At 39.6% G+C, this 57,671-nt stretch carries 52 protein-coding genes (1 of these 52 running past the window's edge); 23 read left to right on the forward strand and 29 right to left on the reverse strand.

Annotation, left to right across the window (positions count from 1 at the left end; translation table 11 throughout):
• The 3 genes from AAC000_RS07345 to AAC000_RS07355 form a co-directional block, all read right to left on the reverse strand.
• The coding region (locus AAC000_RS07345; protein WP_339721429.1) for a hypothetical protein at nucleotides 1-229 on the reverse strand (229 nt) is incomplete at its 3' end.
• A gap of 74 nt (nucleotides 230-303) precedes the next feature.
• A complete protein-coding gene (locus tag AAC000_RS07350) occupies nucleotides 304-1,014 on the reverse strand; it encodes a hypothetical protein (protein ID WP_339721431.1) in 711 nt (236 codons plus the stop codon).
• Between the two features lie 21 nt (nucleotides 1,015-1,035).
• A complete protein-coding gene (locus AAC000_RS07355) occupies nucleotides 1,036-1,302 on the reverse strand; it encodes a helix-turn-helix transcriptional regulator (RefSeq protein ID WP_339721433.1) in 267 nt (88 codons plus the stop codon).
• 283 nt (nucleotides 1,303-1,585) lie between these two features.
• On the opposite strand from AAC000_RS07355, the gene prfC reads away from it, so the two are divergent.
• From prfC to AAC000_RS07370, 3 genes are all read left to right on the forward strand, one after another.
• Nucleotides 1,586-3,163: a peptide chain release factor 3 gene (gene prfC, locus AAC000_RS07360; protein ID WP_339721434.1), complete on the forward strand. Its 1,578-nt coding sequence runs from the start codon at nucleotides 1,586-1,588 to the stop codon at nucleotides 3,161-3,163.
• 46 nt (nucleotides 3,164-3,209) lie between these two features.
• Complete coding sequence (gene argS / locus AAC000_RS07365) at nucleotides 3,210-4,946, forward strand: arginine--tRNA ligase (RefSeq protein WP_339721436.1); 1,737 nt, start codon at nucleotides 3,210-3,212, stop codon at nucleotides 4,944-4,946.
• Between the two features lie 152 nt (nucleotides 4,947-5,098).
• Nucleotides 5,099-5,671, forward strand: coding sequence for an NAD(P)H-dependent oxidoreductase (locus AAC000_RS07370; RefSeq protein ID WP_339721438.1), 573 nt, complete (start codon nucleotides 5,099-5,101; stop codon nucleotides 5,669-5,671).
• Nucleotides 5,672-5,729: 58 nt separating this feature from the next.
• Here AAC000_RS07370 and AAC000_RS07375 read toward each other — a convergent pair whose 3' ends face one another.
• Complete coding sequence (locus tag AAC000_RS07375) at nucleotides 5,730-6,158, reverse strand: RimK/LysX family protein (protein WP_339721440.1); 429 nt, start codon at nucleotides 6,156-6,158, stop codon at nucleotides 5,730-5,732.
• A gap of 12 nt (nucleotides 6,159-6,170) precedes the next feature.
• Nucleotides 6,171-7,208, reverse strand: a complete 1,038-nt coding sequence (locus AAC000_RS07380; RefSeq protein WP_339721442.1) for a succinylglutamate desuccinylase/aspartoacylase family protein — start codon at nucleotides 7,206-7,208, stop codon at nucleotides 6,171-6,173.
• A 244-nt stretch (nucleotides 7,209-7,452) separates the two neighbouring features.
• Between AAC000_RS07380 and AAC000_RS07385 the strand changes: the two genes are divergently transcribed.
• The 3 genes from AAC000_RS07385 to lysS all read left to right on the forward strand — a co-directional run bounded on the left by AAC000_RS07385 (nucleotide 7,453) and on the right by lysS (nucleotide 11,256).
• Nucleotides 7,453-8,283, forward strand: a complete 831-nt coding sequence (locus AAC000_RS07385) for a mechanosensitive ion channel family protein (RefSeq protein ID WP_339721444.1) — start codon at nucleotides 7,453-7,455, stop codon at nucleotides 8,281-8,283.
• A 296-nt stretch (nucleotides 8,284-8,579) separates the two neighbouring features.
• Nucleotides 8,580-9,678, forward strand: a protein-coding gene (prfB, locus tag AAC000_RS07390; protein WP_339721446.1) for a peptide chain release factor 2 whose coding sequence is annotated in 2 segments (ribosomal slippage) — nucleotides 8,580-8,654 and nucleotides 8,656-9,678 — 1,098 coding nt in all. Because the reading frame shifts where the segments join, the coding sequence is not laid out codon by codon here.
• Between the two features lie 33 nt (nucleotides 9,679-9,711).
• The gene (gene lysS, locus AAC000_RS07395; RefSeq protein WP_339721447.1) at nucleotides 9,712-11,256 is read left to right on the forward strand and encodes a lysine--tRNA ligase; all 1,545 of its coding nucleotides are present in this window, start codon (nucleotides 9,712-9,714) and stop codon (nucleotides 11,254-11,256) included.
• 222 nt (nucleotides 11,257-11,478) lie between these two features.
• On the opposite strand, the gene AAC000_RS07400 is transcribed toward lysS, so the two are convergent.
• From AAC000_RS07400 to AAC000_RS07410, 3 genes are read right to left on the reverse strand one after another with little or no spacing between them, the layout of a single operon-like run.
• Complete coding sequence (locus tag AAC000_RS07400) at nucleotides 11,479-12,375, reverse strand: 2-dehydropantoate 2-reductase (RefSeq protein WP_339721449.1); 897 nt, start codon at nucleotides 12,373-12,375, stop codon at nucleotides 11,479-11,481.
• A 1-nt stretch (nucleotide 12,376) separates the two neighbouring features.
• Nucleotides 12,377-13,087 (reverse strand): TIGR01621 family pseudouridine synthase, encoded by a 711-nt coding sequence (locus AAC000_RS07405; RefSeq protein WP_339721451.1) that lies wholly within the window; start codon nucleotides 13,085-13,087, stop codon nucleotides 12,377-12,379.
• 9 nt (nucleotides 13,088-13,096) lie between these two features.
• Nucleotides 13,097-13,645: an Hpt domain-containing protein gene (locus AAC000_RS07410; protein ID WP_339721453.1), complete on the reverse strand. Its 549-nt coding sequence runs from the start codon at nucleotides 13,643-13,645 to the stop codon at nucleotides 13,097-13,099.
• A gap of 225 nt (nucleotides 13,646-13,870) precedes the next feature.
• On the opposite strand from AAC000_RS07410, the gene gshA reads away from it, so the two are divergent.
• Complete coding sequence (gene gshA / locus AAC000_RS07415) at nucleotides 13,871-15,463, forward strand: glutamate--cysteine ligase (RefSeq protein WP_339721455.1); 1,593 nt, start codon at nucleotides 13,871-13,873, stop codon at nucleotides 15,461-15,463.
• A gap of 95 nt (nucleotides 15,464-15,558) precedes the next feature.
• A complete protein-coding gene (locus tag AAC000_RS07420; RefSeq protein ID WP_339721457.1) occupies nucleotides 15,559-16,203 on the forward strand; it encodes a hypothetical protein in 645 nt (214 codons plus the stop codon).
• Between the two features lie 25 nt (nucleotides 16,204-16,228).
• Here the strand turns inward: AAC000_RS07420 and AAC000_RS07425 are convergent, their stop codons facing one another.
• The 3 genes from AAC000_RS07425 to smrB form a co-directional block, all read right to left on the reverse strand.
• Nucleotides 16,229-17,017: a hypothetical protein gene (locus AAC000_RS07425; RefSeq protein ID WP_339721459.1), complete on the reverse strand. Its 789-nt coding sequence runs from the start codon at nucleotides 17,015-17,017 to the stop codon at nucleotides 16,229-16,231.
• 331 nt (nucleotides 17,018-17,348) lie between these two features.
• On the reverse strand, nucleotides 17,349-17,507 hold the full coding sequence (locus AAC000_RS07430) for a DUF2986 domain-containing protein (RefSeq protein WP_339721460.1): 159 nt from the start codon (nucleotides 17,505-17,507) through the stop codon (nucleotides 17,349-17,351).
• A gap of 279 nt (nucleotides 17,508-17,786) precedes the next feature.
• Nucleotides 17,787-18,362, reverse strand: coding sequence for an endonuclease SmrB (smrB, locus tag AAC000_RS07435; RefSeq protein ID WP_339721461.1), 576 nt, complete (start codon nucleotides 18,360-18,362; stop codon nucleotides 17,787-17,789).
• Nucleotides 18,363-18,462: 100 nt separating this feature from the next.
• On the opposite strand from smrB, the gene prmB reads away from it, so the two are divergent.
• The 4 genes from prmB (at nucleotide 18,463) to AAC000_RS07455 (ending at nucleotide 22,540) form a co-directional block, all read left to right on the forward strand.
• Nucleotides 18,463-19,416: a 50S ribosomal protein L3 N(5)-glutamine methyltransferase gene (gene prmB / locus AAC000_RS07440; RefSeq protein WP_339721463.1), complete on the forward strand. Its 954-nt coding sequence runs from the start codon at nucleotides 18,463-18,465 to the stop codon at nucleotides 19,414-19,416.
• 85 nt (nucleotides 19,417-19,501) lie between these two features.
• Nucleotides 19,502-20,608: a chorismate synthase gene (aroC, locus tag AAC000_RS07445; RefSeq protein ID WP_339721465.1), complete on the forward strand. Its 1,107-nt coding sequence runs from the start codon at nucleotides 19,502-19,504 to the stop codon at nucleotides 20,606-20,608.
• A 212-nt stretch (nucleotides 20,609-20,820) separates the two neighbouring features.
• Entirely contained in the window at nucleotides 20,821-21,951 is a 1,131-nt protein-coding gene (locus AAC000_RS07450) for an MFS transporter (RefSeq protein WP_339721874.1), read from the forward strand.
• A 382-nt stretch (nucleotides 21,952-22,333) separates the two neighbouring features.
• Nucleotides 22,334-22,540 carry a cold-shock protein gene (locus AAC000_RS07455; protein ID WP_007617424.1) on the forward strand — a complete coding sequence of 69 codons (207 nt, stop codon included), beginning with the start codon at nucleotides 22,334-22,336 and terminating at the stop codon, nucleotides 22,538-22,540.
• A 185-nt stretch (nucleotides 22,541-22,725) separates the two neighbouring features.
• Here AAC000_RS07455 and ansA read toward each other — a convergent pair whose 3' ends face one another.
• Nucleotides 22,726-23,733, reverse strand: a complete 1,008-nt coding sequence (gene ansA / locus AAC000_RS07460; RefSeq protein WP_339721476.1) for an asparaginase — start codon at nucleotides 23,731-23,733, stop codon at nucleotides 22,726-22,728.
• Between the two features lie 641 nt (nucleotides 23,734-24,374).
• On the opposite strand from ansA, the gene AAC000_RS07465 reads away from it, so the two are divergent.
• On the forward strand, nucleotides 24,375-27,989 hold the full coding sequence (locus tag AAC000_RS07465; RefSeq protein ID WP_339721478.1) for an EAL domain-containing protein: 3,615 nt from the start codon (nucleotides 24,375-24,377) through the stop codon (nucleotides 27,987-27,989).
• A gap of 350 nt (nucleotides 27,990-28,339) precedes the next feature.
• Here AAC000_RS07465 and AAC000_RS07470 read toward each other — a convergent pair whose 3' ends face one another.
• A complete protein-coding gene (locus tag AAC000_RS07470) occupies nucleotides 28,340-29,860 on the reverse strand; it encodes an aldehyde dehydrogenase family protein (protein WP_339721480.1) in 1,521 nt (506 codons plus the stop codon).
• A 157-nt stretch (nucleotides 29,861-30,017) separates the two neighbouring features.
• Between AAC000_RS07470 and AAC000_RS07475 the strand changes: the two genes are divergently transcribed.
• Nucleotides 30,018-30,950 carry a helix-turn-helix domain-containing protein gene (locus AAC000_RS07475; RefSeq protein WP_339721482.1) on the forward strand — a complete coding sequence of 311 codons (933 nt, stop codon included), beginning with the start codon at nucleotides 30,018-30,020 and terminating at the stop codon, nucleotides 30,948-30,950.
• Nucleotides 30,951-31,632: 682 nt separating this feature from the next.
• Here AAC000_RS07475 and AAC000_RS07480 read toward each other — a convergent pair.
• Together AAC000_RS07480 and AAC000_RS07485 are read right to left on the reverse strand one after the other, a co-directional pair.
• Entirely contained in the window at nucleotides 31,633-32,457 is an 825-nt protein-coding gene (locus AAC000_RS07480) for a hypothetical protein (RefSeq protein ID WP_339721484.1), read from the reverse strand.
• Between the two features lie 7 nt (nucleotides 32,458-32,464).
• Nucleotides 32,465-33,205: a dienelactone hydrolase family protein gene (locus AAC000_RS07485; RefSeq protein ID WP_339721486.1), complete on the reverse strand. Its 741-nt coding sequence runs from the start codon at nucleotides 33,203-33,205 to the stop codon at nucleotides 32,465-32,467.
• Nucleotides 33,206-33,338: 133 nt separating this feature from the next.
• On the opposite strand from AAC000_RS07485, the gene AAC000_RS07490 reads away from it, so the two are divergent.
• The 4 genes from AAC000_RS07490 to AAC000_RS07505 all read left to right on the forward strand — a co-directional run bounded on the left by AAC000_RS07490 (nucleotide 33,339) and on the right by AAC000_RS07505 (nucleotide 34,900).
• Complete coding sequence (locus AAC000_RS07490; RefSeq protein WP_339721488.1) at nucleotides 33,339-33,791, forward strand: hypothetical protein; 453 nt, start codon at nucleotides 33,339-33,341, stop codon at nucleotides 33,789-33,791.
• Between the two features lie 91 nt (nucleotides 33,792-33,882).
• Nucleotides 33,883-34,137, forward strand: coding sequence for a hypothetical protein (locus AAC000_RS07495; protein WP_339721490.1), 255 nt, complete (start codon nucleotides 33,883-33,885; stop codon nucleotides 34,135-34,137).
• A gap of 100 nt (nucleotides 34,138-34,237) precedes the next feature.
• A complete protein-coding gene (locus tag AAC000_RS07500) occupies nucleotides 34,238-34,519 on the forward strand; it encodes a pyrimidine/purine nucleoside phosphorylase (RefSeq protein WP_339721491.1) in 282 nt (93 codons plus the stop codon).
• A gap of 33 nt (nucleotides 34,520-34,552) precedes the next feature.
• On the forward strand, nucleotides 34,553-34,900 hold the full coding sequence (locus tag AAC000_RS07505) for a Fis family transcriptional regulator (protein ID WP_339721493.1): 348 nt from the start codon (nucleotides 34,553-34,555) through the stop codon (nucleotides 34,898-34,900).
• A 191-nt stretch (nucleotides 34,901-35,091) separates the two neighbouring features.
• On the opposite strand, the gene AAC000_RS07510 is transcribed toward AAC000_RS07505, so the two are convergent.
• From AAC000_RS07510 to AAC000_RS07555, 10 genes are all read right to left on the reverse strand, one after another.
• Entirely contained in the window at nucleotides 35,092-38,421 is a 3,330-nt protein-coding gene (locus AAC000_RS07510; protein ID WP_339721494.1) for a two-component regulator propeller domain-containing protein, read from the reverse strand.
• Nucleotides 38,422-38,548: 127 nt separating this feature from the next.
• Nucleotides 38,549-39,394, reverse strand: a complete 846-nt coding sequence (locus AAC000_RS07515) for a peptidylprolyl isomerase (protein WP_339721496.1) — start codon at nucleotides 39,392-39,394, stop codon at nucleotides 38,549-38,551.
• Nucleotides 39,395-39,464: 70 nt separating this feature from the next.
• Nucleotides 39,465-39,824, reverse strand: coding sequence for a hypothetical protein (locus tag AAC000_RS07520; RefSeq protein ID WP_339721497.1), 360 nt, complete (start codon nucleotides 39,822-39,824; stop codon nucleotides 39,465-39,467).
• Nucleotides 39,824-40,057 (reverse strand): DUF3820 family protein, encoded by a 234-nt coding sequence (locus AAC000_RS07525; protein WP_339721498.1) that lies wholly within the window; start codon nucleotides 40,055-40,057, stop codon nucleotides 39,824-39,826. Before AAC000_RS07525 ends, AAC000_RS07520 begins: the two co-directional genes overlap by 1 nt.
• Nucleotides 40,032-41,837, reverse strand: a complete 1,806-nt coding sequence (locus tag AAC000_RS07530) for an ABC transporter ATP-binding protein/permease (protein ID WP_339721499.1) — start codon at nucleotides 41,835-41,837, stop codon at nucleotides 40,032-40,034. Before AAC000_RS07530 ends, AAC000_RS07525 begins: the two co-directional genes overlap by 26 nt.
• A gap of 59 nt (nucleotides 41,838-41,896) precedes the next feature.
• Nucleotides 41,897-42,985 (reverse strand): diguanylate cyclase, encoded by a 1,089-nt coding sequence (locus AAC000_RS07535; RefSeq protein ID WP_339721500.1) that lies wholly within the window; start codon nucleotides 42,983-42,985, stop codon nucleotides 41,897-41,899.
• Between the two features lie 9 nt (nucleotides 42,986-42,994).
• Nucleotides 42,995-43,594: an ABC-type transport auxiliary lipoprotein family protein gene (locus AAC000_RS07540; protein WP_339721501.1), complete on the reverse strand. Its 600-nt coding sequence runs from the start codon at nucleotides 43,592-43,594 to the stop codon at nucleotides 42,995-42,997.
• A gap of 1 nt (nucleotide 43,595) precedes the next feature.
• Entirely contained in the window at nucleotides 43,596-45,278 is a 1,683-nt protein-coding gene (gene pqiB, locus AAC000_RS07545) for an intermembrane transport protein PqiB (RefSeq protein WP_339721503.1), read from the reverse strand.
• Nucleotides 45,275-46,495 (reverse strand): paraquat-inducible protein A, encoded by a 1,221-nt coding sequence (locus AAC000_RS07550; protein ID WP_339721876.1) that lies wholly within the window; start codon nucleotides 46,493-46,495, stop codon nucleotides 45,275-45,277. The genes pqiB and AAC000_RS07550 overlap by 4 nt, the downstream gene beginning before the upstream one ends.
• Before the next feature lie 50 nt (nucleotides 46,496-46,545).
• Nucleotides 46,546-47,940 carry an aminotransferase class V-fold PLP-dependent enzyme gene (locus AAC000_RS07555; RefSeq protein ID WP_339721504.1) on the reverse strand — a complete coding sequence of 465 codons (1,395 nt, stop codon included), beginning with the start codon at nucleotides 47,938-47,940 and terminating at the stop codon, nucleotides 46,546-46,548.
• 233 nt (nucleotides 47,941-48,173) lie between these two features.
• On the opposite strand from AAC000_RS07555, the gene AAC000_RS07560 reads away from it, so the two are divergent.
• Nucleotides 48,174-50,246, forward strand: a complete 2,073-nt coding sequence (locus AAC000_RS07560) for a M13 family metallopeptidase (RefSeq protein ID WP_339721506.1) — start codon at nucleotides 48,174-48,176, stop codon at nucleotides 50,244-50,246.
• Between the two features lie 64 nt (nucleotides 50,247-50,310).
• Here AAC000_RS07560 and AAC000_RS07565 read toward each other — a convergent pair whose 3' ends face one another.
• Complete coding sequence (locus AAC000_RS07565) at nucleotides 50,311-51,432, reverse strand: zinc-binding dehydrogenase (protein ID WP_339721508.1); 1,122 nt, start codon at nucleotides 51,430-51,432, stop codon at nucleotides 50,311-50,313.
• A 292-nt stretch (nucleotides 51,433-51,724) separates the two neighbouring features.
• Between AAC000_RS07565 and AAC000_RS07570 the strand changes: the two genes are divergently transcribed.
• Nucleotides 51,725-52,453 (forward strand): transporter substrate-binding domain-containing protein, encoded by a 729-nt coding sequence (locus AAC000_RS07570; protein ID WP_339721510.1) that lies wholly within the window; start codon nucleotides 51,725-51,727, stop codon nucleotides 52,451-52,453.
• A gap of 254 nt (nucleotides 52,454-52,707) precedes the next feature.
• On the opposite strand, the gene asnS is transcribed toward AAC000_RS07570, so the two are convergent.
• Nucleotides 52,708-54,105: an asparagine--tRNA ligase gene (gene asnS, locus AAC000_RS07575; protein WP_339721512.1), complete on the reverse strand. Its 1,398-nt coding sequence runs from the start codon at nucleotides 54,103-54,105 to the stop codon at nucleotides 52,708-52,710.
• Between the two features lie 293 nt (nucleotides 54,106-54,398).
• Between asnS and AAC000_RS07580 the strand changes: the two genes are divergently transcribed.
• Nucleotides 54,399-54,791, forward strand: coding sequence for a hypothetical protein (locus tag AAC000_RS07580; protein ID WP_339721514.1), 393 nt, complete (start codon nucleotides 54,399-54,401; stop codon nucleotides 54,789-54,791).
• Here AAC000_RS07580 and AAC000_RS07585 read toward each other — a convergent pair whose 3' ends face one another.
• On the reverse strand, nucleotides 54,792-55,253 hold the full coding sequence (locus AAC000_RS07585; protein ID WP_339721516.1) for a GNAT family N-acetyltransferase: 462 nt from the start codon (nucleotides 55,251-55,253) through the stop codon (nucleotides 54,792-54,794).
• A 30-nt stretch (nucleotides 55,254-55,283) separates the two neighbouring features.
• Here AAC000_RS07585 and AAC000_RS07590 point away from each other — a divergent pair, with 30 nt between their 5' ends.
• A complete protein-coding gene (locus tag AAC000_RS07590; protein WP_339721517.1) occupies nucleotides 55,284-55,628 on the forward strand; it encodes a 5-carboxymethyl-2-hydroxymuconate Delta-isomerase in 345 nt (114 codons plus the stop codon).
• A gap of 8 nt (nucleotides 55,629-55,636) precedes the next feature.
• Here the strand turns inward: AAC000_RS07590 and AAC000_RS07595 are convergent, their stop codons facing one another.
• A complete protein-coding gene (locus AAC000_RS07595) occupies nucleotides 55,637-57,151 on the reverse strand; it encodes an AMP-binding protein (protein WP_339721518.1) in 1,515 nt (504 codons plus the stop codon).
• Between the two features lie 258 nt (nucleotides 57,152-57,409).
• Between AAC000_RS07595 and AAC000_RS07600 the strand changes: the two genes are divergently transcribed.
• A protein-coding gene (locus AAC000_RS07600; protein WP_339721520.1) for a DUF6817 domain-containing protein crosses the window boundary here: on the forward strand, nucleotides 57,410-57,671 show its start. Its footprint extends 275 nt past the window's final position; the window shows 262 of its 537 coding nt (coding positions 1-262); it begins with the start codon at nucleotides 57,410-57,412; the stop codon falls past the right edge of the window.

A 57,671-nucleotide genomic window follows, 5' to 3' on the forward strand; every position in this document is an offset into this window, starting at 1 on the left:
CAATGGCAGCAATAATCGCAGTGTTGTTAACCGGTGGCTTGGTTTTAGCACCTATGGCCGCAATAATCGCAGTGTTGTTAACCGGCGGCTTGGTTTTAGCACCTATGGCCGCAATGACGGCAGTGTTGTTAACCGGTGGTTTGGTTTTGGCGCCAATTGCTGCAAGAGAACTGTTAGATACTGCTGTTCCGACAATCAAAAGAAACATATTAAAATACAAATTTTTCATGATAAAACCCCTTGTTGACTTAGACAAAATTGTCTAAAAACAATTATGAAGGTTTTAAAATGGAATGTAGAGCCTTAAGCTTTAATTAACTGTGGAAATAATTGTTTGTAACTTTCGTTAAAAGTTGTCCAAATCAATAAAGTAGAGAGTGCATGTATGATGTAAGGCAATGCTTCATAGGCAAATAAAGCATTTTTAAAACCGAATATATGTCTTAGGTAATACTCGAATAAGACTGTTGTTTGGGCAATGATGATCACCGCATTAATCTTATATAGTACCCAGTCTAGATTTATTGATTTGGCTTTAGGCGATATATAACTCTCCACCATGCTTACTCTAAGAAAAACCAAGTGCCTGATAGAAATACAAATCATAATGATACAAACATACCAAAATGTTTGTGGTGGTTCGTAGCCAATTACATACCAATAGACTTCTGTTGAGATACCTAAAATAAGACACAATAAAAGTATTTTTGAGGTCCAGTCATACCAAAAGTAATAAACAAGCCAAAAACCAGTAATGTAAACAAGGCCTTTTATCAGGTAACTACTGGGTAAATATAACCAAGCGAACTCTTCGATAATGTGCTGCAAAAAAATGATTGCGATAACACTTAATACATTGACGTCCTTTCTACATAAAATTGCGGTGAAAAGAATAACACCTAGAAAGAGTCTGTCGAAAACCAAAGCATTTCCAAAAGTAAAAATACTTGCAGCGACAAAAAGCCCTCCAAAGAGAGCTGTCAAGAATTTAGGAAGATAGGCGCGTAAAATCATGCGCCCTAGACTAAAACAAGATTAACTTAAGTTAAAGCCAAAATAGTCCATAACAGTAGAGAAGAAAGATTCGCGAGTTTGTTCTGATGCAGTTTGACGACAGATAGACCACCACTTGTTCACTACCCCAACACCAATATTGTCCATGGTTTCTGGCTTGTCATTTTCGATGGCAGAGACAGTTTCACGGCTAATACCCACTCGATGTGCAAGTTCTTCTTGGGTGTAGCCGGCTTCTTTACGCAAAGACCTAAGTTGAGCACCACTAAACATTTTTCTACGTGACATGTTAAGTCGATCCTGATGTTAACTGTGAAAATTTACTATTTAATTTTTTGCGGCAAAAAATTTACCTAAGACAAATATAATTTAAACAGGACATTTAGTATATAGCTAGGTTAATAACAAATAGTAACAGATTTCAACTTTCTTATAGTCAAAAGTATGGTAACGATGATTTATTATGATTGTTTAAGGCTACTAAATTCCATCAGATCAGCGACTTTTTTATCGGAGTCATATACAATGCGCGGCCAAATTATTTAGTAACACGTTCACTTAAGAGTATTCCATGTCTTTCCAACAAGAAGTTGATAAACGCCGCACTTTTGCGATTATCTCTCACCCCGATGCGGGGAAAACCACCATTACCGAAAAAGTATTGTTGTTTGGCCAAGCCTTACAAAAAGCAGGTACGGTAAAAGGTAAAAAGTCAGGCCAACATGCTAAATCTGATTGGATGGAAATGGAAAAAGAGCGGGGTATTTCTGTTACGACTTCCGTTATGCAATTTCCCTATGGTGACTGTACAGTTAATTTATTAGATACCCCAGGCCATGAGGATTTCTCAGAAGATACTTATCGTACCTTAACGGCCGTTGATTCTTGTTTGATGGTAATAGACGCCGCAAAAGGTGTTGAAGCGCGAACCATAAAATTGATGGAAGTAACACGATTGCGTGACACCCCTATTATTACCTTTATGAATAAGCTTGATAGGGATACTCGAGATCCTATTGATTTATTAGATGAAGTTGAAGACGTACTCAATATTAAATGTGCACCCATTACTTGGCCAATTGGTATGGGCAAAGAGTTTAAAGGTGTGTATCACTTAATAAGGGACGAAACTTATCTTTATCAGTCAGGTTTAGGGCACTTAATCCAAGACGTACGTATTATCAAAGGTATCAACAATCCTGAATTAGATGAAGCCATTGGGAGTTATGCTGAAGAAATACGTGAGATGCTTGAGCTTGTGAAAGGTGCGTCTCATGAGTTTAACCATAATGAATTTTTAGCCGGTGAATTAACCCCAGTATTTTTTGGTACAGCCATGGGGAACTTTGGTGTCGATCATATGCTGGATGGTTTAGTTGAATGGGCACCATTACCTCAAGGTCGTGATACCAGCGACAGAAAAGTCGAGTCAAGCGAACAGAAATTCAGTGGTTTTGTGTTTAAGATCCAAGCCAATATGGATCCTAAACACCGTGACCGTATCGCGTTTTGCCGCATAGTTTCGGGTAAATACGAAAAAGGCATGAAAATGCACCAAAGTCGCACTGGTAAGGATATTCGAATTTCTGATGCGGTCACTTTTTTAGCCAGTGATCGGGAATTATTAGAAGAAGCCTACGCCGGTGATATTATTGGTTTACACAATCACGGGTCTATGCAAATTGGCGATACTTTTACGTCAGGTGAAAAATTCCGTTTTGCAGGTATTCCTAATTTTGCCCCTGAATTGTTTAAACGTATTCGATTAAAAGATCCTCTTAAACAAAAACAATTGCAAAAAGGTTTGATTCAATTATCTGAAGAAGGGGCGGTACAGGTATTTAGGCCGTTACAAAATAACGACTTGATAGTTGGGGCCGTAGGTGTGCTGCAGTTTGATGTGGTCGTAGCACGCTTAAAAGGTGAATATAATGTTGAAGCAATGTATGAACATATTAACGTCTATACCGCACAATGGGTGACATCTAAAGACCCTAGAAAACTCGACGAATTTAGACGCAAAGCAGAAGCCAACTTATCATTGGATGGAGGTGATAACTTAGCTTATATTGCGCCTACAAGAGTGAATTTGGCGCTAGCCAAAGAACGCTACCCTGAAATTGAGTTTCACACGACCAGAGAACACTAACAGGCTTTTATCTTTCGCCTGAAGCATTTTATATACAAGAGCAGACATGAACTTACAGACATTTTTATTAGCAAAATTTAAAGCCGCGCTCATTGCTATTGGCGCACCTGAAGGTACTCCAGCGCCACTTAGTCGCAGTACTCGTGTGGGGTTTGGACATTATCAGTTTAATGGGGCGATGGCATTGTCAAAAGTGTTGAAGCAAAACCCAAGAGATATTGCACAAAAAATTGTAGATGTCGTTGACCTAAATGATGAAGCCGAAAAGCTTGAAGTTGCCGGTCCTGGGTTCATTAATATCTACTTAAGACCGCAGTGGTTAGCCCAACAGTTACAGCTGGCAAATGCTGATGATCGTCTTGGTATCGAAACCGAGCAGCAACAAACAGTAGTAATCGATTATTCTGCGCCAAATCTCGCTAAAGAAATGCATGTTGGCCATTTGCGTAGCACCATTATTGGTGACGCAGTGGCTAAAACCCTTGAATTTTTGGGGCATAAGGTTATACGTCAAAATCACATGGGCGACTGGGGCACACAGTTTGGAATGTTAATCACTCACCTCAATGATAAATTGGCTGCCGATGGTGTTGCAGAAACTGCCTTGTCTGATTTAGAAGATTTTTATCGTGCTGCCAAAGTGCGTTTTGATAATGAGGAAGGTTTTGCAGATAGAGCCCGTGAAAACGTAGTCAAATTACAAAGTGGTGACTCTGAGTGTTTAACTTTATGGCAAACCTTTGTCACCATATCAATTGCTCATAGTGAGCAGGTGTATGACAAACTGAATGTTAGCCTCAAACCTAGCGATATAATGGGTGAAAGTGCCTACAACAAAGATTTAGCGGCAACAGTCGCCGAACTTAAATCTACTGGTATAGTGGTCGAAAGCCAAGGTGCACAAGTGGCGTTCCTGCAGGAAATGGCCGATAAAGAGGGGAACCCCGCCGCTTATATAGTACAAAAATCTGGTGGAGGGTATTTGTATGCCACCACAGATCAGGCGGCTATACGTTATCGAAATGGAGTGTTAGGTGCAGATCGTACCCTGATTTTTACTGACGTCAGGCAAGCATTACATTTTAGACAAACAGAATTGGTTGCCCGTAAAGCAGGGTTTATACAACCCAACCAAAGTTACGAACACTGCCCATTTGGTATGATGTTGGGTAGCGATGGTAAACCTTTTAAAACGCGCACAGGTGGTACAGTTAAGCTAGCCGAACTATTGGACGAAGCCATAGAGCGAGCTGAAGAACTGATCAACAAACGTGAATCCGATTTAACACCACAAGAGCGCAAAATCATTGCTGACAAAGTAGGTATTGGCGCAGTGAAATATGCCGATCTAAGTAAAAATCGTACGACAGATTACATCTTTAATTGGGATAGTATGCTCAGTTTTGAAGGCAATACTGCACCTTATTTACAATATGCCTACGCCCGAATTCAAAGTATTTTCAGAAAAGCACATTTAGATGACGTGAACTTACAGGCAGATATACAGCTAGATGAGGTGCAGGAGCAACTACTGGCAGTTAAGCTAATGCAATACGTTGAAGCAATTCAACAAGTAGCAAACGACGCTACTCCGCATGTGTTGTGTAGTTATATTTATGAGTTAGCCAGTTTATTTATGAGTTTCTACGAAGCTTGCCCAATATTAAAAGAGGGCATTGATGAGAAAACCAAAAATAGTCGTTTAATGTTAGCGCAATTGACTGCTAACACTTTGCAATCAGCTTTGGACTTGTTAGGTATTGAGACTATGAATAAGATGTAATGTCTTTAGCTTCTAGCCTAGCTTATATGTATAAATAACCCGCTATTTGGCGGGTTATTGGTTTTTATAAACTTAGAAACTAAATTTGACCTAAATGCTGATATATTCCTATCTGCTTAGTAATAATCTTAATAAAAGGTGAGACAGACACTATGGTTAAAATTCTAGCTTTTGCTGGCAGTGGCAGAAAAGACTCAGTCAATAAAAAAGTAGTGGCAATTGCCGCTAAAGGAGCACAAGAGGCAGGCGCTGAGGTCACTATCGTCAATTTAGAAGATTTTGATATGCCTATTTTTAATGAAGATTTAGAAGCGGAGCAGGGCATGCCCATAAAAGCTCAAGCCTTCAAAGAATTACTCATTAGCCATGACGGCTTTTTAATATCATCTCCCGAATACAACAGCTCATACAGTGGTTTATTTAAAAATGCGATTGATTGGGCCTCTAGAAAAACCGGAGATGAAGCTCCCATGGCTGCTTATCGAGGTAAAGTGGCCGCCATAATGGCTGCGTCTCCAGGTGTGTTAGGTGGTATGCGAGTGCTAGTGACTTTACGTATGTTATTGGAAAATATTGGGACAATGGTTTTGCCATCACAAAAAGCTGTGGGTGGTGCATTTAAGTTGTTTGATGAACAAGGCAATATTACTGACGAAAAAACCGAAAAAGCATTAAGGTCTTTGGGTAAAGAGTTGGTCGAAACTCTCACTAAGTTAAAAGGTTAAGCTTAGTGAGGGTTTCAATCTTTGTTAGCCAATAAATGAGTAATACGAATTTATTGGACTATTCAGTCAGCAAGAACTCATGTTCTGGGTCAACAATTAAACGCCCAGACATGGCTTCTCTACCAAGCAACATTAGGTATTTCATTTCAGAACGATCAGTCAGTGTAAGCTCAATACCCCACTGCATACCGGCGATTAATATATCGGTTTCGATGACGTAGCGGCTTTGATGTGTAGCGTTAGAACTCTTAACTTTACGTACACTTTTAACCTTAGCTTCTCTTACCATCAATTTGTTCACATCATGTGAGTCAGGATGAATATCAAATCGCACCCATTTTTCATTTTCTTTTTTAAATTTAACAATATTGTCCACATGCAGTGAGGATGTGGTTGCCCCTGTGTCAACTCTTGCTTCTAAGCTGCTTAGTTTAAGTTGCGGTAAATCACATAATTCAAGTGCACCAACTAAATGTTTTTCATTCATCTAAATTACTCTTTAATCGATAATAGTAGGGTCATCTAAAACCAAGTCGTCTTGCAAATTGTCTTGTAACAGTCCTAGGTGCTCGGCGACTGAATCTGGTTTTCTAAAATAAGCAATGTGATACATGGCTTCACCTTCTTGAGTTAACGGGATATTTTGTTTGCCAATTACCACACCTTCTTCAGGGCAGAGTACTTTGCTTAATTCAGTTCCATATGGATCAGCAATTATGGCCAATACGCCTCCTTTATTGACGTGATCGCCTAGTTGCGCAGCATGGTTAACAAAACCACTTTCTGTGGCGCGTACCCAGCCACTTTGGCGTGCAACAAATTTAGATATTTTATGACCTTTACGCTGCCGCTTGCTTAACATGCCGATTTCACGCATTACATTAATGACGCCTTTGACTCCAGCGCGTATGGAGAACTCATCATATCTGAGGGCTTCTCCCGCTTCGTAGAGCAGCACTTTGACTCCTAAGTCTCCAGCTGCTTGCCTGAGAGTACCTGGCCTAATGTCGGCATTGAGTAAAACTGGCAATCCAAAAGACTCCGCCATCGCTAATGTTTCTGCGTCGTCCAAATTGGCACGAATTTGAGGGAGGTTACTGCGATGAATAGCGCCAGTGTGCAAGTCAATGCCAACATCGCATTTCGAGACTATTTCATTTACAAATAGGTGCGCAAGTCTTCCTGCAATGGAGCCTTTTGCGCTACCTGGGAAACTGCGATTAAGATCTCGTCTGTCGGGTAAATAACGGCTCTGATTTAACACCCCATAACCATTTACTATAGGTACGGCGATAAGTGTGCCTTTTAAATACTTTAGTGATTTATTTTTGAGTAAACGATTGACGATTTCGATGCCATTTAATTCATCACCATGTACAGCGCCACTGACGAACATTGTGGGTCCATCACGCTTGCCGCGTTGCACATGAACTGGCATTGACATTCTAGTATCAGTATACAAAGGTGGCATAGGCAATTCGATACGTTTGGTCTCACCACGTTTTATGATTTCTCCACCAATTACAAGCTCTTTCATTTGGCCTTGTCCTCTAGTTTTATTAGGTTTGGCATTTTGTGGGATACGGAATGATAATGCCCGTCACTTTCTTTTGTATGACTAATTACAGCTGCACCTCGCAAATTTCTTGGTTTTGCATATTACTTGCAGCTGTAGCTGAACGTAAAGTGTTATTTTGCTTAGGATACGAATCAAATTAAGCTGGACTCCATTGTTGTGTATACTCTGCGTTTTTAGCGCTTTTGCAATCCAAAGATCCCCTATGGAATTTATAAAGAATATTTTTGAAAATAAACTCATTTTAACCTTTTCCATCACGTTTTTAGCACTGCTTACCAAGTACATCTTGGTAAAGTTGGTGCGTAAACAAGCCAAAAATAAAGGGGAAGATCGACGAGACTTAGTTAACAACGTAAAGAACTTTCTGAATTTTGTACTCATAGTGAGTTTATTTAGTCTTTGGGCCCAAGAGATGCAAAAATTTGCATTTTCAATCGCTGCTTTTTCAGTGGCCATTGTATTGGCTACAAGAGAGTTTATAAATTGTATAATTGGATTTTTCTATTTGGTGTCAACTCGGCCATTTCGAATTGGGGATTGGATTGAAGTTGAACAATTTGTTGGAGAAGTTTCAGCAACAGATTGGATCAAAAGTACCTTATTAGAAGTAGACATAAAAACCTACGAGTACACTGGAAAAACACTGTTTATTCCTAATAATAAGTTGATGACCAGCCCTATTAAAAACTTAAATTTTTTGAAACGTTATGCGACTCACCATTTTGAAATTGTTCGTGATCAAAGTGTTAATCCTTACGGCATTATTCAAAAGGTGATTAAAAATGCCAATGCTTACTGCGCTGACTTTCATGATGTGGCGGTACGTTATAATCATATGTTAGAAAGACGATTGGATGTAAAAATTGCCGGCCCCGAACCTCAAATAAAAGTATCCACAACTGAGATTGGCGATAACGTAGTAGAGGTCACAATTTTTTGTCCTACAGAACGAGCCATAGAAATTCAACAAGCGATAACTAAAGATTTTATGCGTTACTGGTATGCAGAAAAAAACAAACTAAAACAAAGTTAACTTGAATCATTCCTTGTTTTGTAGGGGGATTGTAAGTAATTATTTTTCTAGCCAAAATGCATAATATCCATAGTTTTATCTATTGAATTTTGGGGATATCGGTGCAAAGTAATAATCCAGCGTCAAAAGACAATGCAGCTAAAACTTGTGGAGCTAATAAAAATATTAGGCTAAGACTTATATAAGCATGCTTTAAACCATTAATTTATTGGCTAGTTGCGGGTCATATACTGTCATTTAGGTATAAAATCCGTTAAAATCCGCGTCCTTTAATTTCGAGTGCAACCCAGTTATTTATGTTTGAAATCAACCCAGTACATAATGCGTTAGCGGATATAAGACTACGCGCCGATTCGCTTCGGGGGTATCTTTGACTATGATCAAAAGAAAGAACGTCTTGAAGAAGTCAATCGCGAATTAGAAAGCCCAGATGTGTGGAATCAACCTGAGGTTGCCCAAGCCTTAGGTAAAGAAAAAGTTGCCCTTGAATTGGTTGTCGAAACCATTGAATTACTGGCGCAGGGAACTGAGGACGTTGAAGGTTTGCTTGAGCTGGCAATTGAAGCTGAAGATCAAGAAACCTTTGATGAGGCCGAATCTGAATTAGCTGAGTTGATAAAAAAGCTTGAAGCACTCGAATTCAGACGTATGTTCTCTGGTCCTAATGACGCCAATGATGGTTATATTGATATTCAATCAGGTTCTGGCGGCACTGAGGCACAAGACTGGGCCAATATGCTGTTACGCATGTATTTACGTTGGGGCGAAGCCCACGGATTTAAAACAGAATTAATTGAAGTGTCAGACGGTGATGTGGCGGGTATCAAAAGTGCCACTATTAAATTTAGCGGTGATTATGCATTTGGTTGGATACGCACTGAGACTGGGGTACATCGATTAGTTAGAAAATCACCATTTGATTCAGGTAGTCGTAGGCATACATCATTTGCCTCTGCTTTTGCGTATCCTGAAGTGGATGATGATATTGAGATAGAAATAGATCCCTCAGACTTACGCATTGATACCTATCGTGCTTCTGGTGCAGGTGGTCAACACGTTAACCGCACAGATTCGGCGGTACGAATTACCCACGAACCCACCAATATAGTGGTGCAGTGTCAGAATGATCGTTCGCAACACAAAAACAAAGCGCAGGCCATGAAACAGTTAAAGGCCAAGCTATATGAACACGAAATGCACAAACAGAATGAAGAAAAACAAAGTATGGAAGACGGCAAGTCTGACATAGGTTGGGGAAGTCAAATACGCTCATATGTATTGGACGATTCACGCATTAAAGATTTACGAACTGGGGTAGAAACCCGAAATACACAAGCCGTTTTAGACGGCGATTTAGACAAATTTATTCAAGCCAGTTTAAAATCTGGTCTGTAATACATACTCAGCAAAGAAATATCAGGAAAGTTGATGACCGAACAAACACAAGATGAAAATAAATTGATTGCAGAGCGCCGCGCAAAACTTTCTCAAATAAGAGAAAACTGTCAATCCAATGGTTTTCCCAATTCCTTTCGTCGTGAATTTTACAGTGATGAATTACAGAAAGCCTTTGGTGACCATGAGAAACCCGCGTTAGAAGAGTTAGGCAAAGTAGTGAGTATTGCAGGGCGTATTTTAGCTAAGCGTGGTCCCTTTTTGTCGTTGCAAGATATGACTGGCCGAATACAGTCTTATGCTTCGAAAGACATTCAAAAAGATATTAAAGAACGTTACGGTAGCTTGGACATTGGCGACATTATTGGGGTAAAAGGCGAGTTACACAAATCAGGAAAAGGTGATTTGTATGTGAATATGTCTGAATACCAACTCTTGACTAAGTCACTACGTCCGCTTCCAGAAAAATTCCATGGTTTGGCCGATCAAGAAACCAAATATCGTCAGCGTTATGTGGATTTGATCACTAACCAACAAACGCGCGATACTTTTATGATCCGTAGTAAAGTGGTCAGTGGTATTCGTAACTTTTTGACCGAACGTAACTTTATGGAAGTAGAAACGCCCATGTTGCAAGTCATACCAGGCGGTGCAACAGCCAAACCTTTTACTACTCATCATAATGCCCTTGATATAGAAATGTATTTACGGGTAGCTCCTGAACTGTACCTTAAACGTTTAGTTGTTGGTGGTTTTGAGCGTGTGTTTGAAATTAACCGTAACTTCAGAAATGAAGGTTTGTCTACTAGGCATAACCCCGAATTTACTATGTTAGAGTTTTATCAGTCTTACGCTGATTATCATGATTTAATGAATCTAACCGAAGAAATGTTACGTAAAGTGGCGCAAGACGTGTTGGGCACAACCATCATCAAAAACACCACTAAAGATGCTGAAGGCAATGTAGTCAGTGAAGTCAATTATGATTTTGGTCAGCCTTTTGCTCGCTTAACTATGAATGAGGCTGTCATCAAATACTGGCCAGAAGCCAATGTTGATGCGATTAACGATCCTGAAAACCATTTGCCTGAGTTAAAAGCCATGGCAAAACAGCTGCATATTAAAGAGCCTGAAGTTGATGGTATTTGGGGGCCAGGTAAATATTTGTGTGAAATTTTTGAAGCGACTGCCGAAGAAAAGCTCGATCAACCGACTTTTATTACCGCTTATCCTTGGGAAGTGTCTCCACTAGCACGCCGAAATGATGACGATAGTTTTGTGACTGACCGTTTTGAGTTTTTTGTTGGTGGCCGTGAGTTAGCTAATGGTTTCTCGGAGTTAAATGATGCCGAAGATCAAGCAGCTCGTTTTCGCAAACAAGTAGAAGAAAAAGATGCGGGTGACGATGAAGCTATGCACTTTGACGATGATTATATTCGTGCTTTGGAATACGGCTTGCCGCCAACAGCAGGTGAGGGCATAGGTATCGATCGTTTGGTAATGTTATTTACGGATAGCCCTACCATTAAAGATGTGATTTTGTTCCCACATATGAAGCCTGAAACTTCAGCTGAATAACAACTATAAGTTGAGTTTTAAAAAGGACGCTTAGGCGTCCTTTTTTGATTGTTGCGACTAGAACATTTCAGAAAGTCTAAGGGTATTCTACAAGGGGTATAGATGAATGGGATATCAAAATTAATCACACTATCTTCCCGTTTACCATTCAAAAGTGGCTGAGATGGCTATGTCAGTGGTAGAGGGGAAGTGACAACAACTGCATGATTTGGGTTTATCTGGTTATTCTCTATGGCTTATTTGCGCAAATAATTCTTGGTTATATGGCACCTTGATTTTTAATTCTGCTGCTTGTGAGGTGATATAACCATTTATAAAGGCAATTTCAGTTTGACGTTTAAACTTAATATCTTGATGCATCGAGGAATAATTATTAGCCGTAGCGGTAATGACTTGTTGCACATTCTCAATGAGTTCAGTGGTCTCAATAGCATAACCTAGTGCATTCATCACCTTAGAAATTTCATCACAAATATTAACGATCTTGGTTTTAAAGCTGCGCTGTGCAAGTCCACCATTTTTGACATTATGGATCGCTGTAAGTGGATTAATCACAGCATTAACCGCTAACTTCTTCCACAAGGCTAAACTGATATCTTGATGCCATTGACTGGGTGGCAACAGTGCTGACAGTATAGGTTCAATTGTTTGTTTTAATGTTGCATCAACTTTATCTATCCAGCCAAGATGAGTCTGACCTAAACCCGTTTCAATTAAAGTGTTTGCATCCGGTTTAAAAGCCCCGTAACTGGTGGTGGCAGCGATCAATGGATTGTTTGGTAGCAATCTTCTAACTTGATCAATAGTTCCCATGCCGTTGTGTAGCAACACTATGATATTTTTTGGCTGTATATAAGGTTGTAATTGCACTAGCACGGGAAGCACTTGATAAGCTTTAACAGGTAATATCAGTAAATCAAATGGTGCAGGTTTAGATATGAGTGCCAGGCTAGGAGGTAAACAATAAGCCCTCCCTGAAATATCAGTTACCTGCAATGACTGCTGGGGTGTTTTTACTAAATGCTGATATTCATAGCCGAGTTGCTGACATTTAAAACCCAGCAATCCGCCTATTGCTCCTTGACCCACAATAGTTAATTTCGGGACATGACTTTGCACCTTATTTAGCATGTATGGTTTGAGACAATTTATTATTTGGCCAAGGGAGAGTCCAAGGTGTAGTTAAATGAGCCACTTGTTGTTGAGTCTCATCTGATAAAAACACAGTACCTTTATTAGGTGGACAGAGGATACAAATGAGTTGCTGTTGATAGGTAAAACGAATGCAATAAGCATGAAGATAAGTTCGGTCTGAGCTTTCGCCCTTATATAAATCATCACCTAAAATTGGACTGCCGATACTTTTTAACGCCACTCGAATTTGATGGGTCTTACCGGTAAGAGGTTTAACCAAAAATAGTCTAAGGCCTGGGGAGGTAGAAAAGCTAAAGAATTGGCTACTGGCAACAGCAGTATTGCTGTTATCCAAGATCCATTTTCCGTCTCGGACTTTTTTCATACCACCTTTGACTGTACCTTGTTTTTTCTTAGGTTTTTTAGCTGAGATAGCCAGATAGTATTTTTCTATTTGTTTTTGTTCAAACAGCTGGCCAAACACTGCCGCTGCTTTTGGATGTTTGGCGAGAATTAAAATACCCGAGGTGATCTTGTCTAATCTATGCACCAACCATAATTGTTCAACCTTAAGTTGTTGGCAAAGTATTGGTAAAATACCTGATTGCTGAGATTCATTTTGCACCGATATCGCGCTGGGTTTGTTGACTACTATAAAATCTGGGTGATCAAACAAAACGTCTATGGATTCTAACAAAACCTATTGTTACTCCAGCAATTGTAAGGCACTAACATAATCCAAATTATCTATGGCTTGTTTCAGTTCATCCAGTTTTTCAGGAGACAAATTTAAAGATGGTCCAAAACTTTGCATTTTACTATCGGAAATAAATTCACTGCGTTTTAAAGCTGCGATTAGTAAGGCTTTGTCATCTTGTTCAGGTGCAACTTTAGGACTGACTTCCACATCATTCTCTGTTGAATAGAGTTGTATTTGGGTCAACGTTTGCTCAAGCACGTCTAAAAAGCTCTTTAAAGAAGCATCAGTTGTTTGGCTTGCTAAATTATCCTCAAGTTCTTTACAGGCATTGTGCAAGGCCTTCATACCTAAATTTCCACTGACACCCTTTATGGTATGCACTTCTTGTTTGGCGGTATTAAAATTGTCTTGCTGCAAACACTCTAAAAGTAACTTATCAAAATGTTGATATTGTTTGATGAATTTTTCTAAGATTTGTACCAATAACGATTGATTACCACTAAATTGATTTATGGCAAATTTGGCATCAAAAATACTTATAACAGAGCCTGACAAAATAGCGTTTCCTTCAATGTAATGAGGTATTTAAAAAATTAAACCCTATTCTAGCAAAGAAATTGGTGTATTAGATACTCGAAATATAATAGTCAAATAACGGGTCTGTTTACTTTCCATTTAGTAGCGATATTTGGAAGTTAAACAGTCCCTAGTTACTTTATTTATAAACTGCAGGTAGACTAGAACCCATAAGTAGTTTTTTATTTTTAGTTGGATGGTATTTTGCAAGTAAAACAAACATCTTTTGTAGAGCGTTTAAATGTATTACAAGACCAAGCGGTTGCACAAACCTTAACTGGAATACGTCACGGGGTAGAGCGGGAAACCTTACGTATTAATCCTGACGGTGGTTTGGCGCAGAGTCCTCATCAGCCGGCTTTAGGGGCGGCTTTAACCCATGATTTTATCACTACCGATTTTTCTGAGTCTTTGTTGGAATTTATTACACCACCTGAAGTATCTGTGCAAAAAACGATTGCTCAGTTAACTGACGTGCACAAATTTACAGTATCAAATATAGGTGATGAACGTTTATGGCCTATGAGTATGCCTTGCTTTATTGAGAGTCAAGACGCGATTCCTATCGCTAACTTTGGCTCTTCCAATGTAGGAAAAATGAAAACTCTATATCGAGTTGGCCTAAAAAACCGCTACGGTAGTATGATGCAGGCCATTTCTGGTGTGCATTTTAATTTTTCTCTTCCTGATGAGTTCTGGCAACAGTGGCTAGATAAAACTGACGGGGTGCCTGCTGATAAAGATGCCATCTCCGCAGGATATTTTGCGTTGATCAGAAATTACCGCCGCTTTTGCTGGTTAATTCCCTTTTTGTATGGCGCGTCTCCGGCCATTTGTGGTTCATTTATCAAAGGTAAAGAAACTCACTTACCTTTTAAGAAATTGGGTAAAGGCACCTATTATTTACCTTATGCCACCTCTCTAAGAATGAGTGATTTGGGGTATACTAATAGCGCGCAGTCTGGTTTAAATATTTGTTATAACCAAGTAGATAGCTATATTGAATCGTTAAGAGCTGCCATTAATCAACCTTCTTCGGTTTATCAAAAATTTGCTGGAAAGAAATCAGGCGAGTATCAACAGTTAAATGCCAACGTGTTGCAAATAGAAAATGAACTGTATTCGCCCATTAGACCCAAACAACCCACTCAGCCCTTGGAAAAACCGTCAGAGGCGCTAGACAAAAGGGGCGTGAGCTACATAGAAGTGCGGGCGCTAGACGTTAATCCATTTAGTGCCATTGGTATTGAGGAAAATCAGTTTTATTTTCTTGATGTGTTTTTGTTGTATTGTGTAACCCATCCAAGTGAAATGATGGATGCACAGCAATATCATGAAACCGAACTTAATTTACGTGCGGTTGTGGATCACGGGCGAGACCCAGAAATTATGCTCTCAAATGAGCATCAATCCATAGCATTATCTACTTGGGCCTTACAATTATTTGCTGATATGCAAAAAGTGGCTTTAGTGCTCGACGAAGCAAACAACACCACAAAGTATTCAACGGCGTTAGAGCAAGAAAAACAGAAAGTTCTAGATCCTAGTTTGACTCCGTCAGCCAAAATTTTACATAAATTAGTCAGTCAACAATGTGACAATGGCTCATTGGGCTTGGCATTGGCTGAAGATTACAAAAAACAATTGCTCGAGTCTGATTATGAATTTATGAATGCGGATGTATTAGCAGAGCATGCCAGGCTATCCATTGAGAAGCAGCATATTATAGAGCAGCAAGACACTATTTCTTTCGATGATTTTCTAAGTGGTTATTTTTCGGTTGCAGAAATCAACTGATTTAGAGCAAAAAAAAAGCCTGATAAATATCAGGCTTCAAAGCTACTACCAGGGAAAACACATAATAACTAGAACACGCTAATTAAGAGTAGGTTATGGATCAAAAGTTCACAAAAAAACATCAAATTTTTATAGTTTTTATAATAACTATGGCGAGTACCCTATTTTTAGGGGCTTGCACTACCACTCCTCCACAAAACATTAGTAATATTTGTGATATTTTTACTGAAAAGCGGGACTGGTTTGAGACAGCTAACGACATGAAAAATAAGTGGGGAGTGCCCATTCACGTGCCAATGTCTATCATGTATCAGGAAAGTTCCTTTAAGGCGAAAGCTCGCCCACCTAAGGATTATTTCTTTTTTGGTTTGATACCTTGGGGACGGGTCAGCAGTGCTTATGGATACTCTCAGGCAAAAACACCCACTTGGGATGACTATAAAAGGGAAACAGATAATTCTTGGGCCGATCGTTCGGATTTTAGTGATGCAATGGATTTTATGGGCTGGTTTATTAATAAAACCAATGAAATAAACGGGGTATCTAAATGGGATGCCCAATTGCAGTATCTTAATTATCACGAGGGCTGGGGCGGCTATAGCCGAGGTAGTTATAATAATAAAGCATGGCTAAAAGATGTCGCAAAAACCGTTAACGCACGAGCATTAAGGTATGCGACTCAGTTAAAAACCTGTGAAGAAGAGTTATCTAAAGGTTGGTTTTGGAGATTGTTCAGCTAACAACTTGTAAAACAGTACGGACCATTCACAGCTCTGTACTGTTTTTATTATACCTAAAGAATTTGATTTTATTATTGAACCCATCAAAAAGCTGCTCTGCTAAGCGTTCACTCTTGGTATCACTCGCCGCAATAGTCATCTTAGGTAATGCGTAGAAGTCACTTAACGCTTGATCTTCAGTAAGTTTTAGAGGCACAAAACATAAGCCAAAGTCCCTGCCTAGGGTTTTACCTGTTCTGTTTTCGATGTCAGTGCCAATGGCGTTTTGCAGGTCTGCACTCGCTGTGGGTTGGCAAATAACAATGAGATGGAAATTACGTTTGCAGCGTAAAGTCGCCGATATTTGTGCTACTACTGTGGTCATAGTATCTGAGTGTGTGGTGTTATTTTGCTGGCGACTGTTTCCGATGCAGACCATAGTTAACTCTGTGTTTAATATGGCGTGATGTAAGTCTCCAGATGCAATTAAATTATTCAGTCTACGTACTTGTTTGACAAGGGCTTTCAACTTTAAATCGGTAGGCGAGACTCGACCTTGATTTATAGCATTAACCTTACGTTGATCATGATCAATTGCTATCACTTTGTGGCCTAAAGCGGCTAATCCTATTCCAGTGACTGTGCCCATTGTACCTAGCCCAATTACATTAATATTCAAGCTATAACGACTTAGAGGTAAACGCTGTTTTTTATTTTGACCGTAACCTATAGCTACAATCTTAGACAGGCCATAGTGGTCGGATTGGGTCGATGAGTTGTGGGCCAACACTGGGGAATTAGATTCATAAGGGGACGCAGAAGTCTGTTCAAACATAGAATTTACTCACTTTATTTATAACAACCTTAGGAGTCGAGTTGTTAGTTTTTATTAATTTAGGTGAGATAAAGCAGTTATTGTTCCAATTTTTATAAATGCTTATAAATCAATGTGTTACTGTGTTTTTGGTGGTTTTTTTTACTAAGCCAGTGTGAAATATTGACTTATGTGTTTCAAAATAGCGACATTTCATTAACCCAAGAGAGATACTGATTATCTAACTCTATTTTGAAAAACTATTGTTTTAACTTAAGCCTCTTACACTCGTTAGGATGGTTGTAAAATGGGAATATTAAGATTGACTGTTATTTAATAAGTACCTGAAAAATCAGTCATCATTGGGCACGGTATCTTCAGTAGACTCAGCGGCCATTGCCGCTCGGTCGGCTTTGCTTATGTATTTAGGTTTATTACTGGAAGACAATTTGGCATTGGCCTTTTTGGCTCGAGCTTTTAAAATTTGATTACCTTTTTTACGACGGTTCATATATCACCTCTGAACTTTTGAATAACTGCATAATACCAGCTTCGAATAGGGATCCAAATTGTATAATAGCATTTAGGTATTATTGGCCAGTTTCACTTGTTGTTGAAATATTGGTAACGGATGCTGCACAGGTAAGGAGTGGGATAAGTAACCTTTTAGGTTATCGCTTCTAGCGCCAATGTTATTGATAAAGGCAATATCAGCACAAATTCTTCGACACTATAAGGCCAACAATCTCTTCAGTGTTATCACGGGTTTTATTTAGATAGAGTATTTAAATTAATATTTAGCCTGATGTAATGGCAAGTCTATTAATACAAGCAAGGCCGATTGTCCTCCCCATTCTTTGGGAGCCTGATGAAAACCTTTTACTGCAGGATGTTGTATTAGCCAATTGGGAATAGACTTTTTCAGGGCATAAGTTCCTTTGCCATGCATAATAGATACACAATAGACATGTTGTTTTTGTGCGGCATGAATAAGTGCGGCTATTTCGTGTTTGGCCTCATCTTTATTTATACCGTGCAAGTCGAGTATAAAATCGGGTGGATAATCGCCACGACTTAAGCGTTTGACTTCATGGCTGTCGGTTTCAGGTTTGACATATTTGAGAGGTTGTCCGATATCAAAATAGCCTTCAAAACCGTCTGAAAACTCAAATGCAGCGGCAACTTGTTTGATTTCTGCTAGATCTGCGTTGTTTTTTTGCTTAAGTCCCGAATTCTGCTTGCTGGAAAAGCGCTGAGGCGGTATTTTGTCCTGCTTTATTGGCGCTACATCTTTGAACTCATTTTTAAATAGGTCAGGTTCATCAATATCTGATTGAGTTTTGCGGTGATATGGCGTGTTTTTCATTCATTACAAGTACATATTTGCTATGGCTCTAGCATAACAAAATTTGCTACAAGCGCATATGTATTCAAGGTTAACGAACCTAGATTTATTAAGCGACAAGATGACCAAAGATACTTTTACAGAATTAGAAGCCCAGCAGATAGCTGAAGACTTGCACACTATGTTAGATATGGTGAGGTGGTCAGTGACCTGTTTTAATCAGGCTGGATTGTTCTATGGCCATGGCACAGATAACCCTTGGGATGAAGCGGTGAGTTTAGTGTTACAGCTATTACATTTAGATCAAAATTTGCCATTGCAAACCGGTGACCAGTTATTCCATAGCCGTTTAACCTTACCTGAAAAGTTAAATATTATCGCAATAGTTAAACGCCGTGCAGAAGAACGTATTCCGGTTCCTTATTTAACAAATCAAGCGTGGTTCTGTGATTTACCTTTTTTCGTGGATGAGCGTGTACTTATCCCTAGATCACCCTTTGCAGAACTGATCAAAAATCACTTCGAAGAATGGATTGGAGACAGTGAACCGCAACATATATTGGATTTGTGTACAGGCGGAGGTTGTATTGCTATCGCTTTGGCATATGCGTTCGAAGAGGCTCAGGTCGATGCTGTAGATATTAGCCAAGATGCCCTTGATGTAGCAGAAATCAATATCACTGAACATGAATTGAATCACAGAGTCTACCCGATTCAATCTGATTTAATGGGGGCCTTGCAAGGTCAACAATATGATTTGATTGTGAGTAATCCACCTTACGTGGATGCTGAGGATATGGAGGATTTACCAGAAGAATTTCACCACGAACCAGAATTGGCTTTGGCTGCTGGTACAGATGGTCTGGATTTAGTCGACAATATTTTACGTCAGGCACCTCTTCATTTAACTGATAATGGTTGGTTATTTGTTGAAGTGGGTAATAGCGAAGTGCATATGTTTAGCCGCTACCCAGAATTACCTATTCAGTGGGTAGAATTTGAAAATGGTGGTCACGGTGTATTTGCTATAAGCAAGAACGATTTAGTTGAGTACTGGCGCTCGGTTGACCATTAAACTAAACAAATTATGTTTAGAATAGCATTGCGGTATTCGGCCCATTTCAAGATACGTAGTTAAAAAATAATAGGATTTTAATATTATGGCAGGTAACACTTTCGGTAAATTATTCACCGTCACCACCTTTGGCGAAAGCCATGGGATTGCTATTGGTGGCATTATCGATGGATGTCCTCCTGGTTTAGAGTTATCTGAAGCAGATTTACAAGTTGATCTAGACAGGCGCAAGCCTGGCACGTCCCGTTACACAACGGCCAGACGCGAAGAAGACGAAGTGAAAATTTTGTCTGGTGTATTTGAAGGTAAAACTACAGGTACCAGTATTGGTTTGTTGATTAACAATACAGATCAACGCAGTAATGATTATTCAAAAATTAAAGACACTTTCCGCCCTGGTCATGCCGATTACACCTATCAGCAAAAATATGGACTACGAGATTATCGTGGTGGTGGCCGCTCTTCAGCTCGTGAAACCGCGATTCGTGTTGCCGCTGGTGGCGTGGCTAAAAAATATCTTAAAGAACATCATGGTGTGGAGATTCATGGGTATTTATCGCAGTTAGGACCCATCAAAGTTGAAACTGTTGATCATAGTGTGACCAACACTAATGCTTTTTTCTGCCCAGATCCAAGCAAACTCGAAGCCCTTGATGCTTATATGCGAGACCTTAAAAAACAAGGTGATTCTATTGGCGCAAAAGTGTCGGTAGTTGCCACTAATATGCCTGTGGGTCTAGGTGAGCCGATTTTTGATCGATTGGATGCCGATTTAGCCCATGCCATGATGGGCATTAACGCAGTTAAAGGTGTAGAAGTGGGAGATGGTTTTGCTACAGTCGAACAAAAAGGCAGTGAACACCGCGACGCGTTGACGCCAGAAGGTTTTGCCTCAAACCGTTCCGGTGGGGTGTTAGGTGGTATTTCTACTGGTCAAGATTTAGTAGTACATATGGCACTCAAACCCACGTCTAGTATCAGTGTGCCAGGCGAAACTATTGATATACATGGTAAAACTGCAGAAGTGATCACTAAAGGTAGACATGATCCTTGCGTGGGGATCAGAGCCGTGCCTATCGCTGAGGCTATGATGGCCTTGGTGGTGATGGATCATTTATTAAGAGATCGCGGACAAAATGCTGATGTGCATTGTACGACCCCTGTCATTGCTGCGAAGGTCGGGCCTCGGTAGGTCGGGCCTCGGTAGGTCGGGCCTCGGTAGGTCGGGCCTCGGTAGGTCGGGCCTCGATCGGTCGTACATTGCCCAGTCGGACTTCACTGTATAACCTTTAGGTAAGGTAAAACTTGCCTTTCAACTTTGGCCTTATTAGGCCAAGCTTGCTGTTTTATTCTTTAACTTAAGTCGTATAATTGTCTAAATCTGCATTTTCCAATACAAATCTCATATTACTGGCTACCACATATTTATTTTATTATGGGCAGTTTGGCGTGTTGATGCCCTATCTTGGGGTGTTCCTTGATGGCAGAGGATTTACTTCCAGTGAAATTGGTGAGTTATTTGCGTTAATCACCGTTGCTCGTATAGCGGGCCCCAATTTATGGGCAGTGCTTGCTGATAAATCGGGCAGGGCGCTAAGGGTATTGCAACTTGGCGCTCTGTTAACCTTCGGTACGTTTTGTTTGGTCTTTTTTGTGGATGGTTTTTGGGCACTCACTCTTAGCCTCGCTCTAATGATGATGTTTTGGACAGCAATTTTGCCGCAAATTGAGGGGTTAACCTTAAATTGTGTGTTTGGTCATGCCAGTCGTTACGGTCGAATTCGGTTATGGGGCAGCATCGGCTATATTTTGCTGACTATCCTCACTGGAAAAATGATTGATGTATTTTCTAGCGAAGCGCCTATTTACGTAGGGGCGTTAGTGTTGTTTAGCTTGTTTGTCATTACCTTATTGTTAAAAGCGCCCCCACAAGAAAAAGCAGACAACCTTCAACATGTCTCGATTTGGCATAAAATTAATACTCCGGTGTTTTATGCTTTTTTACTTTCAGTTGCATTGTTACAGCTTAGCTTCGGTGCCTATTATGGTTTTTTTGCCTTATACCTTCTTGATTTAGGTTACAGCGGCCAAGCAACTGGGTGGCTTATTGCCTTAGGTGTGTTGGCGGAAGTCATTATATTTTTACAAGCGGGTAAATTGATTACTTTATTTGGTGTAAAGTGGATTTTAGTGATCAGTGTTTTACTCACAGCGCTACGCTGGTATTTGTTGGCCGTAGCGGCAAACTACCCTGTAATATTAGTGTTCAGTCAAATGTTACATGCCTTTAGTTTTGGCATGACTCACGCCGCATCTATGCATTTTATTCATCACTATTTTGGTCATAAGTTTCAAAGTCAGGGCCAAGCGATTTATATCAGTATTGGTTTTGGTATAGGTGGCGCAGTTGGTGGTTATGGAGCCGGTTATTTTTGGCAACAAGGGCAAGGTGCTGAACTTACTTTTATCTTGGCGGCTGCAGCGGCTGTGTTGTCTGCTGCCAGCTTATTAATTGTTTCTTCTAAACGTATGTAAACTGTTCACAACTGACGTATAAAATTGAATTATTTCAAGTGTTAACCACTAGGCATGGATGTTTTTACTAGATTGATTGATATATAAACAGTTATCTAAGTGTAATTTGTTGCAGTATAGTTGTCTAAAATATGACAAATTTGTGACTAACTTGTTGAAACAAAAAGCCTTGTTGGACCAGTTTTTTTATTAATAGTTGTTGACCTGTCGTATGTTAGATATATACTAGCAATGCTTGAAAGTAAGTTTGATATTTATGTACATTGTTTCGACGTTCCATTGTAGTACCCGGTCTCGTAGCTCATAAGTAATTGCAACACACTTCAGCACAACTAACGTCTCTTAGGGGACACAATTACTCTTGAAAAATATAGGAAAGACTATGTCTGCAACTACTGGTACAGTAAAATGGTTTAACGAATCTAAAGGTTTCGGTTTCATTCAACAAGAAAACGGCCCTGATGTTTTTGCTCACTTCCGTGCTATCACAGGTACTGGCTTTAAAACTTTGGCCGAAGGTCAAAAAGTTGAGTTCACTGTAACTCAAGGCCAAAAAGGTCCTCAAGCTGAGAACATCGTAGTACTTTAATTATCAACTAATTAGAATTCTACAAAAAAAGCAAACCTTAGGGTTTGCTTTTTTTATGCCTGGAGAAAAGCGGCTTTGAGCATAAAAAGAATTTGAACCTCAGAGGAAAAACATAATAATATGCTTTTCTTCTACTCTGTGCAGCGCTCTGTGGTTAAATTTTTAGTCTTTTGTTAATCCTATAATTATTCTGTCAACTCTCCGCGTAAGTTTGCAACTAACTGACGTTTGATATGGTTTGCTGGTAAATTTTTACTGAGCAAATAATGTAATTTAGCCAAGGCCGCTTCTGGTGTCATGTCTTGCCCAGAAACTACACCGACTTCTCGTAATACGTGACCATTCGCATAACCACTCATATTGACTTTACCGCGCACACACTGAGTGCAATTTAATACAATTATGCCTTGCTGATCTGCAACAGATAATTGATTCAATAGGCTGGCATTCTGAGGCGCATTGCCTACACCAAAGCTAAGAAGGATCAGTGCTTTTACTGGTTGCTGTAAGGTGTTTTTAATCACGTCTGTGCTGATACCTGGATACAAAGTCACTATGCCGATAGGTTGAGATTCAATTTGGCTCACATGAAGGTCTTTACTGGAATTTATTCCAAGAATATTTTTGTTTACTTCAATATTAATGCCCGCTTTGAGTAAAGGCGGAAAATTTGGAGAATCAAAAGCGTTAAAACCATCGGCATCAAGTTTGCGGCTGCGATTACCTCTAAATAACTGATTGTTAAAATATAAAGTGACCTCTGCAATAGGATAGTTAGCGGCTATATACAAGGCATTTAATAGATTCACTTGACCGTCAGATCGCAATTGAGCAAGTGGTATTTGTGAACCTGTTACTATGACGGGTTTACCTAAGTCCTCAAGCATGAAAGACAAGGCTGAGGCTGTATAGGCCATGGTATCTGTGCCATGCAAAATAATAAAACCATCATAGTTATGGTAGTTTTGATGAATATCATTAGCTATCTGCTGCCAATCAGAAGGGCTCATATCAGAGGAGTCAATCAGGTGATTGTATTCGTGGATGGTAAAATTAGGCATTTCACTGCGGTGAAACTCAGGCATATTCGCCAAGGTTTCAGATAAAAAACCTGCCGCAGGAATAAAACCCTGAGAAGAAGGGCGCATACCAATAGTGCCGCCTGTGTACGCAATATAAATATGTTTTTTCATATAAGTAACAAATACACCTTAAATTATTATTATTTTTAACTACTGTAACTCTTGCTCTCGATATTAACCAATAATTCCATTATGTTTGGGGTCTGCCAGTTAGCTGAATCATGGCATAGGTTTGACAGACGGGCTTGATGAAGGTCATTACGTGAAGCGTTTAATGATGATCAACACTACTTTGGGCGATGCAGGTTTTCAACAGAATAAATTTAACAAACTCTTTTATTCTGACTGATACTCTAATCTGAAGAAAGTTTTAGTAACCAAATAGAAACACCTATCAATATCGGTAGATGTTTTTTATATTTATAAAACCGTTTTATTTTCTAGTGATAATTTCTACGATAAAGTGGACGGGATCCTGTCTTGTAGTTATCAACAGTTATTATGACCCCAATCACCATTCAGATATCAATTAGCTTAGTTATATAGATATTAAATTTATATGGAAAAATCAGTTTTCATATCTAATACAAAAAAATTGTTAACCCCCCGTTAATACCCTGTCAAAACCCTGTGTTTGTGCACTAGCGCTGTTGTATATGTCCTATTTAATAGTATATATTCCCAACCAGAATGAAAAAACCAAAATACTCCAAAGTGACTTTAGATAACTATACTTTTGCATTAGGAACAGGATGAAATTAAACGCTTTAAATTCATCCACATATCACGCTTTTAATGACTTTGAACAGCTATTTAAAATAGTTTTTAACCAGCAATCGCAATTTATGGTGCTACTGACTCCTGAAGGTATAGTACTAGAGGTAAATGAATTTGCGTTAACATCTCAAGGTATTACCCGAGAGGATTGTATCGGAAAGCTATTCTGGCATTTGCCACCATGGTGTGATTTTTCTGAATCGAGCGATATTTGGAAACAACGATTAGATGACGCTTCAAAGCAGCAAGAAGCTTTAATAACTGAAGATGTTTTTCAAGCTGAGGGGGGCACGATTCATTATCTAGACACATCTACCACTGCCAACTACGCATCCAATAAGAGTGATCTATCAGGCTATATTATTCAGTATATAGATACGACAAAACGTCGCCTCAAAGAAAAAAAGATACAAGAAAGTGCCAGCCGATTAGAACGTGTTCTGGAACAGTGCCATATCGGTATCTGGGATTATAATCATATTGACAACTCTTCTCATCGCTCCCTGACACATGATCAAATATTTGGTTACGATTCATTGATCCCTGAGTGGAACTACGAGATGTTTCTTGAACATGTCATCCCCGAAGAACGAACCGCTGTCGATAACAAGTTTCAACAAGCAATAAAGAATAAAACAGATTGTAATATTGAGTGTCAAATTCGTCGTAATGACGGTGAAATACGTTGGATTTTAGCTTCAAGCGGCCATGCGACTGATTTAACAGGGCGCGCTAATTTAAGAGCAGGAACAATACAAGATATTACTGAACTAAAACAATCTGAGTTAAATAAATTACGCCACAGCGCAGAGCTTGAAAGTTTGTTTAATGCCTTACCCGATGTTTATTTTCGGATGACTCTGGATGGAACCATTCTAGATTATCGCGCGCCAATTGAAGATGACCAATATACAAAAACCAAAGATTATATTGGTAAAAAAGTTCAAGGTGTTTTTCCCAAAAATATTGCCCAGTTATATCAATCAAAAGTAGATGAGGTAGTAGTCTCAGAAAAAACAATTGTTTTTAAATACCAGCTGATTATTAATACTAAAGTCATGCATTTTGACGCACGTCTCAATAAAATCCCTCATAATGATCAGCTGATTTGTGTTATTCGAGATGTAACAAAAGAAGCAGAATCAAAAGAATCTTTGGTAGCCAGTGAGCAATTATTTCGTAGTATTTTTGAACAAGCGGCAATTGGCGTTGGCTTGGTAAGTGTTACCAAAGGTACGTTCATTCGCATCAATCAACGGTTTTGTGACATGCTCGGCTATAGTGTGGAAGAGATGTTAAATGAAACGCACTTTAAAGTATTTACCCATCCAGATGACTTATTAAAGAGTGTTGATAATCGTGAAAAAATACTCAGTGGTCAACAACGTGAAGTCACCATAGAAAAGCGGTATCTGCATAAATATGGTCATACTGTTTGGGTTAAACTGACCATGTCTCCTACTTGGAAGATTGGAGAGCATCCTCAGAACTATATAGTGGTTGTTCAGGATATTAGTCTACGTAAGAAGGCTGAAGAAACGCTTAAATTATCCTCTCGAGTATTTAGTGATACCCATGAAGGGATCATGATTACCGACGCACAACAGGTTATTGTCGATGTTAACCCTGCCTTTGTCAAAATAACCGGTTATAGCCATGATGAAGTTATTGGGGAATCACCTAGAATTTTAAGTTCTGGCAAACAAAGTCCGCAGTTTTATGCACAGATGTGGAAGTCAATCACTGAACAAGGTCATTGGCAAGGCGAAGTATGGAATAGGACTAAGCAGGGCGAATTGTATTCTGAATTACTCAACATATCCTCATTGACCAATGAGCATGATGAAGTCACTCATTATGTCGCTGTTTTTTCTGACATAACCAGTATCAAGCATCAACAAGATAAACTAAATTTGATGGCTCATTATGATGTACTCACTAATTTGCCGAATAGGACTTTATTTATAGACCGCTTTCATCAAGCTATTGCCCATAGTAAACGTACCGGGCATAAACTCGCGGTGTGTTTTCTTGACTTAGATGATTTTAAACCCTTAAATGATACCTATGGTCATGAGGCTGGAGATCGTTTATTAATTGAAGTGGCAGAGCGTATCATTGGCTGTATTAGGGAAGAAGATACGCTGTCTCGCCAAGGTGGGGATGAGTTTGCAATATTACTTAATGATATTGAATCAGCATCACAATATGAAACAACTATGCAGCGTATTCATCAAGCGTTAGCGCTACCTTATTTTATTAATGGTGTTCAACATAATATTACTGCTTCTAGTGGTGTGACTTTATACCCATCAGATAATGCCGATATAGATACCCTGTTACGTCACGCTGACCACGCCATGTATCAATCTAAATTGGCGGGGAAACATCGTTCTCAATTGTATAACCCTGATTCAGACAAACGTATTATTCAAAAGAATCTACAATTAGAAGAAATTGAGCAGGCTTTAGTGAATAGTGAATTTCGACTCTACTATCAACCTAAAGTTAACATGATAACTGGAGAGGTGTTTGGGGTTGAAGCCTTAATACGTTGGTTCCATCCTGAAAAAGGATTGATACCCCCACTAGATTTCTTACCCTATATCGATGGCACACCATTAGAGAGTAAAATTGGGGAATGGGTTATCAATGAGGCCTTACAACAACTTGATAATTGGCAACGACAAGGTATTGAAATTGAAGTGAGTGTGAATATTTCATCAAACCATTTACTCTTATCTTCATTTTTTGTATCCCTTGAAAAGTCCTTAGCTGCACATCCAAATATTGCTCCTCGATATTTACAATTAGAAATATTGGAAAGCTCTGCTTTAGGTGATCTAAATGCAATTACGCATATTATCGAAACATGCCAAAACCTATTAGGCGTTAATGCTTCTTTGGATGATTTTGGTACGGGTTATTCTTCGTTGACCCATCTAAGAAGTTTACCCGTTAATACAATTAAAATTGATCAAAGTTTTGTTAGAGACATGCTTGATGATCCAAGTGACTATTCCATCATTGATGGGGTGATTTCTTTGACAAAATCATTTAACCGTAAAGTTATTGCGGAAGGCGTAGAAACAACTAATCATGGTCTCATGCTAATCCTTATGGGCTGTGAACTAGCTCAAGGTTATGGAATAGCAAAGCCTATGTCTGCAGCAGATTTATGTCGGTGGCTAAATAACTATATTCCTAATGAACAATGGCTTCTTTGTGGTAATAAGGATTTTAATAACAAAGAAAGTAGCCTCGAAATATTCAAACTAATTACTTCCCATTGGCAACAATGTATCAGTTCAAAAATTGCAGCGCCACAAGATGATGTTAAGCCTTGGCCTATCATTGATAGCAAGGTGTGTCATTGTGGCAACTGGATCCGTTTGAAAACACAAGAACAATTATTTGAAAAGGAATTTATGTTGCAACTTAAACATGCTCATCATGATATCCATACTATTGCTCAACAAATGCAGCGCCAATATCAATCAGGAAATATACAAGCCGCACGTACTGATTTAGTGAATTTCGATTTGGCTTTTGGTGTTATGAATAAGATCATAGCGCTCTTAAGCCGATAACTTAATGGCATTGGCATGTCTCATTTAAATTAGTCATTGTACGCATTTAAATTACATGGCAATCGTTGGTTTATGCCTTAGTTTAGGTAAAATAAAATGTCATTTTTCGACTATTAATCACCTGTTTCCACGTAAGTCAGAATACAAGACTAGCGCCTCCAGCTATTTTGCAAACCAGACTAGTGTTGAATTGTAGATAATATTGGCTTTCACAAATCACTGTGCATCTTTAAATCAATATACACGTATGGACCCTCATTTTGTAAGGGCGCTAATTTAGTTCCCTGTTTAGGAGAAATAATAGAAAAAGGTAAGCACTACCAAAGAGGAGTGCTTACCCCATACTGTTTTTAGAAAAAACCTAAAGGATTGGTGTCATAGCTAACCAATACATTTTTGGTTTGTTGGTAGTTTCCAATAGCCATTTTATGAGTTTCTCGACCTACACCAGACTTTTTATAACCACCAAAGGCTGCATGAGCAGGGTATGCATGGTAACAGTTTGTCCAAATACGGCCTGCTTCTATTTTTCTTGCTAGGTGATAGGCGCGGTTCATGTCACGTGTCCATAAACCTGCACCCAAGCCAAACATACTATCGTTAGCAATTGCTAGCGCTTCGTCTTCAGTTTTAAAAGTAGTGACTCCCACAACAGGTCCAAAAATTTCTTCTTGGAAAACACGCATGTTATTAGAGCCTTTAAGCAGTGTGGGTTGGACATAAAAGCCTTTACTATAAGGACTGGTTAAGTTGGCACTGCCTCCACCAGTTAGTACTTGTGCTCCTTCTTTACGGCCAATATCAATATAGTTTAAGATTTTTTCATATTGTTCGTTTGATACTTGAGCGCCTACTTGGGTATTTACATCTAACGGGTTGCCACGAACAATACTATTGGTACGTTCAATTACCATTTCCATAAAAGGTTCGTAGATATCTTGCTGAATTAACGCTCTAGAGGGACAAGTACAGACTTCGCCTTGGTTAAAGAAAGCCAATACTAGTCCTTCTACACATTTACTTAAGTAGCTATCTTCATAATTTAGAATGTCGTTAAAGTATAAGTTAGGCGATTTTCCGCCTAACTCTACAGTGGAAGGAATAATATTTTCAGCTGCACATTTTAATATTTGGATCCCTACAGGGGTCGAGCCAGTGAAAGCGATTTTAGCAATTCGAGTACTACTGGCTAATGCTTGACCGGCTTCTGCACCAAAACCATTGACTATGTTTAATACTCCTTCAGGTAATAAATCACCTATTAATTCCATCAGTACTAAAATAGAAGCGGGCGTTTGTTCCGCCGGTTTTAATACGACACAGTTACCTGTTACTAAAGCTGGGGCGAGTTTCCAAGCAGCCATTAAAATAGGAAAATTCCAAGGAATGATTTGACCCACAACCCCTAAAGGTTCATGAAAATGATAAGAAACAGTATTGCTGTCTATTTCACCTAAACAACTTTCTTCTGCGCGCATACAACCGGCAAAGTATCTAAAGTGATCGGCGGCTAAGGGAATATCTGCATTGAGTGTTTCACGAACGGCTTTACCATTGTCCCAGGTTTCAGCCACGGCTAATAATTCTAAATTTTGCTCTATACGATCGGCAATTTTTAACAAAATATTTGAACGGTCAGTGATTGAGGTTAAACCCCATGCAGTTTTGGCCCGATGGGCCGCGTCTAATGCTAAATTGATGTCTTCTTCTGTCGATCTTGGGATCTCACAAAATTTTTCGCCATTTACAGGGCTGATGTTATCAAAGTATTGCCCTTTAACTGGTGCTATCCATTGCCCTCCAATAAAATTTTGATATTGTTTTTTAAAGGTGATTAATGAATCTGTTGTGCCTGGTTGTGAATAAATCATAGGAATGCCTCTTTAATACGATAATTTCCGGTTGTTAAAAAAAGTTTAATTAAATGATTTTCAACTGTTAATATATTACGTAAGTTAAAAAGTGAGTTGTCTGAGAGTCCATTTTGCTTGTATGACAATCCTAAATTGTTTAACCAAGGGATGTTATATGCGTAATAATGCTCTAGCGGGCAAGATTGGATTAGATCGCCCACAGAAATTAGTCGAAAACAGAGTTAGTTTTGCTGGGCCCCATTCTGAATTGAGTATTTACGATACTTATTTACCCGTTGAAAAAGTCTTACTGCATTCTTCTGGCTTGTTATATTGCGGTATGATCCAAGGTAAAAAAGTATTACATAGTGCCCATCCTGTTATTGGAGGGGCTGAGTCTATGGATTTCGTGCCAAATCAATCCTTTGTTATGGCGCCAAGTTCATCTGTTGCGATTGATTTTCCCGAAGCCAAAATCGATACTCCCACCCGTTGTTTAACCGTTGAAATAAGCCCCGAACGTATTGCTATGATCACTGATAGACTTGATCAACAATTGGGCGCGCCTTTAACCTTAGATAGTTGGCGGGTGTTGTCAGGAAATCACTTACATACGCAACATTCACAAGGCACTCAGTTATTACTCGAGCGGTTATTTAATAGTTTTGTTGAAGACGACAGCGAGCGAGATATAGCCATAGATTTTGGCGTTTCAGAATTGGTCACACGTATTTTTAAGCATCAAGCCCGAGACTTTTTATTAAGTGACAGCCAAGAAAATTCAGATAAAAACGGCTTGCAGGCCAGTATTCATCATATCAAAACCCATTTAGCTGAGCCTTTAGATATTGATTGTTTATGCAAAATTGCTTGCATGAGTCGTTCACGATTTTATCGAGCCTTTAAACAAAAAGTCGGCTGCTCGCCTCTTAATTTACAACAGTATTTACGTGTAGAGACTGCCGCAAAGTTGCTTAGAACAGGTTCTTCAGTAAGTGATGTTTGCTTTTCGTTAGGATTTGCTAATTTAAGTCACTTCAATCGCCGTTTTCAAGAGCAATATGGTATGGCACCTTCTGCATTTTCAAGGGGACAGGCTAGTCATTAAATTTACTCAGTGAGTATAGGTAAAATAAAAGGTCATTTTTCCTAAATTCAAAATCCATGATTCCGTATATTTTCCATATTGACATCTATTTCATATTCTTAAGGGAATGAAAGTCGGTGATTTTTCGTCTATTAAAAAATTGTTTCTTCTTAATTCAGAATTCAAGACAAGCGCCTCCAGCTGTTATGCAAACCAGTTTTGCTCATTATGATGAACGGTTTTTATTTAAACAGACTTATCTGAGGCGATGCTCGACTTTGAAGGGAAAAAATTCAACGACTTCGTCATTTTTTGTATTTAGGTGACTGAGTATCTTTTGGAACACAAATGGATGTTCATTTGCCACATCCCTGTGCCTTATCCTTCGGGCAGCACTATCCAGCTGTTTAGTCTTTTTTTTGGGGTTGGTGTTATTGTCACGCGGTGCCGACCGTTTAGTGCAAAGACACCATAACAAATTCATCCGGAATGTATCTGGACATCCATAGGATGCCCTAAAGATTTAACATGATAGATATTAAAGTAAACCTATTTGTTCTGGTTCCTTTCCCCAATAATAACTATATTTATATGTGCTTTTTCTCCCTGATCTCTGTGGTTTCATTCTTTTTTACTTTAAACAATCTTCGGAATGATAGGTATTGGTACTAAGGATCGAACCAGTTTTTCAAGCATTTCTTGTTTATTGATTAAGAACCTCAGGGTACAACTTTCTGGCCGGGCGGTTTTCGAATTCTTTTATCAATTGGTTAAACAGCTTGCCCTCTATCATGCCATCAAGTGAGGTAAGCACTTCTTCTAAGTTGTTGTCGTTAGCACGACAACAGTCTTGATAGAGGCTAATCAATTGAGTCAGGCCGATGTTATGTTGTTGCTGTAGTTTGCTATCTGCTAACACAAAAAAATAGGCGCTGCCCCAATAGGCGGCGGGGTATTGTTTGTTGTCCATTAACCTTCTGGCAATAGAAGCGGCCGTTAAATCACTGTTAAACCAACGTAGATGTGGATTGATTTTGCTACTATAACGTTCTTCCAACGTCCCTTTTAATATCCCTGCTTGCGCCATAATTTGATATTGCATATAACTGGCAAAACCTTCTGATAACCAGCGATATTCTGATCCCAAATAAGGTAGCGCCATGTGGGCGAGCTCATGATAAATAGTCCAGTCATCGACAAATTTTGTCAGCCCAAAGCGGGTGTCTACATGAAAGTGTACGCTGCCTTTTTTGTCTCGCCGGGTATATGCCCAAGGTACAGGTTGATTGGATTTTCTGGGGTAGACATGTAACCTTAAAGGTGTGGGGTAAATGCCTAGTGTTGCACGAGTGGCATTGACACCTTGGCTCAGCCAGCTTTGCAGCATATTGGCTTGTTCTTCGTTAAAGGCTGCTAATCCATGGACACTAAATTGATCAGTGGTGACCGCTCTGCTTTGCATCGCGTTGAGTACTAACAATAAGCAGAGGTTTAATTTAATCCATTTTAATGCCAAGGGTTGGTTCATAGTGAGCCTAAGAGCGCAGCGTATCGTGAAAAAAATCAATCGCCATTTTATACATTTGTATGGCTAGTGCTGCGTCGTACCTTTCGCCCTCATCACGCATAAAAGCATGCTGCGCGTTCACTTCATGCCAACTAAAGTCGCATTCATTTTGACTCAGTGTTTGGTGAATCAGTATTCGACCTTGCGCTGAAACGTGAGGGTCTTGTTTACCAAATATTAGTACCATTGGGCACTTGATATCGCCACTTCTGGTAAGTGAGTCGTTGCCGTCTTCGCATGGCAGGGTATTTGAGTGTATATCGGTTGGGTATAAACAAAATGCGCCAGACACTTGCGGATTCAAGGCTGCTCTAAAGGCAAGGTGACCACCAATACAGACCCCCATCACGCCAACTTTTCCTGTGCAATAAGGCTGTTGCTCAACAAACTCAACCATGGCTTGGGTGTCCGTGTCGTGATCTTCCAGTGGCTTAGCAAATTTGTCAGCGTTGCCTTTGTCTTTTCCGGCATCGTCATAGGCCAGTACTGTTCCCAGGGGATTGAGTTCGTGGAAGATTTCAGGCACTAATACTACAAAACCATGACCCGCTAATATTTGTGCACTACGGGTAATGGGGCTGGTTTGTTGGAATATTTCAGAGTAGAAGATAATCGCTGGAAAGTTACCTTCCTTTTCTGGACGAAATACCGATGTACGCATTAGACCTGTTTTTGTTTGGATATCATTAATATGATGCTGAATAATCATGCTTTTCCTTAAATATGTCTAACAAATTCAGGCCAGTTTTAAAGTAGACCCGATTAAATTAAATTCTATTGCTTGTATTTTATTAACCCGACTACATTTAACCTAATATGAAAGTCGTAAATTTCAGTACGCTATGAAGAACGGGTTCGGCAAACTTTTGGCGATATTTTTTGCTGCCTGTTTTTTGGCTCTACAGTTTCATTCTATTGGTGATACTCAATTACAGCAAAGTGTTAAACGAATCTTTCATATTGAAGAAGCCAGTTCAAGTGTTATAGATAAGTCTATTGATACTAAATTTATCTACTCTGATGTTTTCTTATCAAAACATGACTATTTATCTCAACAAAAAAACACACTTAAACAGCAGCGTCAATTTATAGGGGCCCTTGAGCGTCTCGCAGAACATGGGTTTCGACAGTTTATGCAAGGGTGTCTTGCCGCCTTTTGTTTGGATTACCAAGCAAAGTTAACTACCAGCTTTGACACTCAACAGAAGCTTGCGCTTTCCTTTGACCCCAGTTCTATTCTACTGACTTATAATATGCAGATTCATGGCGATGAATCTGACTTCCTTTTCTCTTAGTTAAAAATGAATAATCGGCAAACAGTGTTTTGCCAAGGATTTAATTTTTTGGATTTGCAGCGGTTCGGCAAATCATTTATTGAGAGACATGATGGATAGTTTAATTATTTTATGGCATTTGTTGAAGCCTTGGGTGTGTTTTGTTGTTTTTATTTACCTGTGTATAAAAATGATCGGCTGGGCCAAAAATCGCAAGGCTGGGGCGATTGCTTTTGGTTTGTTTTTTCAAATGATCCTGCCTGATCCTAGTGCAGAGAAAACGATACAGGCAGTGGCAGAACGCAAACAAGAAGTTAAGAAACAACAAGAGGGAGACACAGAACCAAAGGACGAGGATAAAACCTAGTACTTTTGCTTCTAATTTAGCAGATGTTGGTGGCTTATAACTGTCTAAAAAACTGTTAAGTTAGACACCAAGTTTATTTAACTATTAAATGAGAAAGTGCATGTTTGCAGTAAATGAATATTTTGATGGCAAAGTGAAATCTATTGCTTTTGATACTGATACCTTACCCGCCACTATGGGTGTGATGGCGATAGGTGACTATGAGTTTGCGACTAGTCAATTTGAAACCATGACAGTCGTCAGCGGTGCAATGACAGTGCAATTGCCTGGTAGCGACAAGTGGCAAACCTTTGAAGCCAAAGAGCAGTTTACTATTGAAGCAGACCAACGTTTTAAAGTGCAAGTGAAAAGCAATACCGCATATTTATGTACCTATGGCTAATCATTTGTTGCTGTTTCTAGGGTTAAATTTAGCATGAACAAAACCGTCAAAAAGTTAGATAATAACCTAGTGAAAGCACTGACGATTGTCTGCGAGATGGCTAAACACGACATAGTTGGTTTTGAGTGGTTAACCCACTCAGCCAATTATGCTAATTTCCCCGGTAGTTTAGTGATCACCTGTGTATTGGATAACTCCCAATCTGTAGATGTTATGTTGCTCAGTGAACAAGACATTGTTCTTCGCAAACAAATTCAACAGCAGCTTTTAAAAGCTGGAATTTTGCTTAAAGATATTAGGCGACATGTGTTTTTTGATACCGAAGAAGCCTGTTTGTTGCAACATAGTGGGGATTGGAAGCGTAGGTTAGCCGTGAACTAAATTGCGTTAGTAACTTTGCTTTTCATCTAATTCGATACGACTTTCCGATAAAAACAAGAGTCGGTAAAGTCTGTTTAAATACTTGAAAACAGACTGCCGTAGATAAAACACTTGAATGTATTATTATGGGTTAATGCACAGAGAGATTTTATCAGTTGTTAAATTAACTGAATTTTATCGAACAAATTATACTAATCCCATTTTATCTCATCTGATTTTGCTAAAGAGCATGCCACTTTTAATTGTTTTAAGTTAATTAACATTTCAGTTTTTTCAGTAATAGTGGTAAATAAATTTTCATCTTTACAACTTATGTCTTCAAGGCCTATCCATGAGTTTCTCGCTGAGTTTTTAGCGGCGTACAAACAGTGATCGGCAATATCTAACACATGCTCCCAGTCCAAAATTTCTGGAGACTCTTTAATGAAAGGAAAACTTGCGTAGCCAATAGAACATGTTTTCTTGATAACATTTCCGTCGCCAATGACAAAGTCATAGCGTTCAACTGTCTTTCTTAATTTTTCTGCAAGAACCGGAGCAATTTTTCGGTCTGTAAAACGAGCCACAACTAAAAACTCTTCTCCCCCCCATCTGACAAAGTAGTCTGTTTCCCTAAACACTTTCGTAAAAATCGATTTGATTTGCATTAATACGGCATCACCTGCAGTGTGACCATAAACATCATTAACCCGCTTAAAGTGGTCAAGGTCGATTAAGAAAAAGATCAAGTCTGAGTCATTATTCTGTTCTTTGTTGCTAACGGCACTTTTATCGCGATGTTTTCTTAATACTAAGTCGATATCATTTTTCAAATTATTGGTGATAAAACGTCTGTTATTTAAGCCCGTTAGATCATCAGTGATATTGATTTTTTCTAACTTTTCATTGGCTTTATGTAAGCCTAACGTACGTTCAGCGACTTTAAATTCTAACGATTCATTGACTTGCTTTATAAAAAGCATTTTCTTGTGCTGTGAGCGAACAAATAATCCGATTATGAGGATCAAAAACACACAATATAACGAGTATGCCCACCATGATAACCAGGGGGGGGGCAATACAGTGATGTTCAGGGATATGCCTGATTCATTCCAAATGCCATATGGATTACTCGCTTTAACACGTAAAACATAATTACCTGTTGGTAAATTAGTATAGGTTGCGCGGCGATTTTTATAATCAGTGCTAATCCATTCATCATCGAACCCCTGCATTTTATAAGCATATTGATTCTTTTTAGGATTGGAAAAATGCAATGCACTAAATTCAAAGGTAACTAAATTTTGTTGATGGGTTAGGGTGATACCTGAAGTCGAATGAATCGCTTTTGTTAGTGTATATTTAGTGTTTGATTCACCGCTCATTACGTTCGGCTTATTATCTGCTAATAGTGTTGCATTGCGCACTGGCACCGATTGATTTGATAACAACATATCGGTAAAAATCACCTTTGGCTGTTGGTTATCCTCAACTATTTTATCTGGGAAAAAGCGGTTAAAACCATTAATACCCCCAAAAAACAATTCACCGTCTTTACTTTTAAAGGAAGCGTCGGCGTTAAATTCATTACTCTGCAAACCGTCGTCCATATTGTAATTCATGAAGGTTTTTGTATTGGGGTTAAAATTGGATAAACCCTGGTTTGTACTTAGCCAAATCTCACCGTTGTTATCTTCCTCAATGCGATAAACCACATTGTTCGCTAGTCCGTCCTGTTCAAAGAAATGGGTAAAACTTTTGGTTGTATTGTTGAATAAGTTTAGTCCACCCGCTGTCCCCACCCATAGATTACCCAAACTGTCTTCGGTGATGGAATAAACGGTATCATTGCTCAAACTATTAGGATCTGTGGCCTGATGTTTGTAATGGGTAAATTGTTCGGTGTTTGGATTAAAATGATTGAGCCCATCCCAAGTGCCTATCCAAAGATTACCATGTTGGTCTTCAGTAATGACTCGGACGCTATCATTACTCAAACTATTGGGGTTTGATTCCTGATGGCGGTAATGTGTAAATTGTTCCGTGTCAGGGTTAAAGCGATTAAGACCTTTCCACGTGCCTAACCAAAGAACACCCTGTCGATCTTCAGTTATCACGCTAACGGCATTTTCACTCAAACTATTGGGGTTTGTTGCGTCATGACTGTAATGAGTGAATTGCTCTGTGGTTGGGTTAAAACGATTAAGACCACTGCTATCAGTACCTATCCAAAGATTATTGTGCCTATCTTCAGTGATTACATAGACTTTATCATCACTTAAACTGTTTGGGTTATTTGCCTCATGCCGATAATGCGTAAATTGTTTGCTAGTGGAGTTAAAACGATTAAGGCCTCCGCCCCAAGTGCCCACCCAGAGAGTGCCTTGTTGGTCTTGGGTTATAGCTCGTACTATATTATTACTTAAACTAAAGGGCTGTTTGTCCTGATGATGATAATGGGTAAATTGCTCAGTGAGTGAGTTTAAGCGATTAAGTCCTCCGCCATCCGTTCCTACCCAAAGGTTTTCCTGCTTGTCATAGATAATCGCTCGCACACTATCATTACTTAAACTATTGAGATTTGTAGTTTGATGCTGGTAATGGGTGAATTTTTTGGTGACAAGGTCTAAATAATTAAGGCCACCACCCAGAGTCCCTAACCAAAGGTTGCCCTTTTTATCTGCAATAATGGCGTTGATTTGAGCATTACTTAAACTGTTGGGGTCGTTTGCATCATGACGATAATGAGTAAATTGTTCGGTGGTTGGGTTGAAATAATTAAGGCCACCTCCCTTAGTACCCAGCCAAAGGTTGCCTTGTTTGCCTTCAACAATGGTGCTAACTGCATTATTACTTAAACTGTTGGGATTTTTTGTTTGATGAAGGTAACGGGTAAAGTTTTCGGTAATTGGATCAAATCGATTAAGACCACCGGTCCAAGTGCCCACCCAAAGTGTACCCTGTTTGTCTTCAATTATGACGCTAACCGCATCATCACTTAGGCTAGTGGGATCTGTTTTAGAGTGTCGGAAATGGGTAAATTGTTCAGTAATAGGGTTAAAACGATTAAGACCAGCCCCATCAGTCCCCACCCAAATATTTCCCTGCTTATCCTGTGTCACAGTATTAACAAAATCAAGACTCAAACTGTTGGGATCTGTAGGGTTATGAAGGAAATGAGTAAACTGCTCGGTTGTTGTGTTAAAGCGGTTAAGACCGCCGCCCCGCGTCCCCACCCAAAGATTGCCTTGTCGATCTTCAAAAATAACAGTGACATAGTTATTTGACAGTGAGTGTAAATTCTTCAAATTCTTTTTGAAGATCTTAAATTCATAACCATCGTAACGTGCTAATCCTTCTTCTGTCCCTACCCATAAAAAGCCTTGTTGGTCTTGTAGAAGGGTTTTGGCACTGTTCTGCGGTAAGCCATTTTCGATAGATAAATGTTCAAAACGAACCGATGGTCCAGAAGCAAAGACCAACGATATTGATAATTTAATTACTAATAATACAAAACCAAGGTGTTTAATCGTTCTTGTCAAAATGTAAATCCATTGAGTTATCTTTTATCGGGAAATTTAACGTTGTTAGTTTAAATAAAGTGACTTTACTTCTAATCAAAACATACAATCATATGCGCACATCTATCTCTCTTGTAGGAAGATGAAATCATTCGACCAACCGTGATTTCAATTGGTAGTAACACAGATCTAAATTACCATTACCTTTAAAATGAAAGAACGCATTATTTAATGTTTTAGCACTGGATAAACGTTGCTTCACTTGGTCAGAATCTTGTTGTTGAACTTGAATGTTTAGTTGTTCTTTTGGGCTGACATCTTTCGCTAGTTTTGCCCAAAGTATCTTGCTGCGTTTACTAGCATCTTCGATAACACCGCTGGTATTGTTAATGTGAGCTCGGTTGAGCGCTTGGACAGTGGGCATGCCATATATTACTCGGCCTAGGGTAGTCATGTTTCTGTCAAGATGACGCGTAGCTTGACCTATCACTATATAAAATTCGGTAGTGGCGGAATTTGCGTCAACATCTCTGGCAAAGGCGACTGCCCCTGGGCAATGCAACAACCATTCTTGTTTTGCTTGAGGATCTCGTCCTGCTGCAAAACCTTGTATGTAGCCGGTTTGTGGGGCGATAAAGTCTGGTGATTGCACCAGCATAAAGTCTGATGTAGCTGGAGTAGGGCGGCTAAACTCAGGGTTTAATAGTGCTTTGTTTATACTTGGTTTTTGTTCTGATACATCCCCCGCCTGAGCAACAAAACCGTCAATCACCCGATAAAAATCTAAACCGTCATAAAACCCTTCCGCAATCAGAGCCTTAAATTGTGAAACATGTTTTGGGGCCATAAATGGGGCTAACTCAATGATCACGGTTCCTGACTCTAGTTGAAGATAAACAAGGTTCTCAGATTGAGGTGTTCGCCATTGTGATTCAGCAAAACTTGCTTGGGACATCAATAAACTGAGTAAAGTAAAAACACGTGAAAATCTCACTACACACACCTTCTAAAATGGTAATGGAAACACACAACTAGCCAAAAACTATCGGCAGGTAGCTGCGAGTTTAAAAAGTTAATTGATCTAACACCTTTTGGCGTTCTTCTTCAGTAAGAATGCCCACTAAAGGCGTTTGACGCCGATATTGGGTAATTTGTGGTGAATCTTCTAACAGGGTAGCCATAAAAAGTACGGGTTGTTCAACATACTCCAATAAACTAGACCAAAATAAATAGGCGCCTTGGCGCATTTGTCCGCACTCGTAGCGAGCCTGTATTGTCTCAGCAACTTGTGTGAGATAGTCATGGTTAGCGATGAGTTTTTCGCCCATGGCTTGATGTAAAAAGAGAATTTGTTTATCAATATTATCTTGCTGAGCAGTTTTAGGGCGATTTCTGACCCGGTTTCGTGTTGGCTGATAACCCATTAATCATCTCGTAACAGTGGTGCCAACATAGACTCTAGACCATTCACTTTCACTTCGTGCATTAACGCCAGTTGTTGGCCTAACTTGCCTTCTGGAAAGCCTTTGTTATTAAACCAAACTAAATAGGGTTCAGGTAAATGCAGTAGTTTTCTGCCGGCATATTTTCCGAAGGGCATGGTTTGGTTTATGGCATCTAGTAAAGCTTGATTATCCAAGGTTTGTCTCGCTATCATGGTTATTTTGTTGGGTGTCCCAGAGTTTTTTATAGGCCCCGTTGATAAGTAATAATTCGTTATGATTGCCTTGTTCAAGAATTTGACCTTGACCCATGACCACAATTTTATCCGCATCGACTATAGTAGACAACCTGTGCGCTATCACTAAACTTGTATGACCTTGTGATATCTCTTTAATAGCGGATAAAATTGCTTGCTCAGATTGGCTATCAAGAGAAGAGGTGGCTTCATCAAATACCATGATAGGTGGCCGTTTTAAAATGGTTCTGGCAATGGCCACGCGCTGCTTTTCGCCACCTGACAACTTAAGGCCTCGTTCACCAACAGGGGTTTTATCACCCTTTGGCAGTGATGTGATAAAGGCGCGAAGGTGGGCTAAGTCGATGGCTTGTTGTACTTCGCCATCAGTTGCATCTGGACGGCCATAACGAATATTCTCTAAAATAGTGTCGTTGAATAACACTGTATCTTGCGGCACTATGCCTATAGCCTTGCGTAAAGAATGCTGATTAACCTCACTGATATCTTGCCCGTCTATGCTGATAGTACCTTTGCTGGCATCGTAAAATCTAAATAACAATTTTACTAGGGTTGATTTGCCCGAGCCACTTTCTCCTACCACTGCCACTTTTTGCCCAGGCAGAATATCAAAACTAATATCATGCAAAATAGTACGATCCGGGCGATAACTAAACTGTACTTGTTTGAAAGAAATTTGTCCTTGGCTAATAATTAACGCTTTGGCGCTTGCATCTATTGGCACATTGGGCTGTTTATCGAGAAGGTTAAATAGATTTTCAATATTTGCTAATGAACCACGTATCTCTCGATACACAAATCCTAAGAAGTTTAATGGCATAAAAATCTGCATGGTAAATGCGTTGATCAACACAAAGTCACCAATAGTCATATGGCCTTGTGCCACGTTATAGGCCGCTAATGCCATCATGCTGGTCATTGCAATGGCGATAATAGAGGCCTGCCCACCATTTAAAGCAAACAAGGATAATCGGTTCTTACGCCTGGCTGTTTCCCAGTTGGCTAAGTCTGCATCATATCTGTTGGCTTCGTAGTTTTCGTTATTAAAATATTTAACTGTTTCGTAGTTCAGTAGGCTGTCAATGGCTCTTGAGCTGCTACTTGAGTCGGCTTGGTTCACTTCGCGCACATACTTAGTACGCCAGTCAGTTGCTTTCACCGAAAATCCTACATACAAGACCACTGAAACTAAAATTATCAGGGCAAAACTGATCCCATAGTTGTAGAACAACACGCCAACCACCACGGCGATTTCAAATAAAGTGGGGACAATGTTAAACACTAAAAAGCGCATTAAAAAACTGATACCACTGGTACCGCGTTCTATGTCTCGAGATAATCCACCTGTTTGTCTGTTCAGGTGAAATTCTAAGTCTAAGCTATGTAAATGGCGAAATACTTGTAAACCTAAGCGGCGCATGGCGCGCTCAGTGACCCTGCCAAATAAAGTATCGCGTATTTCCCCAAATAACACATTTGCCAAGCGCAATAGCCCATAGGCGGCAATTAAGCCAAAGGGTACCAGTATTATGGTGTTGGCTGATGCAGTTGCATTAAGCTCATCAACTGTATATTTAAGGATAAAAGGTAGATAAATACTGGCTGTTTTGGCGGCAATTAAACACAGTAATGCTAGACCTACTCGGAGTTTAAACTCTGTCAAATAGGGCCACAGCTGGGAAAAGATACGCCAGTTTATTGGTGTGTCGTCATTAATGGGAGAACGGTTGTGACGCATGAGTTGGGTGTTTTACCTTAAGGTTTATATTCAGAATGAGGGTTTTCTCATCGCTTAGGTTAATCAATAATGCAGCGATTTCGGCCTTGTTCCTTCGCTTTGTAAAGGTTGGTGTCTGCTTTTGTAATTGCTTGATTGATAGTTTCAGTGCTGGTAATTTGATGTAATCCAATACTAATAGTCACACTAAAGACTTTATCTTCGTGTTTGTATTGCGTGTCTGCAATTTTACTACGTAACTTTTCAGCCAATTGCATTGCCTGTTCACCATTGGTTTCTGGCAGTAAAAATAAATACTCTTCGCCTCCCCATCTTGCCAGTGAGTCTTGTTTTCGTAAACCAGATTTAAAAATATGCCCTAAGCTTTTTATCACTTCATCGCCTTTATCGTGGCCGTATTTGTCATTAACCACTTTAAAGTGGTCGATATCACACATCATCAAGGTTAAAACATTTTTATAACGCTGACTGCGATCAAACTCATTTTGTAATTTTTCTCGCATTCCTCGGCGGTTTAATAATCCAGATAACGGATCACACATGGCTTGTTTCTCGAATGTTTGACTCATCTCTTTTATGCGCTGAAAAGAGCTTTGTCTTACATATTCATAGAGTGCAAATAAACATGAAACAGTTAGAAACGAAAAGATTAATCTAGACTTAAATTCAAAAGTGTATGAGGTGCCAATCCATGCATCATTTGGATAAAACATCAACGCGCTGATGACTATAAAAAATAACCCAAGGTTGCGTGTGCCCTTACGCATACCCCCAAAAAATAACGCTACCGGCGGTACAATATAAATCCACAGTGGACCTGTGCCATTGACACCTCCGGTAAAGACTAGGTACACCATAAGCAACATAAGTGAAGTGGTCACTAAATTGGCTGATGCTTTGTAAGGATTAGCAAGACGCTTGGAGCGAAGGATTAAATGTGAACTAAAAAAAATGCAGCAAGCTATTAATAATACTGTACCAAGCAACCAGTCTTGTCTTATATATGCACCTACACTCATTAAAAAGGAAACAGCGTAACCAATAAAACTAAATAAATTGGCAACAAAAATTTGCTGGCTTTTTTCTGGATCGTCGGTTTGCACCACGCCAGCATTTAAATGATTTTGAACAAACCTTTTAAAATCCATAAAATCTGTCTAATTATTCGGCAAAGCCGAAATATCCTTTTCAATTTTATTCGCTAAATTTTCAACTAACATTCTCAGTTTTTCAACTGCATGAGAATACCCATCCTGCTTTAATTCCGATTCTAAATAGAAGGAATGACTAGATGTAGTAAGCCCTTTATTTTTACCTACTTTAATGTCATCTACTGACAACCAATAATGGCCAGAACTGACAACAGTTGATGCATCTGTGGCATGAAAATGCTCAAGTTTTATATTAATGATTGTAGTTGCACCTGTCGCGTCAGGGGATGACGAAACGACATAGTTTCGTTTGCCATAGGAATTCAAATCTTGCAGTAAAGCGTTGTAAAAAGAGGATTCTAATTCTTCAGCCCATACATCTTGACGAGAGTAATGTAGTTCGTATTCACCTAACTGCATGACTAAATTCGACTGACGTAGATAGTCGGCAATTTTAAGCGACTGCACAACCACTATAGGTTTTGCAATGTCACTTTTGATATCCACTGTATTCTGTGGAGTATGTAATAAATAGTAGCGCACATTTAAAGGCTCTGAGGTGCAACTGACCAACAATATACATAAACAAAGGGTGAGTAATTTCATTTTAGTTTGTTGCTCCGACTTTGCTGTTTACCTTAGCTTTGGGAATTAACCTTGTGTCATTACCATTAGTGAAAATTAAACTATTTGGTTTACTATTAAGCTGCATTAACAAAGGTTGTAATTCATTTAAGGTAGCTTGCAATGACTTCATGGTGTGATTGAGTTCTTTGTAAGTGTCTGAATCAGCTGAATAATCTTGACTTAAATTGGATATGTTTTCTAAGGTGTTTGATAAGGTACTGCTGATTTTGTCTTCTTGTAGAGTATTCAGCAGGCGCTCCACAGAGCTAGCAGTAGCTTGCAGTGCTTGTGCTGATTGAGATATTTGCGACAACATATTATTGGCATTCTCAGAAATTTCTTTTAATTTAATTTCATTGATGTTGTCCAAGATGGCAGTCACTTTGGACGTTATTTCTGAAAATTCTCCCGTAATGGTCGGTATGACTTCATATCCGTTTTGATGTTGAGCTTCAAAAAGTGGTGCATCTGGGTAATGCTGTAAGTCTACAAACAAGGCTCCAGTCAATAGGTTGCCCGTTTTTAAGGTTGCCCTTAAGCCCTTTTCTATCCAAAGGCTGGTTTGTTTGCGTATAAAAGCTAGGCCTATTTCATTATCTGGTTGTTGTACTCGACCAGGTTGAATACTGATAACTACTGGTATATCAAAACCTTGTTTCAGCATGTCATCTTGGGTGTTTTCGAGTGAATTTATTGACAATACTTTACCGACCACTACACCTCTATATTCAACAGGGGCGCCTATTTGGAGTCCCCGTATGGTGTCCTTTACAAGGATTAGGTACTCAGCGTTTTGCTTAAAACGTTCCTCTGAAGCTGAGGCGTAACTTGGATGAATATCAAAAAAACTACGTCCCTGTATGGGTTCACCTATTGGCATACCTTCAGGAATACCGAATGTCACGCCATTGGTAAGCAGTGTTTCTAAGCTGCCAGTACTGACTTTTACGCCACTGGCACCTAACTCCATTTGTATACCACTGATATCCCAAAACGTGGTGTTTGAGGTAATTAGCTTGTGATAAGGCGCTTCAATAAAGGTGTTGTAATACACGATTCGTTCTTTAAAGTTAAAATGGATGTCTTCAAATTCCCCCACTTTAATGCCTTTATAAATCACCGGGTCGCCTTTTTTATATGCAAATTCACTTTCGCTGTTTAAGGTGACATGCAGACCTGGCGTACCGGCTGGAGTGACTGGCGGCGCCTCTAGGGCAACAAAGTTGTCACTCATTTGTTTTTCGATCCCAGGTGCCATATTGATGTAAGGGCCAGACAATATTGTGCCTAGGCCTGATATGCCATTGAGTGACACATTAGGAGAAACTATCCAGAATTGATTGTCAGAATGCATTATTGGTGCAACCTTTTTATGCATTCTAACTGTAACTATGACCCCACTTAAATCTTCAGAAAGCTCTATGTCTCTGACCAAACCAATGTCCACATCGCGGGTTTTTATTTTAGTTTTCCCAGCTTCTAATCCAGTGGCTGTTTTAAATTGGATAGTGATAAGTTGACCTTGATTACTCCATTGGTAATACACCATCCAAATACCGATAAACAAGGCAACAATAGGTACCAGCCAAATTTTTGAAACGGTTCTAACAGGCTTCACTAAGGCTTCTTCAGGCAGAGAAGGGTGCTGCTGTTCCTGGCTCATATTGGTTTCTCTCTTCCTGTTAATTTTTCTGGCTCATACCATATGAGTCTTGAATCAAACGACATTGCCGCAAGCATGGTGCTAATCACTACGCCACAAAATGCCAGTGCTGCGTGACCTGGTAATATATTCATTACGTTGCCTAATTGTATTAAGCTTACCAATACAGCGACCACAAACACATCTATCATTGACCAGCGACCCACAAATTCGGTGAACCGATACCAAAACATTCTTTCACTAAATGCGTGCTGCTGATTAGTTTGAACTGAATAATTTAACCAACACAAAATAATTATTTTTGCCACTGGGATAAACACACTGGCTATAAAGATAATAATTGCAATAGGGTATGACCCCATTTTCCAGAGAATTATTACACCTCCCAATATTGTACTTGGGTCGTCGTTGCCTAACACACTGGTATGCATTATCGGTAAAATATTGGCTGGAATGTATAACAAAGCTGAGGTGAATAACCAAGCCCATGTTGTTTGAATACTGCGGGTGGGATCAATGGCAATGTACTCATCTTCTATATTGCCAATTAGCAATTGTTGAAGCTGGTATTTGTCTACATACAACAGGGTAATGGTCATAAAAAGAGTAAAAAGTAGGTAAGCGTAAAACGACAAACCTATTCCTATGTCTGCCATGGACATAATTTTAATTAAGCTAACTAACACCCCAATTAAAAATATTTCAGCCATGGTCCAAGGAAGTAACCTAAATAAAGTCTTTAAAAGCCATTGTTGATTTTTTGGATGAAAACCTAAACTCAGAGGTACCAGTAAATATAACAAACTTATCAATACAAAAGCGGGAAGTATTAACACTGCAACCGCTTGTATCAAAGCAATTAGCCCATAATCTTTTTCTACTAAAATCCATAGGCTACCCATAATATCAATGGATTGGGTTTGACCATTGACGCTGAAAGACAGAAATTTAAATGGTAGGGATGCAAACAAAAATATAAGTGAAGTCGTCGCTAACGCAATAATACGCTGCGATGCATTGTTATGGAAAACAGTTAGCTGCAATCCACATCGAGGACACACAGCGGCTTGCTTATGGGACAATGCAGGCAGAGTAACTTTATAGTGACATTCATGGCACAGAATAGTGTGTGGCTTCGACATTATGGACTTGTTTGTTGTTTTAACTTGGTTCACATCGTAGATGTCATAAATATTTACAACTTCATTAAACATCAATTCCACACAAAATTCAGCAATTAGATAACTAATTGATAACTATTTGATAACTATGTTTTTAATGCTTGGCTTCTCGCCTCAATGAATGCGTTGACTGAATGTCTTATATCTTGTTCGGTTGTAGCCCATGAACATAGGCTAATACGTATAACTTTTTTCTCTTGCCAGATTGAACCACCGCACCAACATTCACCAGATTGCTGCAATAACGTTAGGGTTGTTTGAGTTAGCTGCTCGGTTTTACAGCTAATGAGCACTTGATTAAAAGCCACATCATTTAAAACTGTAAAACCATTTTCAGATAATAAAGTGGCAAACAATTGTGCATGGTGATGCAGTTGTTCAACTAACTCGGCTATGCCCGAACGCCCTAGGTACTTCATAGCCGCCCAGAGTTCGATAGCTCTGGCACGTTTTGACATTTCCGGAGTATACAATAAACCATCCCGATGCTCACTGAGTTGAATATAACTGCCTTGTTGATGCAGGGCACTTGTCAGGGCTTCGGCGTCTTTACATAAAACAACGCCACAATCATAGGGTGTGTTCAGTGTTTTGTGGGCATCTACTGACCACGAATCGCCTAACTCCATACCATGTGTTTGACTGGCAAACACCTTAGACGCTTTTGCCCATAATCCGAATGCGCCATCAATATGGACCCAAGCTTGAGCTTTGTTTGCCAAGTGGCATATTTGACTAAAATCATCGAAAGCACCTGAATTTACGTTACCTGCTTGTAACACTAAAATACAACTGGTATCTAAATATGGCAGTTTTTCCACAATCATTCGGCCTTGTTTATCGCAATCTACCCACTCGATAGATGCCTGTCCAAAGCCTAATAAACTGATGGCTTTCGCTACAGTGCCGTGAGTTTGTTTACCTAGTATTAGGCGAATTTTTGGCGCACCAAACAACCCATGTTGATTAACGTCCCAACCTAATTTTTGTAGCTGACGAAACCTTGCTGCAGCAAGTCCCGATAACGTCGCAATTGATGTGCCGCTTACAAAGCCCGCCACAGTAGATTCTGGTAAGTTGAAAAGTTGCTTGAGCCAAGTTTCACAAATACTCTCTAATTTTGAAGAAATGGGAGATATCACATATAAAGCTGCATTTTGATCCCATACGTCTGACAACCATTTTGCGGCTAAAGTAACAGGTAGGGCATTACCATTCACAAATCCAAAATAACGGCCCCCAGTTTGAGCCACTGTATTTATAGAGCCGACAGTGTCGAGTAATTCTAATAGTAAAGCAGGCTCACTGCTTGCCTCGGGTAAAGGCTCTTCAAAGACTGCGAGTTTTTGAAGACTTTGTTGATCTGGGAATACACGCTGTTTAGGTACATTGTCTATGTAGTCAAAGGCTGCCTGTTGTGCTTGTTTTAGAAGTGATTTACTTTTTTGTTGTTTAAACAATGCTTGTTGTAGTTGCTTCATGACATCTCCATAATCTGGTTATCCATTATTATGTTTACGACCTTAAACTAATAGACACAGATTGTTTTTATTCGAGCTATACAGTTTACTCTTTAAAATCAAACTAAGGATGTGGACAATTACCTTTACATTAACAGACGCTGGTTATCGATTAATTCACTTTTCACTGAGCTTAATTTAGGTTATCAACGTTCTTAATAATGCAAAAATGTTTAACAACAGACGGAATAAGAATGAAAAAGACTATTATAAGTGCTGCAATGGCATCAATATTTTTAATGAGTGCGTGTAGTAAGCAGGGAGAGCAACAACAAATCAATGAGACAGTTGCGGAGGTACCAAGAGGTTCCGCTGAATTGGGTAGCTTTGGCGTTGAGCTTGATGCAAGAGATGAATCCATTCAACCGGGTGACGATTTCTTTAAATATGCTGGTGGCACATGGTACGACAACTTTGAGATGCCAAGTGACAAAACCCGGTATGGTGCATTTGATAAATTAGCAGAGCGCAGCGAAACGCAAATTAAAGAACTGATAGAAGACATCAGCAATGGCAAAAACTTAAATCCTGAACAGCAAATGATTGCAGATTTTTACTCCGCTTACATGGACGTCGATGCAGCGAACGCAAAAGACCTCAAACCTATCTCCTCTATACTAGAAAAAATCAGGGGTATAAACAATAAGCGTAGCCTAACAGCAGCATTTGGTAGCGCGTGGCGCGACGGCTCTATTAGCCCTATTGTTGCGAGCATGGGCTTTAACCGTCTGGATCCTAATCAATACCAAATGTCCGTTGGTGTAGGTGGGCTAGGTTTACCCGATCGTTCCTACTATTTAGAAGACACTGATCGTTTTGTGGAAATTCGTAAGGCTTACCTTGCACACATCGAACAAATGTTAGGTTTTGCTAAGATTGCAGACCCAGCCCAAAAGGCTCAACAAATACTCGCACTCGAAACTAAAATTGCTGAGGTACAATGGCCACGTGAGAAAAGGCGTGATAGAGACTTGTCTCTTAATCAGTTACAGCGGGAATATTTAACAGATACCTACAACGGTTTTGATTGGGATACATACTTCGCCCAGACTGAATACCAAGTACCTCACCTTAATGTATCGCAACCTCAACCTGTAAAAGACGTCATTAGAGTAATAAAGGAGCAACCGATAGCGGTGTGGAAAGATTATATGACTTACCATACGATCTCTAATCACGCGTCATTTTTGTCAGATGAAATCTTTGCTGCAAACTTTGATTTTTTTGGTAAAACTTTAAGTGGACAACAAGAACCTCGCCCCCGTTGGAAAAGGGCTATTGCAGCAATGTCTGGAACTCAATCACTAGGTTTCGCTATTGGTAAAACCTATGTTGAGAAACATTTTCCTGCGAGTTCAAAATCACAAATGGCTGATTTAGTTGAAAATCTTCGCAAAGCACTGGGCGAACGTATCGATGGTTTAGACTGGATGGGCCAAGAAACTAAAGTGAACGCTCAAGCAAAACTTGCTTCTTTTGTCCCTAAAATTGGTTACCCAGATGTATGGCAGGATTTTACTGGTTTAGACATTAAAGCCGACGATTTGGTAGGTAATGTTGTACGTATGCGAGAGTTCTTCCGCGCCGATAGTGCCAATAAAGAGTTACAAAAAACCGACCGAAACCGTTGGGGTATGGCACCACAACGAGTGAATGCGTATTATAACAGTTCGTTCAACGAAATTGTTTTTCCCGCCGCAATATTACAACCGCCATTTTTTGATCCCAATGCCGATCCCGCCGTTAACTATGGGGGAATAGGAGCAGTAATAGGCCATGAAATGGGGCATGGTTTTGATGATCAAGGCTCTAAGTCTGATGCTAATGGTATCCAACAAAACTGGTGGACGGATCAAGACCGAGCTGCATTTGAGAGCAAAGCCGACGCTTTGGCAGCACAATATAGTGCTTACGAACCAATCGAAGGAAATTTTGTTAATGGTCGTAATAGCTTAGGTGAGAACATCGGGGACGTAGGAGGGTTAGCTATGGCTTACCATGCTTATCAACTGAGTTTAAATGGCAAGGAAGCCCCAGTCATTGATGGTGTCACCGGTGACCAACGTTTCTTTTTAGCTTGGGCGCAAGTATGGCGTGAAAAACGCACCGAGCAAAGTATGTTATCTCAGTTAAAAGGAGGGACACATGCCCCGGGTCGTTATCGAGCCTTAGCACCTCGTAATCATGATGCCTGGTATAAAGCCTTTAACGTGCAGCCTGAAGATGCACTTTATTTAGCCCCTGAAGATCGTGTGCGCATTTGGTAAACTCAAGTGCAACTAGATGAAAAACGGGCGCCACTGGCGCCCGTTTTTATTTTTAGTGTTTTGATTATGCTTTAGTTGGGTTGACTAAGTACTTTTCACCGGTCTTTTTAGCATTATATTTGAGAACGGTTTGCGGCTGCATAACGTCTTCTAAACTGAGTTCTTCAGTAAAAGTAGAAGCAAAAGTTGTATTAATTTCATCTGCTACTCTTTTGTGTAGCTGCGCCACTTGCTGGGGTTGTAATTTGCCTAAGAAGCGCATTAATAACCATCCACCTATTCCCCATGTCATACCATAAGCACGGTTAAGTACTGTAGGGGCAAAATCTAAACCACCATAGATGTAAACTTGTTTGTTCGCTTCAGAGCCGTAGGTATTAAAACCAACGGCATCTTTACTACCAACCGCTTCCATTGCGGTTAAAATATCGCTCACCAACTCACCACCACCAATAGCGTCAAAGGCAAGGGTTGCACTTGTTTCTTCAATAGCCTTGTATAAATCAACTTTAAACGTTTCGCTAGACGAATCGCAAATATGTTTAGCACCAATAGCGGTTAAAATATCTGTCTGTTGTTGATTTCGCACTATATTCACTAAAGGTACGTTTTCAGCTAGGCATATCTTGTTGAGCATTTGACCTAGCGCTGATGCTGCAGCAGTATGCACCAAGCCAGTATGACCTTCCATTCGCATAGTCTCGACCATGCCCAATGCTGTTAAAGGATTCACAAAAGACGACGCAGCTTGCTTTGCTGTTGTGCCTTCGTTATGCACTATACATGCTTGCATAGGCACACAACAATATTCGCTATACACAGCACCAGATAAAACACCTACAGTTTTACCCATTAACGCCTTTGCGGCAGGATGATCGCCAGTAGCCACTACTGTACCAGCACCTTCATTACCAATGGGTAACACTTGATCTAAGCGCGATTTAATACGTGGCAGCATGCCTTTGTGAACAGGTGCTGTCATGACTTTTTTGGTGGCATCGTAACTGGCTTCAGTTAAATCAGCGGGACCAAACATTGGCCACATATCCGAGGGGTTAATAGGTGCTGCTTCGATTCGCACAATGACCTCGTGGGGTTTGGGCGTTGCTACATCTAATTCCTTTAAGGACACTTCCAGCTGACCATTAGAGGTGATCTGGGTAAAAAGTTGCTTTGATTTGTTCACTGCAATGATTCTCCAATAAAATAAAAATTATCCACAACTATGCACATTGGTGCGGATTGCTAAGTTGTTTACTCAGGTCGATTTAACAAAGTCCTTAGCCTTGTGTTACAAAATTTAGTATGGGTTCAACATTAACCTATACCAAGATGTTGCATCATTTTATTAGTGAACATATCTAGATAATTCATATGTATGTTCATAGTTGTCAACTATCCTTAGAGTGTGATAATTCACTGTTGGCTTAATTGGGGCTGTAGGTAATAATAGACTGTTGATTTTTCTAGGTTTTGTTATGCGATTATACGTTCTGGTATTTACTCTGCTGTTAACCTTTTTTCCTGTTGCTGTATGGGGGCAGGAAATTATACGCAGCTCAGTATCCGAAGAGTTTCTCGATGGTCTACAAGCTAAATATCTTAGAAATATTGCGAAACGTATGAATATGCCCATTGAAATTATTCCTATGCCTTTTGCGAGAAGAATAAAGGAATTTCGTCAAGGTAATTTAGATATCTTGGTTGGCTTGAATCGAGAAGATGACCGTCAAGATGAGGTGCTTTATATCACCCCAAGTTATGAAGCTTTGCGGCATACCTTTTTTATAAAAAAAGAAAATAAACATAAGTTGCAGAGTTTTAATGATTTAAAAAAGTTGAGTATCGGTGTTACTCGGCATGCAAAATATTTTAAGAAATTTAATCAAGAATCCAACCTTATAATGGTGCCTGTATCGAGACTAAGACAAAAAATTGAGTTGTTGATAAAAGACAGAATAAACACTTTTGTGCATTTTGAAGAAAGTGCAATGTCACGCATTTCTGTTATGGAATTGCAAAATGAGATAGTTATAGCCGATTATCAACCAATTGAAGTGGATTATTATTATGTGACTATCAGTCGAAATTCGACGCTTATTCATAAAAAACCTCAATTTGAGGCTGCTGTCAGAGCGGCAATTGCCAATCAGGAGTTTGCCACTATTCGTCGTGAGCACTACGCCGCTTTAGCAGACTCATTATGACTACCCAAAGTAGTATTGATTAAGTTGGCGCCCCCCACATAGTCTAAGCAAAAAGTGCGATGTTTTTCCGTTTCATTTGTATATTCAGATAATCATTCTGGGGCACCATTTCATTTTTTAAGTTGTGTTGTATGTTTTGCGCAACACAACTTAAATCATTTCAAAAAAAATCCCTGCTTGTTTCCTCGCAGGGATTTTATTTTAGCGAGTACCCAAAAAGGTAACGCATAAAAAAGGGTGGGTTACATGGCTACCTAATAACTCGCATTACCTGGTGTTCTTGGGAAGGCAATCACATCTCGGACGTTTTGCATGCCTGTTACATAAGCAACTAAACGCTCAAAACCTAAACCAAAGCCAGAGTGGGGCACAGTGCCGTATTTACGTAAATCGCGGTACCAGCTGTAATCTTCTTGACTAAGGTTCATTTCTGCTAAACGACGGTCGAACACATCAAGACGTTCTTCACGTTGTGAGCCACCAATTATTTCACCAATGCCTGGTGCTAATACATCCATAGCCGCTACGGTTTTACCATCGTCATTAATGCGCATGTAAAACGCTTTAATGTCTTTAGGGTAGTTTTGCATGATGATTGGTGCACCTACATGTTCTTCAGCTAAGTAACGCTCATGCTCAGAGGATAAGTCCACGCCCCAACTCACTGGGAATTCAAACTTTTTACCACAGTTTTGCAAAATTTCGATAGCGTCGGTGTAGTCCATACGCACAAAATCTTGGTTGATGACTTTCTCTAAACGAGAAATCGCATCTTTGTTAATGCGCTGTGCAAAAAAGGCCATATCGTCTGGACGCTCAGCTAATACTGCTTTGAAAACATACTTCAAAAGGTCTTCGGATAGTTGTGCTATGTCGGCTAAATCAGCAAAGGCAACTTCAGGTTCGATCATCCAAAACTCCGCCAAATGGCGACTAGTGTTAGAGTTTTCAGCTCTGAAAGTAGGGCCAAAAGTATAAATTTTTGACATAGCTGTGGCGTATGTTTCACCGTTTAACTGGCCTGAAACAGTTAAAAATGTCTCTTTTCCAAAAAAGTCTTGGCTGTAATCGACTTCGCCTTTTTCAGTTTTGGGGATATTCAGCATATCTAAGGTCGACACCCTGAACATCTCGCCAGCGCCTTCTGTATCACTTGCAGTCAAAATTGGGGTACTTACCCAGCAATATCCTTGTTCATAGAAAAAGCGATGAATGGCTTGAGATAAACAGTTACGTACACGAGTCACTGCGCCGCCCACATTGGTACGAGCACGTAAATGAGCGTGTTCACGCAAGTATTCCATACTGTGGCGTTTTGGCGCCATGGGAAAGGTATCTGGATTTTCTACCCAACCAATAATTTCAACTGTTTCAGCTTCAATTTCTAATGATTGTCCCTGACCTTGGGATTCTTTCAATGAGCCTGTTACCACCAATGAACAACTAGTAGTGAGTTTTTGGATATCGCTATAATTTTCAATGCTACTCAGTGCAATCACTTGTATAGGATCAAAACAACTACCGTCGTGTAAGGCAATAAAAGACAAACCTGCTTTTGAATCGCGGCGAGTTCGTACCCACCCTTTAACTGTAACTTGGTCACCAACTGCATATTTACCGGCAAAAATGTCTGCCACCGGGGCGTGCGCCATCTACTTCTCTCCAATTATTGGGATATTGTTCCCGTCATCATTTAATGTGTAAACTGTTTTTCAAAGCACAAATAAAAGCACAATCTATATAAATGCATTGACTGAATTTTGCTGGAAGCCACGTATGGAGACAAAAAAATACTCTTGAAACTTTGAATACAGCCGAAAACAAACACAAATTGACTGTATTTCTCGATACAGTTTACTTGGCTAATCTCTTAAGGTGTGTAATCTTACTCAGGTAGCGCTTAGACTCAAGAAAAATCGACAATAAAGCTAGTATTATTAAGCATATGAAAAACAAAGACCCTAAATCAGTTCCAAACAGAAGAAAGACGCCTAGGGAAAAAGATAAATTTTTCCAATGTATGGTATTTATCAACGTTTTGGGTTGGTTTGTGTTTATAGGTGCGCTATTAGTATTTCATGATGCCCGACCCGAATTTACCTCTGGGATGCAAGCATTTTGGGGTATAGAAGCGCGTCAGGGCTGGTCTCAAACGCTGACTTTGTATTTGGCTGGGCTGTTGTCGCTGTGTTTACTTCTAAGTGTGACAGTCTTAATTATGAAGCGCCGTCGAAATCGCCGTGATAGTGATCATTTTGGAATTAATGGTTATGTGTTGCTGTTGACCGCAGTGTCTAGCCTTATTATCTTATACTTTGAGTATACTGCGCCCCTATGATTACAAAGATTTTATCATCTTATAGTTACCCAATATTTGCCCTCTGATTTGCACAGCTTGCTGTTTCACTATTTTAAAACCTTTGTTTTCGAAAAACGGCATGGCTGTAATACTAACGTCAGCTGATAGATGGGTAATGCTTCGTTGTTCAGCTAAAGTGTGGATATACGCCATTAAAGCGGTTCCCACTCCAACACCTTGATATTGTGAATGACAGAAAAAATGGTCGATATAGCCATTGTTTTGTAGGTCGCTATAGCCGATTATTTGTTGGGAATTCACACAAACAAAAGACCCTAGTTTAGCGAGCTTATCTCTCCATAAGAGTTGCTCGAAGGAGCGGGGTGCCCATGCGTCTAATTGTTTTTGAGAATAATCCTTAACATTGACATAATGGATTGTTTGATAGAAAAGCTGCCATATTTCATGTTCTTCACCAAAGTGATAAGCTCTTATTTTCATTGATAATTCCACTTAAAGCTAGGACTTGTAATGCCTCACTGTATTATTGAGTATTCTAAAAATCTAGAGCAAAGCTTATCTATTAAAGAGTTAGTAGGGGCTGTGCATAGTTACGTATTTTCGTCGGGGTTGTTTGAAGAGTCTTCGATTAAAACACGGGCGATTGAATATACACACTTTCAAACGGGTTTATCCGATATGCCTTTTATTCACCTTACATTGAAAATTTTATATGGTAGAAATCATCAACAGAAAAAAGACCTCACCACTTTAGTGCTGGATAAACTTAAAAACGATAGTCAGCCTCCTATTTCGATTTCTGTTGAAGTGTCAGATATTGAGAAAGTAAGCTACAAAAAACTGGTTATAGAGTGACCTTGACTTTATGTGGCGCGCAGTTTGTGTTTGAAAATTTTGCCGCTGTCTTCCCGGGGAAGTTTTTTATGTATAGCCAGTTTACGGGGATACTTAAAGCGGGCTAATTTGCCGTCTAAATAGTTGTGTATTTGCTCAAGGGTGATAGTTGTTGCTGGCTTACATTGGACAGCCGCTACAACCATTTCGCCATATTCAGGATCGGGCTTGCCAAAAATAGCACAGTCAATGATGTCGTCCATTTGAATTAGCACAGACTCAATTTCAAGGGGAAATATATTAGCGCCTCCTGAAATAATCATGTCTTTCTGACGATCATTAATAAACAAATAACCTTCGTGATCTAAAAAACCAATGTCACCCACTGAAATGTAATTTTCATAAGTGTAGGCACTGTTTTCGCCATCAAAATTGGTATATTCAAATTCACCGAAGATGGGGAGGTTGACATAAATTAGCCCTGAATGCAGTGGGCCTAATTCTTGTTTTGTTTCATCCAATATTTTTATGGCACCGCCTGGCACTATCTTACCTACAGAGCCAGGTTTGTTTTTGGCCTCTGCAGAAGAAATTAAGGTCATAAAGCCAATTTCACTGGCACCGTAGGATTCATAAAATATTGCGCCAAACCAATCAATCATCGCCAATTTAATATCGGCTGGACAGGCAGAGCCTGTGGATATCGCATATTTTAGTGAACTGATGTCATATTTTTCACGGATACTGTGCGGTAACTTTAATAACCTAATCATCATGGTCGGCACTATATAAATATGGGTTATTTGGTTTTTGTCTATAGTGGCTAAAAATTCTTCAGGATCAAACTTAGTGGCAAGGTACAGGTCAACATCAGATGCCGCTAGGGCACAGATACTCAATGTATTTGGTGCGCTGTGGTAAATTGGTGCGGCCACATAGAATCTGTCGTTTTTGGTCAATTGCATTAAGGATTTTGCTAACCCTTGATACACAGTGTATTTATCGGCGTCGTTATCATCTGCTTTGCGTTTTATACCTTTAGGCCTGCCAGTGCTGCCAGAGGTATAGGCAAACATTCCTCTAAATGGTTTGGGCTGGGAATCGATTGGTTCGGTTGTTTGCAATGACAACCCTATGTCTATGGCCATGTCAGCTGTTTGACTTTGTATGTCCAAATCCAAAAGATAACTTTCAGCCACTTGTGTTGGTGTGGCTATAGTGGCGAACAACAGATCGGGTAACTTTTGCGGGTCAAGTTGATGTATTAAGTCTTTATGAGTTATCAATATTTTTGCTTTGGAATCTTGCACTATGTGTTCAATTTCTGTTGTAACAGAATGCCAGTTTAGTGGCACGAAGTAACAACCTAAGTAGCGACAAGCTTGAATAACCGCTAAGTATTGAACGTCATTACGCATTAATATGGCAACGGTATCGTTTGACCCAATTCCCTGATTTTGTAAGAGACGGGCTAATTTTTTAGCGTTGATTTCAAATTCGTTTCTAAGGGTTAGGTTTCCGTTTAAATACAAATGTCCGTTCATTGTCACCTCAATAGTTGACTACATTGGCCCATAAGTGAGTGATGCTATGAGGTGGTTACACTTATATCCAATGTTTGATTTTCGCTTTTATAATGCAGCATCCAAAATTGCAAAATTTAGCCTAACATATTCATTTCTAAAAATGCCAATTGTGCTTTTAAGCCAATAAATTTGGCTAAGTGTAGTCCTTGCACTAGCCGATTATATAAGTAAGTATAGGTTTAGTTTTCCTTAGGTGACTTGAAAATTGGAGTCGTTATGGATGAAAAATTCAGGCAATTGATAGAGCTAGGTGCCGGGGAGTTTGAACATGTCGATGGTTCACTTATTGCCCACTTAGAAGGCACCAGGTGTTTATTGAAAGAGTGGAACGCAGCTGATGTTTTGCAAGACGCAGGTTTGTACCATGCGGCCTATGGCACCTCTGCTTTTACACCCAAGGTATTTGATCTAACTCAAAGAGACGAAGTCGCAGCTGTTATTGGCAGTGCGGCAGAAAACATCGTTTACCATTATTGTG

Source organism: uncultured Paraglaciecola sp. (assembly GCF_963977085.1).
Lineage (GTDB): Bacteria > Pseudomonadota > Gammaproteobacteria > Enterobacterales > Alteromonadaceae > Paraglaciecola.

What these genes read in the sequence shown, in the direction of transcription:
- AAC000_RS07350 (WP_339721431.1), bottom strand. Translation starts at nt 1,014, where the DNA reads ATGATTTTACGCGCCTATCTTCCTAAATTCTTGACAGCTCTCTTTGGA.
- AAC000_RS07355 (WP_339721433.1), bottom strand. Translation starts at nt 1,302, where the DNA reads ATGTCACGTAGAAAAATGTTTAGTGGTGCTCAACTTAGGTCTTTGCGT.
- prfC (WP_339721434.1), top strand. Translation starts at nt 1,586, where the DNA reads ATGTCTTTCCAACAAGAAGTTGATAAACGCCGCACTTTTGCGATTATC.
- argS (WP_339721436.1), top strand. Translation starts at nt 3,210, where the DNA reads ATGAACTTACAGACATTTTTATTAGCAAAATTTAAAGCCGCGCTCATT.
- AAC000_RS07370 (WP_339721438.1), top strand. Translation starts at nt 5,099, where the DNA reads ATGGTTAAAATTCTAGCTTTTGCTGGCAGTGGCAGAAAAGACTCAGTC.
- AAC000_RS07375 (WP_339721440.1), bottom strand. Translation starts at nt 6,158, where the DNA reads ATGAATGAAAAACATTTAGTTGGTGCACTTGAATTATGTGATTTACCG.
- AAC000_RS07380 (WP_339721442.1), bottom strand. Translation starts at nt 7,208, where the DNA reads ATGAAAGAGCTTGTAATTGGTGGAGAAATCATAAAACGTGGTGAGACC.
- AAC000_RS07385 (WP_339721444.1), top strand. Translation starts at nt 7,453, where the DNA reads ATGGAATTTATAAAGAATATTTTTGAAAATAAACTCATTTTAACCTTT.
- lysS (WP_339721447.1), top strand. Translation starts at nt 9,712, where the DNA reads ATGACCGAACAAACACAAGATGAAAATAAATTGATTGCAGAGCGCCGC.
- AAC000_RS07420 (WP_339721457.1), top strand. Translation starts at nt 15,559, where the DNA reads ATGGATCAAAAGTTCACAAAAAAACATCAAATTTTTATAGTTTTTATA.
- AAC000_RS07425 (WP_339721459.1), bottom strand. Translation starts at nt 17,017, where the DNA reads ATGTTTGAACAGACTTCTGCGTCCCCTTATGAATCTAATTCCCCAGTG.
- AAC000_RS07430 (WP_339721460.1), bottom strand. Translation starts at nt 17,507, where the DNA reads ATGAACCGTCGTAAAAAAGGTAATCAAATTTTAAAAGCTCGAGCCAAA.
- smrB (WP_339721461.1), bottom strand. Translation starts at nt 18,362, where the DNA reads ATGAAAAACACGCCATATCACCGCAAAACTCAATCAGATATTGATGAA.
- prmB (WP_339721463.1), top strand. Translation starts at nt 18,463, where the DNA reads ATGACCAAAGATACTTTTACAGAATTAGAAGCCCAGCAGATAGCTGAA.
- aroC (WP_339721465.1), top strand. Translation starts at nt 19,502, where the DNA reads ATGGCAGGTAACACTTTCGGTAAATTATTCACCGTCACCACCTTTGGC.
- AAC000_RS07455 (WP_007617424.1), top strand. Translation starts at nt 22,334, where the DNA reads ATGTCTGCAACTACTGGTACAGTAAAATGGTTTAACGAATCTAAAGGT.
- ansA (WP_339721476.1), bottom strand. Translation starts at nt 23,733, where the DNA reads ATGAAAAAACATATTTATATTGCGTACACAGGCGGCACTATTGGTATG.
- AAC000_RS07465 (WP_339721478.1), top strand. Translation starts at nt 24,375, where the DNA reads ATGAAATTAAACGCTTTAAATTCATCCACATATCACGCTTTTAATGAC.
- AAC000_RS07470 (WP_339721480.1), bottom strand. Translation starts at nt 29,860, where the DNA reads ATGATTTATTCACAACCAGGCACAACAGATTCATTAATCACCTTTAAA.
- AAC000_RS07475 (WP_339721482.1), top strand. Translation starts at nt 30,018, where the DNA reads ATGCGTAATAATGCTCTAGCGGGCAAGATTGGATTAGATCGCCCACAG.
- AAC000_RS07480 (WP_339721484.1), bottom strand. Translation starts at nt 32,457, where the DNA reads ATGAACCAACCCTTGGCATTAAAATGGATTAAATTAAACCTCTGCTTA.
- AAC000_RS07485 (WP_339721486.1), bottom strand. Translation starts at nt 33,205, where the DNA reads ATGATTATTCAGCATCATATTAATGATATCCAAACAAAAACAGGTCTA.
- AAC000_RS07490 (WP_339721488.1), top strand. Translation starts at nt 33,339, where the DNA reads ATGAAGAACGGGTTCGGCAAACTTTTGGCGATATTTTTTGCTGCCTGT.
- AAC000_RS07495 (WP_339721490.1), top strand. Translation starts at nt 33,883, where the DNA reads ATGGATAGTTTAATTATTTTATGGCATTTGTTGAAGCCTTGGGTGTGT.
- AAC000_RS07500 (WP_339721491.1), top strand. Translation starts at nt 34,238, where the DNA reads ATGTTTGCAGTAAATGAATATTTTGATGGCAAAGTGAAATCTATTGCT.
- AAC000_RS07505 (WP_339721493.1), top strand. Translation starts at nt 34,553, where the DNA reads ATGAACAAAACCGTCAAAAAGTTAGATAATAACCTAGTGAAAGCACTG.
- AAC000_RS07520 (WP_339721497.1), bottom strand. Translation starts at nt 39,824, where the DNA reads ATGGGTTATCAGCCAACACGAAACCGGGTCAGAAATCGCCCTAAAACT.
- AAC000_RS07525 (WP_339721498.1), bottom strand. Translation starts at nt 40,057, where the DNA reads ATGATAGCGAGACAAACCTTGGATAATCAAGCTTTACTAGATGCCATA.
- AAC000_RS07530 (WP_339721499.1), bottom strand. Translation starts at nt 41,837, where the DNA reads ATGCGTCACAACCGTTCTCCCATTAATGACGACACACCAATAAACTGG.
- AAC000_RS07535 (WP_339721500.1), bottom strand. Translation starts at nt 42,985, where the DNA reads ATGGATTTTAAAAGGTTTGTTCAAAATCATTTAAATGCTGGCGTGGTG.
- AAC000_RS07540 (WP_339721501.1), bottom strand. Translation starts at nt 43,594, where the DNA reads ATGAAATTACTCACCCTTTGTTTATGTATATTGTTGGTCAGTTGCACC.
- pqiB (WP_339721503.1), bottom strand. Translation starts at nt 45,278, where the DNA reads ATGAGCCAGGAACAGCAGCACCCTTCTCTGCCTGAAGAAGCCTTAGTG.
- AAC000_RS07555 (WP_339721504.1), bottom strand. Translation starts at nt 47,940, where the DNA reads ATGAAGCAACTACAACAAGCATTGTTTAAACAACAAAAAAGTAAATCA.
- AAC000_RS07560 (WP_339721506.1), top strand. Translation starts at nt 48,174, where the DNA reads ATGAAAAAGACTATTATAAGTGCTGCAATGGCATCAATATTTTTAATG.
- AAC000_RS07570 (WP_339721510.1), top strand. Translation starts at nt 51,725, where the DNA reads ATGCGATTATACGTTCTGGTATTTACTCTGCTGTTAACCTTTTTTCCT.
- asnS (WP_339721512.1), bottom strand. Translation starts at nt 54,105, where the DNA reads ATGGCGCACGCCCCGGTGGCAGACATTTTTGCCGGTAAATATGCAGTT.
- AAC000_RS07580 (WP_339721514.1), top strand. Translation starts at nt 54,399, where the DNA reads ATGAAAAACAAAGACCCTAAATCAGTTCCAAACAGAAGAAAGACGCCT.
- AAC000_RS07585 (WP_339721516.1), bottom strand. Translation starts at nt 55,253, where the DNA reads ATGAAAATAAGAGCTTATCACTTTGGTGAAGAACATGAAATATGGCAG.
- AAC000_RS07590 (WP_339721517.1), top strand. Translation starts at nt 55,284, where the DNA reads ATGCCTCACTGTATTATTGAGTATTCTAAAAATCTAGAGCAAAGCTTA.
- AAC000_RS07595 (WP_339721518.1), bottom strand. Translation starts at nt 57,151, where the DNA reads ATGAACGGACATTTGTATTTAAACGGAAACCTAACCCTTAGAAACGAA.